The 57,671-nt window shown below is 61.5% G+C and carries 48 protein-coding genes (2 of these 48 cut by a window edge); 27 read left to right on the top strand and 21 right to left on the bottom strand.

The genetic code is table 11. The annotated features are described in order from the left end of the window. Window positions 1-300 carry the 3' end of an efflux transporter outer membrane subunit gene (locus BUB62_RS16415; protein WP_073111970.1) on the top strand. 1,152 nt of this gene lie to the left of the window's left edge, so only the last 300 of its 1,452 coding nucleotides appear in the window; its start codon lies beyond the left edge, outside the window; the stop codon is at window positions 298-300. A gap of 86 nt (window positions 301-386) precedes the next feature. Here the strand turns inward: BUB62_RS16415 and BUB62_RS19445 are convergent, their stop codons facing one another. After that, window positions 387-2,855: a T9SS type A sorting domain-containing protein gene (locus BUB62_RS19445; protein ID WP_200799941.1), complete on the bottom strand. Its 2,469-nt coding sequence runs from the start codon at window positions 2,853-2,855 to the stop codon at window positions 387-389. A 336-nt stretch (window positions 2,856-3,191) separates the two neighbouring features. On the opposite strand from BUB62_RS19445, the gene BUB62_RS16405 reads away from it, so the two are divergent. From BUB62_RS16405 to BUB62_RS16395, 3 genes are all read left to right on the top strand, one after another. Further along, the gene (locus BUB62_RS16405; protein WP_073111966.1) at window positions 3,192-5,834 is read left to right on the top strand and encodes a T9SS-dependent M36 family metallopeptidase; all 2,643 of its coding nucleotides are present in this window, start codon (window positions 3,192-3,194) and stop codon (window positions 5,832-5,834) included. Window positions 5,835-5,969: 135 nt separating this feature from the next. Then, window positions 5,970-6,413 (top strand): hypothetical protein, encoded by a 444-nt coding sequence (locus BUB62_RS16400; protein WP_073111964.1) that lies wholly within the window; start codon window positions 5,970-5,972, stop codon window positions 6,411-6,413. Next, window positions 6,410-7,204, top strand: a complete 795-nt coding sequence (locus tag BUB62_RS16395; RefSeq protein ID WP_073111962.1) for a J domain-containing protein — start codon at window positions 6,410-6,412, stop codon at window positions 7,202-7,204. The genes BUB62_RS16400 and BUB62_RS16395 overlap by 4 nt, the downstream gene beginning before the upstream one ends. An 84-nt stretch (window positions 7,205-7,288) precedes the next feature. Here the strand turns inward: BUB62_RS16395 and BUB62_RS16390 are convergent, their stop codons facing one another. Then, window positions 7,289-8,053, bottom strand: coding sequence for a TerC family protein (locus BUB62_RS16390; protein WP_073111960.1), 765 nt, complete (start codon window positions 8,051-8,053; stop codon window positions 7,289-7,291). Between the two features lie 116 nt (window positions 8,054-8,169). Continuing rightward, window positions 8,170-8,661: a YajQ family cyclic di-GMP-binding protein gene (locus tag BUB62_RS16385; protein ID WP_073111958.1), complete on the bottom strand. Its 492-nt coding sequence runs from the start codon at window positions 8,659-8,661 to the stop codon at window positions 8,170-8,172. A 159-nt stretch (window positions 8,662-8,820) separates the two neighbouring features. On the opposite strand from BUB62_RS16385, the gene BUB62_RS16380 reads away from it, so the two are divergent. Continuing rightward, complete coding sequence (locus tag BUB62_RS16380) at window positions 8,821-9,264, top strand: GNAT family N-acetyltransferase (RefSeq protein ID WP_073111956.1); 444 nt, start codon at window positions 8,821-8,823, stop codon at window positions 9,262-9,264. On the opposite strand, the gene BUB62_RS16375 is transcribed toward BUB62_RS16380, so the two are convergent. After that, the gene (locus BUB62_RS16375) at window positions 9,261-9,563 is read right to left on the bottom strand and encodes an Mpo1-like protein (RefSeq protein WP_084539141.1); all 303 of its coding nucleotides are present in this window, start codon (window positions 9,561-9,563) and stop codon (window positions 9,261-9,263) included. The two genes, BUB62_RS16380 and BUB62_RS16375, sit on opposite strands and share 4 nt — an antisense overlap. A gap of 70 nt (window positions 9,564-9,633) precedes the next feature. On the opposite strand from BUB62_RS16375, the gene BUB62_RS16370 reads away from it, so the two are divergent. Beyond that, a complete protein-coding gene (locus BUB62_RS16370) occupies window positions 9,634-10,110 on the top strand; it encodes a PaaI family thioesterase (protein WP_073111954.1) in 477 nt (158 codons plus the stop codon). 107 nt (window positions 10,111-10,217) lie between these two features. Here BUB62_RS16370 and BUB62_RS16365 read toward each other — a convergent pair whose 3' ends face one another. The 3 genes from BUB62_RS16365 to BUB62_RS16355 all read right to left on the bottom strand — a co-directional run bounded on the left by BUB62_RS16365 (window position 10,218) and on the right by BUB62_RS16355 (window position 12,877). Continuing rightward, window positions 10,218-11,219, bottom strand: a complete 1,002-nt coding sequence (locus BUB62_RS16365; RefSeq protein WP_317041391.1) for an NYN domain-containing protein — start codon at window positions 11,217-11,219, stop codon at window positions 10,218-10,220. 632 nt (window positions 11,220-11,851) lie between these two features. Further along, complete coding sequence (locus tag BUB62_RS16360; RefSeq protein WP_159437482.1) at window positions 11,852-12,592, bottom strand: metal-dependent hydrolase; 741 nt, start codon at window positions 12,590-12,592, stop codon at window positions 11,852-11,854. Between the two features lie 93 nt (window positions 12,593-12,685). Then, window positions 12,686-12,877 carry a hypothetical protein gene (locus BUB62_RS16355; RefSeq protein WP_073111948.1) on the bottom strand — a complete coding sequence of 64 codons (192 nt, stop codon included), beginning with the start codon at window positions 12,875-12,877 and terminating at the stop codon, window positions 12,686-12,688. A gap of 213 nt (window positions 12,878-13,090) precedes the next feature. On the opposite strand from BUB62_RS16355, the gene mfd reads away from it, so the two are divergent. The 6 genes from mfd to BUB62_RS16325 all read left to right on the top strand — a co-directional run bounded on the left by mfd (window position 13,091) and on the right by BUB62_RS16325 (window position 21,501). Beyond that, window positions 13,091-16,624 carry a transcription-repair coupling factor gene (gene mfd, locus BUB62_RS16350; RefSeq protein ID WP_073111946.1) on the top strand — a complete coding sequence of 1,178 codons (3,534 nt, stop codon included), beginning with the start codon at window positions 13,091-13,093 and terminating at the stop codon, window positions 16,622-16,624. Window positions 16,625-16,665: 41 nt separating this feature from the next. After that, a complete protein-coding gene (locus BUB62_RS16345) occupies window positions 16,666-17,904 on the top strand; it encodes an AAA family ATPase (RefSeq protein WP_073112110.1) in 1,239 nt (412 codons plus the stop codon). Window positions 17,905-17,916: 12 nt separating this feature from the next. Continuing rightward, window positions 17,917-18,576, top strand: coding sequence for a hypothetical protein (locus tag BUB62_RS19165; RefSeq protein WP_143164233.1), 660 nt, complete (start codon window positions 17,917-17,919; stop codon window positions 18,574-18,576). A 461-nt stretch (window positions 18,577-19,037) separates the two neighbouring features. Next, window positions 19,038-19,736, top strand: coding sequence for a hypothetical protein (locus BUB62_RS16335; protein ID WP_073111942.1), 699 nt, complete (start codon window positions 19,038-19,040; stop codon window positions 19,734-19,736). Between the two features lie 260 nt (window positions 19,737-19,996). Then, window positions 19,997-20,464: a DUF2147 domain-containing protein gene (locus BUB62_RS16330; protein ID WP_073111940.1), complete on the top strand. Its 468-nt coding sequence runs from the start codon at window positions 19,997-19,999 to the stop codon at window positions 20,462-20,464. Further along, window positions 20,461-21,501, top strand: a complete 1,041-nt coding sequence (locus BUB62_RS16325; protein WP_234988784.1) for a DUF6268 family outer membrane beta-barrel protein — start codon at window positions 20,461-20,463, stop codon at window positions 21,499-21,501. Before BUB62_RS16330 ends, BUB62_RS16325 begins: the two co-directional genes overlap by 4 nt. 65 nt (window positions 21,502-21,566) lie before the next feature. Here BUB62_RS16325 and BUB62_RS16320 read toward each other — a convergent pair whose 3' ends face one another. From BUB62_RS16320 to BUB62_RS16310, 3 genes are all read right to left on the bottom strand, one after another. After that, window positions 21,567-21,968, bottom strand: coding sequence for a hypothetical protein (locus tag BUB62_RS16320; RefSeq protein WP_073111938.1), 402 nt, complete (start codon window positions 21,966-21,968; stop codon window positions 21,567-21,569). Window positions 21,969-22,145: 177 nt separating this feature from the next. After that, window positions 22,146-22,595, bottom strand: a complete 450-nt coding sequence (locus BUB62_RS16315; RefSeq protein WP_143164232.1) for a hypothetical protein — start codon at window positions 22,593-22,595, stop codon at window positions 22,146-22,148. Window positions 22,596-22,807: 212 nt separating this feature from the next. Next, window positions 22,808-23,509 (bottom strand): DsbA family oxidoreductase, encoded by a 702-nt coding sequence (locus tag BUB62_RS16310; protein ID WP_073111934.1) that lies wholly within the window; start codon window positions 23,507-23,509, stop codon window positions 22,808-22,810. 108 nt (window positions 23,510-23,617) lie between these two features. Here BUB62_RS16310 and BUB62_RS16305 point away from each other — a divergent pair, with 108 nt between their 5' ends. Further along, a complete protein-coding gene (locus tag BUB62_RS16305; RefSeq protein ID WP_073111932.1) occupies window positions 23,618-24,112 on the top strand; it encodes a YdeI/OmpD-associated family protein in 495 nt (164 codons plus the stop codon). A gap of 220 nt (window positions 24,113-24,332) precedes the next feature. On the opposite strand, the gene BUB62_RS16300 is transcribed toward BUB62_RS16305, so the two are convergent. The 4 genes from BUB62_RS16300 to BUB62_RS16285 all read right to left on the bottom strand — a co-directional run bounded on the left by BUB62_RS16300 (window position 24,333) and on the right by BUB62_RS16285 (window position 29,583). Further along, window positions 24,333-27,218, bottom strand: coding sequence for a TolB family protein (locus BUB62_RS16300; protein ID WP_073111930.1), 2,886 nt, complete (start codon window positions 27,216-27,218; stop codon window positions 24,333-24,335). 270 nt (window positions 27,219-27,488) lie between these two features. Continuing rightward, window positions 27,489-27,941, bottom strand: a complete 453-nt coding sequence (locus BUB62_RS16295) for a DUF2141 domain-containing protein (RefSeq protein ID WP_084539139.1) — start codon at window positions 27,939-27,941, stop codon at window positions 27,489-27,491. Between the two features lie 96 nt (window positions 27,942-28,037). Further along, the gene (locus tag BUB62_RS16290) at window positions 28,038-29,042 is read right to left on the bottom strand and encodes a fatty acid desaturase (RefSeq protein ID WP_073111928.1); all 1,005 of its coding nucleotides are present in this window, start codon (window positions 29,040-29,042) and stop codon (window positions 28,038-28,040) included. A 145-nt stretch (window positions 29,043-29,187) separates the two neighbouring features. Beyond that, window positions 29,188-29,583: a hypothetical protein gene (locus BUB62_RS16285; RefSeq protein WP_073111926.1), complete on the bottom strand. Its 396-nt coding sequence runs from the start codon at window positions 29,581-29,583 to the stop codon at window positions 29,188-29,190. Window positions 29,584-29,700: 117 nt separating this feature from the next. Between BUB62_RS16285 and msrA the strand changes: the two genes are divergently transcribed. The 4 genes from msrA (at window position 29,701) to BUB62_RS16265 (ending at window position 35,078) form a co-directional block, all read left to right on the top strand. After that, window positions 29,701-30,372, top strand: coding sequence for a peptide-methionine (S)-S-oxide reductase MsrA (gene msrA / locus BUB62_RS16280; RefSeq protein ID WP_073111923.1), 672 nt, complete (start codon window positions 29,701-29,703; stop codon window positions 30,370-30,372). Between the two features lie 167 nt (window positions 30,373-30,539). Continuing rightward, the gene (locus tag BUB62_RS16275; RefSeq protein ID WP_073111921.1) at window positions 30,540-32,828 is read left to right on the top strand and encodes a PAS domain-containing protein; all 2,289 of its coding nucleotides are present in this window, start codon (window positions 30,540-30,542) and stop codon (window positions 32,826-32,828) included. Window positions 32,829-33,034: 206 nt separating this feature from the next. Next, a complete protein-coding gene (locus BUB62_RS16270) occupies window positions 33,035-34,189 on the top strand; it encodes a methionine aminotransferase (RefSeq protein ID WP_073111919.1) in 1,155 nt (384 codons plus the stop codon). A 94-nt stretch (window positions 34,190-34,283) separates the two neighbouring features. Continuing rightward, window positions 34,284-35,078 (top strand): amidohydrolase, encoded by a 795-nt coding sequence (locus tag BUB62_RS16265; RefSeq protein WP_073112104.1) that lies wholly within the window; start codon window positions 34,284-34,286, stop codon window positions 35,076-35,078. Between the two features lie 88 nt (window positions 35,079-35,166). On the opposite strand, the gene BUB62_RS16260 is transcribed toward BUB62_RS16265, so the two are convergent. Further along, a complete protein-coding gene (locus BUB62_RS16260; RefSeq protein ID WP_073111917.1) occupies window positions 35,167-37,470 on the bottom strand; it encodes an FG-GAP-like repeat-containing protein in 2,304 nt (767 codons plus the stop codon). A 58-nt stretch (window positions 37,471-37,528) separates the two neighbouring features. Between BUB62_RS16260 and BUB62_RS16255 the strand changes: the two genes are divergently transcribed. After that, the gene (locus tag BUB62_RS16255; protein WP_073111915.1) at window positions 37,529-38,830 is read left to right on the top strand and encodes a UDP-N-acetylmuramoyl-tripeptide--D-alanyl-D-alanine ligase; all 1,302 of its coding nucleotides are present in this window, start codon (window positions 37,529-37,531) and stop codon (window positions 38,828-38,830) included. Window positions 38,831-38,927: 97 nt separating this feature from the next. On the opposite strand, the gene rfbC is transcribed toward BUB62_RS16255, so the two are convergent. After that, entirely contained in the window at window positions 38,928-39,473 is a 546-nt protein-coding gene (gene rfbC, locus BUB62_RS16250) for a dTDP-4-dehydrorhamnose 3,5-epimerase (protein WP_073111913.1), read from the bottom strand. Between the two features lie 66 nt (window positions 39,474-39,539). Further along, window positions 39,540-40,661, bottom strand: a complete 1,122-nt coding sequence (locus BUB62_RS16245) for a glycosyltransferase family 4 protein (protein ID WP_073111911.1) — start codon at window positions 40,659-40,661, stop codon at window positions 39,540-39,542. Window positions 40,662-40,926: 265 nt separating this feature from the next. On the opposite strand from BUB62_RS16245, the gene BUB62_RS16240 reads away from it, so the two are divergent. The 8 genes from BUB62_RS16240 (at window position 40,927) to BUB62_RS16205 (ending at window position 52,568) form a co-directional block, all read left to right on the top strand. After that, the gene (locus BUB62_RS16240) at window positions 40,927-41,235 is read left to right on the top strand and encodes a c-type cytochrome (protein WP_073111909.1); all 309 of its coding nucleotides are present in this window, start codon (window positions 40,927-40,929) and stop codon (window positions 41,233-41,235) included. 65 nt (window positions 41,236-41,300) lie between these two features. After that, the gene (gene hflX, locus BUB62_RS16235; RefSeq protein WP_084539136.1) at window positions 41,301-42,620 is read left to right on the top strand and encodes a GTPase HflX; all 1,320 of its coding nucleotides are present in this window, start codon (window positions 41,301-41,303) and stop codon (window positions 42,618-42,620) included. 286 nt (window positions 42,621-42,906) lie between these two features. After that, the gene (locus tag BUB62_RS16230; protein ID WP_159437481.1) at window positions 42,907-44,133 is read left to right on the top strand and encodes a M43 family zinc metalloprotease; all 1,227 of its coding nucleotides are present in this window, start codon (window positions 42,907-42,909) and stop codon (window positions 44,131-44,133) included. Between the two features lie 248 nt (window positions 44,134-44,381). Further along, the gene (locus BUB62_RS16225; RefSeq protein WP_073111905.1) at window positions 44,382-46,106 is read left to right on the top strand and encodes a GEVED domain-containing protein; all 1,725 of its coding nucleotides are present in this window, start codon (window positions 44,382-44,384) and stop codon (window positions 46,104-46,106) included. Between the two features lie 189 nt (window positions 46,107-46,295). Next, on the top strand, window positions 46,296-46,784 hold the full coding sequence (locus BUB62_RS16220; RefSeq protein ID WP_073111903.1) for a SixA phosphatase family protein: 489 nt from the start codon (window positions 46,296-46,298) through the stop codon (window positions 46,782-46,784). Window positions 46,785-46,934: 150 nt separating this feature from the next. Next, window positions 46,935-49,034, top strand: a complete 2,100-nt coding sequence (ppk1, locus tag BUB62_RS16215; protein WP_073111901.1) for a polyphosphate kinase 1 — start codon at window positions 46,935-46,937, stop codon at window positions 49,032-49,034. A 312-nt stretch (window positions 49,035-49,346) separates the two neighbouring features. After that, window positions 49,347-52,109, top strand: coding sequence for a class I SAM-dependent DNA methyltransferase (locus tag BUB62_RS16210; protein ID WP_073111899.1), 2,763 nt, complete (start codon window positions 49,347-49,349; stop codon window positions 52,107-52,109). A 48-nt stretch (window positions 52,110-52,157) separates the two neighbouring features. Next, complete coding sequence (locus BUB62_RS16205; protein WP_073111897.1) at window positions 52,158-52,568, top strand: hypothetical protein; 411 nt, start codon at window positions 52,158-52,160, stop codon at window positions 52,566-52,568. Window positions 52,569-53,009: 441 nt separating this feature from the next. Here the strand turns inward: BUB62_RS16205 and BUB62_RS16200 are convergent, their stop codons facing one another. Next, window positions 53,010-53,492: a hypothetical protein gene (locus tag BUB62_RS16200; RefSeq protein ID WP_073111895.1), complete on the bottom strand. Its 483-nt coding sequence runs from the start codon at window positions 53,490-53,492 to the stop codon at window positions 53,010-53,012. 498 nt (window positions 53,493-53,990) lie between these two features. Here BUB62_RS16200 and BUB62_RS16195 point away from each other — a divergent pair, with 498 nt between their 5' ends. Further along, a complete protein-coding gene (locus BUB62_RS16195) occupies window positions 53,991-54,401 on the top strand; it encodes a hypothetical protein (protein ID WP_073111893.1) in 411 nt (136 codons plus the stop codon). Window positions 54,402-54,429: 28 nt separating this feature from the next. On the opposite strand, the gene BUB62_RS16190 is transcribed toward BUB62_RS16195, so the two are convergent. From BUB62_RS16190 to BUB62_RS16180, 3 genes are all read right to left on the bottom strand, one after another. Beyond that, window positions 54,430-54,906 (bottom strand): endonuclease domain-containing protein, encoded by a 477-nt coding sequence (locus BUB62_RS16190; protein WP_073111891.1) that lies wholly within the window; start codon window positions 54,904-54,906, stop codon window positions 54,430-54,432. A 157-nt stretch (window positions 54,907-55,063) separates the two neighbouring features. Next, a complete protein-coding gene (locus BUB62_RS16185; RefSeq protein WP_073111889.1) occupies window positions 55,064-56,191 on the bottom strand; it encodes a DUF6268 family outer membrane beta-barrel protein in 1,128 nt (375 codons plus the stop codon). A gap of 321 nt (window positions 56,192-56,512) precedes the next feature. Continuing rightward, window positions 56,513-57,671: the end of a metallophosphoesterase gene (locus BUB62_RS16180; protein ID WP_073111887.1), read on the bottom strand. The gene runs 2,732 nt beyond the window's last position; 1,159 of the gene's 3,891 nt are visible here — the last part of the coding sequence; its start codon lies beyond the right edge, outside the window; the stop codon is at window positions 56,513-56,515.

The following is a 57,671-nucleotide window of genomic DNA, read 5'->3' as shown; positions in this document are numbered from 1 at the left end:
CAGGCCGTGTACCGCTACGAAAAGACCCTGCTGAACGCCTACGTGGAGGTGAGCAACCAGCTTTCCAACCTGAGCAACCTGGAAAAAAGCTACGACGCGAAGGCCCGGGAAGTGGCCGCCCTCAACCAGTCGGTGGAAATCTCCAACAGCCTGTTCCGCTCCGCCCGCGCCGACTATACCGAGGTGCTCTTCACCCAGCGCGAGGCCCTGGAATCGAAGTTTGACCTTGTTGAAACCCGCCTGCAGCAGCTCCAAGCCTCCGTGAATGTGTACCGGGCCCTGGGCGGCGGCTGGCAGTAACCCCTCTTTCTCAGCCTGACAGTCAGCACAAAAAAAGCGGCCCCTGCTTTCGGAAGGGCCGCTTTTTTCTTACCCAACAAAAAGGCTTACTTCTGAATCAGCACCTTGCGGGTGGCTGCGTCGCCGGGCTGGCCGAGGCTGACCTGGTAGAGGCCGTTGGCGAACTGGCTCAGGTCCACGGGCAGGTCGAGCTGGCCGGTGGCGGCGGGCACGGGCTGGCGGTACACCGTCTGACCAAGGCTGTTGCGCACGAGCAGCTCCAGGCCCGTGGTCGGCTTAGCGAAGCTGGCCCGCACCGAAAACTTGCCCGCGCTGGGGTTCGGATAGATGCTCAGGCCGCCGGTGGCTTTCAGGTCAGCGGCCACGCTCGTCACGATGTTCTGAATGTAAATATTGTCGATGGCCCAGCCCCAGCCGTGGGCGCCGGGGTCGGCATAGAGGCGGAAGCGCAGACGCACTTCGGAGTTCAGCGGAAAGCGGGAAGCCAGATCGAAGGTGTGCGTGCTGAACAAGGCCGGGGTGCCCACGCCGTTGGAGTTGCCGGCGGCGGTGGTGCTGCTGTTCCAGGTGCTGAGCCAGTTGGGGCGCAGGCGGGCATCGTAGCCATCGGCCACGGGTAGCCAGGTCGCGCCGTTGTCCGTGCTGCCTTCTACCACCACGTAGTCGTAGAACGCCTCGGTGGGGAACACGCTGCCGGGCTCGCCGGGCTCCACCAGCACAATTTCCTCAAACGACATAACAACGGGCGACGACACGATGCGGATAGGCACCAGCAGCTGATAAATCAGCGTAGTATCATCGGCGTATTGGTGGTCGGAGTGAATGGCTCGATTGCTGAAGCCGGCCGGCTGCGTGATGGTGAAGCCTTCACCCACGAAATCAACCGGAGTCGTATTGTTCAGATTGTTGGTGTAACCTATCTGCGCTGGCTTGAAGGCCACGATATTCACGGAATAAACCGGGGTCTGGGCCTGGTTCACGCTGGCCGCCGCGTCGCGGGCCACAATGCGGTAAGTCAGCACGTCGCCGGCCACGAGGGGGCCGGCCGTGGTGCTGATGGGGCCGCTGAAGGTGCTGGTGCTGGCCTCGCGGGCGAGGGTGAGAGCGGGCCGGGCCACGCCATTCACCGCATATTCCACCGTCACGCTGGCCACGCCCACGTTATCGGTGGCGCGCACCGACAGCTGGTAGGGCAGCTGCGAGGTGAACAGGTACGTGAGGGGCTTGTGCTGCACCACGGGCGCCACGGCATCGGGCCCCACCACGAAGGAGTAGCGGGCCACGGTGCTCACGCTGGGCTGATAGGTAGCGGGGGCGGTGTAAGTGCGGCCGGTTTCGTTGTCGGCGGCGGCAATGTAGTAGCTCACCGTGTGGTTCAGGCCGGGGTTGGCAATGACGCCCTGGTAGCTCAGGCCGCCAGTAGTGGTCATGGGCACGACCGTCAGCGCCCCGTTGTCGATGGCGTAGTGGAGCTTTACCGAGCCGGGCGTGATGGTGCCGTCGGTGACCAGCGTGGCCTGCACGGTAAAGTTCTGCGCCGTTTCGGAATCGGGCAGCTTGGTGTGCCGGATGGCGGTATTGAACCAGCCCATTTCATCGAACATGCGCAGCGTGAGCGGGCCCGGGTTGTGCATCGCCTCCGCCGCGCCAATCTGCGGGGTCATCAGCGAGTTGATGTTGCCGGCCGGGTACGTGGCCTCGTTGAGGTGCGAAATGCTGGAGCCCGCCGAGTAGGTGGCCGGCGCGTACAGCCGCGGCCGCACGCCGCCATTCACGGCCTTGGCCAGGTTACTGTTAAAATATACCTGTCCGCTGGTGAGCTGCGCCCCGAGTGCCGTGGAAGGATTCGGAAACAAAGCCGGGTTTGTGAGGGCCTGTCCGCTCAGGTTCTCCATATAAGTGCTGTACACGGAAGGCGGCGTGCCGTAGGTGCCCGCGCCGCCGCTGTAGCTGGTGGCGGCCAGAAAGCCCAGCCCGTGCCCCAGCTCGTGCAGCACCACCGAAACCAGGTCGTATTGCCCGGCCGGCACATTGCCGTCGAGGCCGTAGTACCAGTTGAAGCTGCTGCTGAAGCGGGCGTTGATGTCGGGCGCGGTGGTGGGGTTCAGCTCCTGGCCGGCAATCTTTTCGGCCAGCGCCACCGGATACAGCACCCCGCTGCGCGTGGCCCCGCTCATGTCGTTATAATAGGCCGTAGCGCCGGCCGAGCCCAGCACGCCGGCCCCCAGCGGCGTCCAGGTGGCCTGCACCCGAATGGTGATGGGCGATACCAGTACCGACTCCCATATTTCCACGGCGTGCTGAAAGGCCGCCCGGGCCTGGGGCGTGAAGCCGGTGTACGTCACCTCGATGTTGGCGGCGGTGCTGCTGCCGCGGCGGCCGGTGCGCTGCCGCTCCAGGTAGGCGGCGGGCAGCGCCAGCTTGGTGTGCATGTCCTCGGCCCGCGCGTAGCAGACGGTGGCCGGTGCCGGCGCAGGATCTTTCACGAAGGTTTGCGCCTGGGCAGGGTGCCAGGCCGCCAGCAGCAGCGCCGGCAGCAGGAGTAGTTTTTTCATCATAAGGGAAAGTGACACCAAGAAGTTTGGGGCGGCAGTGGTATATCCGCCACCTAAAGCTACGGCATTGCATCCGGCCGCCCAAGCCCGGAGCCGGGCACGCCCCCGCCGGCGCCGATATCAGGATAAAATTCGGGGATTATTTCTCGCAAAACCCGTACTACCAGCCATTTATCAACTCCTTGCCCTTCCAACCGACAACTAACCCAAAATAATTATCTGCTGCCTTTCTGCTGATGATGATTTATCCGGATCAGTGTGTAAATTTGGAACAGCCCTCCGCTTCTCTTCTCAGAAACGAAGGGCATTCCTTCATTTTCATCCCTCCATTTTTCTATGAAGTCAACTTCTACTACGTCCGGGTATCGGGCACTGGCACTGGCAGCATTGTTGGCCGTGCCGGCCCTGGGCTCGGCTCAGAATGCGCCCTTGTCCCGCGCCCTCACCCAACTTTCGGCGCAGCGCACCCAGCTAGGGCTGAGCGAGGCCGACCTGAGCAATCCGGCCGTAACCAACCAGTACACGGATGCCCACAACGGCCTGACGCACATCTACTTGCGCCAGCGCCACGCCGGCATTGAAGTGCTCAATGCCGTGGCTGATGCCCACGTAGCCCGCGACGGCAAAATCACGGCGCTGCACAGCAGCTTCCTGCCCAACGTGGCCACCAGTGCCCGTGCCACCACGCCCACCCTCACGCCGGCCCAGGCCGTAGCGGCCGCGGCCCGCGCCCTGCAGGTAGCGGCCCCCACCAGCCTGCGGGCCGAGCAGGAAAAAACGCCCGCCGAAGGCCTCACCTTCAACGACGGCGGCATCTCGCAGGAGAACATCAAGGCCAAGCTGATGTATCTGCCCACGGCCAGCGGCGAGCTGCAGCTGGTATACGACGTGCTGCTGTGGCCCCTGGCCAGCGACGACGTGTGGGCCGTGCGCATTGATGCCCGCACCGGCGCGTTCGTGAACAAGATTTCCTACACCACCCACGAGCCGGTAACCTTTTCCCAGCTCACGGAGCGGGCTCTGAAAACGCCGAACTGGCCGGAAGTGGTGCCAGCCACCGCCAGCAAGGTGAGCGTGCCCAACAGCTACAACGTGTGGCCAATCACCATCGAAAGCCCGATTCACGGTGCCCGGCAGGTGGTGGTGGCTCCTGCCAACGCCACGGCCTCGCCTTTCGGCTGGCACGATGATAACGGCATTGCCGGCCCCGAGTACACCATCACTCGCGGCAACAACGTGCACGCCTATGACGACCGCGCCAACCGCAACCTTTACATTCCCGGCCAGAACGTAAGCCCCGACGGCGGCACCAACCTGGAATTCAACTTCCCCTACGACGCGGCCCAGCGCCCGGTAGGAAACCTGTCTGCCGCCGTGGTGAACCTGTTCTACTGGAACAACATCATGCACGACGTGATGCAGGTGAAAGGCTTCACGGAGGCCGCCGCCAACTTCCAGCAGAAAAACTACACCAACCTGGGTCTGGGCACCGACCAGGTGAAGGCCGAAGCCCAGGATGGGGCCGGCACCAACAACGCCAACTTCGCCACGCCGCCCGATGGCACCCGCGGCAAGATGCAGATGTTCACCTGGAGCGCCGCGCCGGGCACGCTCATCGTAACGGCTCCGGCTTCGGTGGCCGGCACGTATCCGGCCGGCTTGGCTGATTTCGGCCGCACCGTAAACTCGCTGGGCAGCACGTATCGCGGCAACCTGGTGCTGGTGAATGATGGCTCGACGAAGCCCTCGCGCGGCTGCAACGGCCCGCTACTGAACCCAACTGCTCTGAACGGCAACGTAGCCGTGATTGACCGCGGCAAATGTACATTTGCCTCTAAGGTGAAATTTGCCCAGGATGCCGGGGCCCGCATGGCCGTAATAGTGGATAGCCTGGTGACGGCTACTCCGAACGGCATGACGGGCGCTGCGCCCGACAGCATTGGCATCCGCATTCCGTCGGTGTTCGTAACCAAAGCCATTGGCGACCAGCTGAAAGCCATTCTGGCGGGCGGCGGCACCGTAACGGTAGGTGCTACCGGCGGCGCGGGCCCCGATGGCGACTTCGACAGCGGCATCGTAGCTCACGAATACGGCCACGGCATTTCTAACCGCCTGACCGGCGGCGGCACCGGCGCTTGCCTGGGCAACGCCGAGCAGATGGGCGAAGGCTGGAGCGACTTTTTCGGCCTGTGGATGACTACCAAGCCCGGCGACGTGGGCACTACCCCGCGCGGCATCGGCAACTATGTGGTAAACCTGCCCGTCAACGGAGCCGGTATCCGCCGCAAGCCTTACACCACCGATTTCCGGCAGAACGACCACACGTATGCCTACGTAGGTAGCCAATACACGGAAACCCATGACATCGGTGAAGTTTGGGCCACGGTGCTCTGGGATCTGAACTGGGCCTTCATCAATCAGTATGGCTACAATGCCAACCTGACGGCTGCTACCGGCGGCAACAACAAGTGCCTGCAGCTGGTGCTGGATGGTTGCAAAATTCAGAAGTGCAGCCCCGGCTTCCTCGATGGCCGCGACGCTATCCTGAAAGCTGACAGCATCAACAACAACCACGCTAACTCCGGTCTGATCTGGCAGGTGTTTGCTCGTCGTGGCATGGGCTTCAACGCCGTGCAGGGCAGCAGCAACTCCCTCACCGACAACCGCGCCGGCTTCTCGCTGCCGCCAAACGTGACGCTTAGCGCCAAGAATGCCATCAATGAGAATCTGCTGGAAGTGTATCCAAACCCGGCGCAGGATCAGCTGACGGTACGCACGCAGGTAAACAGCTCGGTGCCGGTACAGGTGACGCTGCTCACCGTGATGGGCAAAACCGTGCAGACCACTTCGGTTCCGGCCGCTCGCATGCAGCAGGAAGGCATTCGTCTGAACACGACGGAGCTTGCCAACGGCCTGTATGTAGTACGCCTGAAAACTTCGGAAGGCACCATCACCAAGAAGGTAATGGTGCAGCACTAAGCAGCCTCACAGCCTGCAGTGCAGCAAATAAAAAGTCCGTCCGGCTCCGCGCCGGGCGGACTTTTTTTGTTGAAGCGGTTTATTGACTGAAAGATTCTGTTATTCCCCATCGTCAACAGGTATCTTCTCCTCCTCATGCCCGACTCCCTGCTTCTCTCCGACCTCGATACTGCCCTGCTGGCTCTGCGGCCCGTGGTGGTCACCACGCTGCCGGCCGCGCCGGATGCCACCCTCGGCGACTTTCTGCACCGCACGCTCCGGCCGGTGCTCAAGCTGCAGAATGAGCGGCTGCTGCTCACCGTAGCCGATTTTGTGCGGGAGCACCACATAGCCTTTGCGGGTGCCGCAGTGGTAGAGCAGCAGCGCCTGGTGGCCGAGCTGCTGGCCCGCAACGTGAAGCTGCGCTACACCATCATCGGGCTGATAACCGGCCTGCTTACCGGCCCGGAAACCGACTTATACCGCCGGCACCGCGGCGAAGTGAACCGCCGGCTGCTGGAGCTGGCCGCCCGCCGCGTGCAGGACCAGACAGCGGCCGTGGCGGCGGCCAGCCAGCCGCTGCCGCCACCGCAGGCATGACCACGCACTACCAGACCCTGGGCCTGGACGAAGGTGCCAGCGCCGAGGAGATACGGCGGGCCTACCGCCGCCTAGTGCTCCTCACCCACCCCGACCGTACCCCCGACCCGGCCGCCCACGCCCGCTACCTGCTGGTAAACGAAGCGTATGAGGTATTGAGCGATGCCCGCCGCCGCGCTGGCTACGATGCGCTGCTTTGGGTGCGGCGCAACCCGCCCGCGCCCTCGTCAGTCGCCACTTCAACCACCACCCCAACGATGCCCCGGCCGGTGCCCGTGCGCCGGCGGCCGCTGAGCGTGCAGGAGCGCTACGCCGCGCAGTATGCCCGGATGCTGCGAGTACTGCGGCCCGTTATGCTGCTGGGCGTGCTGCTCAGCGCCAGCCTGCTGGCCGATTGGCTGCTGGCGCGGGTGCATACCGAGCACGTGCGGGTGCTAACGGCCGATGTGTACTACACCGCCGGCCGCTACCCCCAGCCGCACGTCTACTTCATCCACCACACCGAGCGAGGCAGCTTCGACAGCGACACGGCGGTGGGTGTGGGCGAAACGGTGCTGGTGCGCCGCACGCCGCTGTGGCGCAAGGCCCTGCAGGCGCAGCGCCCGTCCGCCCGGCACGCCATCAAAACCGACACCATCTACGCCGACCTGGCCTGGCTGGTGCCGCTGGGCCTGGGCGTGCTGGCAACCCTCACGCTCTGGCCGCGCCTGAACCCCGACTACCGGCTGGGCTTTGGCCTGTGCAGCGTACTGCTGCTGGGCATCACCCTCTACGAAATGTGGCACCACTGACTACAACGAAAAACCCACCGACCTGGCACGCAAACAGCGCCGGATCGGTGGGCTTTCAGCGAACATTGACAGCCGCCGTTGCGCTTAGTCGAACTGCGAGTCGCGCAGGTGCACGGGGGCGGCTTTCTTGCGCAGGCGCATGTTCAGCGTTTCCACGATCAACGAGAAGAACATGGAGAAGTACACGTAGCCCTTCGGGATTTCCTGGTGGAATGCCTCGGCTACCAGCAGCACCCCAATCATGATCAGGAACGAGAGGGCCAGCATCTTGATGGTGGGGTTGTTGTTCACAAAGTCGGCGATGTAGCCCGAGAAGGCCAGCATCACGCCCATGGCGGCAATAACGGCCAGAATCATCACCAGCACATTATCCACGAGGCCCACGGCGGTCAGAATCGAGTCGAAGGAGAAGACGATGTCGATGACGATGATCTGCAGGATCACGCGCAGCAGGCTGTCGTATTTGCCGGCGCTGGCTTCCTCTTCTTCGCCCTGCAGCTTGGTATGAATCTCGGTGGTGCTTTTGGCCAGCAAAAACAAGCCGCCCGCCAGCAGAATCAGGTCGCGGCCCGACACGGCGAAGTGGGGCTCCAGAAACGGCACATCCAGGGTGAAGAGTGGGGTTTTCAGGCCCACAATCCAGGTGATGCTCAGCAGCAGCCCGATGCGGAACAGCAGCGCCAGCAGCAGCCCGATGGTGCGCCCGCGCTTCTGCTGCTCCTGCGGCAGCCGGTTCACCACAATGGAGATGAAAATGATGTTGTCGATGCCCAGCACGATTTCCATGAACGTCAGCGTGAGCAGACTAATCCACGTATGGGGGCTGGAAAAGGCAGAAATGTCAAACACAGGGAAAAGGTGAGATGGTGAAATGGTGAGATAGTGAGTTTGATGTTCTGATGGCGTCAGTGGCGCAGTTGGTGCAGCTTGAACATCAAACTCACCATTTCACCATCTCACTAAGCCTAGCTTTTCATATTCACAAACTGCAGGGGCTGGCCGATGTCGGTGCGGCGCAGCACGGCAATGGCGGCCTGCAGATCGTCGATTTTCTTGGCCGATACGCGCATCTGGTCGTCCTGCATCTGCACTTCCACCTTCACCTTGGCATCTTTGATGGCCTTGGTGATTTTGCGGCCGGCTTCCTTGTCCACGCCGGCGCGCACCTTGATGAGCTTCTTCACCAGCGCCCCGCTGGCCTGCTCCTCGGCCGAAAAGTCGAGGGCGGTGCCGTCGATGCCCTGTTTCACGATGCGGCCGAGAAGAATGTCTTCCAGCGCCTTCACCCGCATCGAGTTTTCGGAGGAAAGCAGAATGGTATTGTCCTTTTTATTCAGCTCCATGCCGCCCTTGGTATCGCGCAGATCATAGCGGGTCTGGAGTTCTTTTTGGGCCGTGTTCACCGCATTTTCGAGAGTCTGCGGATCTACTTTGCTCACAATGTCGAAGGAGGCCATAAGCAGTAACTTAGGTGAGAGGAAGATCATAGAGGCCCCGTTGCCGGTGGCGGCGGGAGCCGATGGGTCAAAGGTAGGAGTTTACGTACAGCGTTAAACAGCCCGGCCCCGAAACTGCGCTTTTGCTTCCGTTCTTTCCGCTGCCCAACTGCTTCCGCCATGTCCTTTCTGCTCGCCCCACCCCGCTCCCCCGCCGATTTTGCGGCCTACTACCACCTGCGCTACCAGGTGCTGCGCCAGCCCTGGAACCAGCCCGAAGGCTCGGAGCGCGCCGACGACGACGACGCGCCCACCACCCGGCACCTCATGCTCCACACCCCCGATGGGCAGTTGGCCGGCGTGGGCCGCCTGAGCCCCGGCGGCCCCGCCCAGGCCCAGGTGCGCTTCATGGCCGTGGCTCCCGCGTGGCAGGGGCACGGCGTGGGCCGCCAGTTGCTGGAAGCGCTGGAAGCGGAGGCCCGCCGGCAGGGCTTCGCGGAGTGCGTGCTGCACGCCCGCGAGGCGGCGGTGCCGTTTTATACACGGCTGGGCTACGCGGTGGTGGCCCCGTCGCACACGCTGTTTGGCAGCATCCGGCACTTTCTGATGCGCAAGGCTCTCTAAAACCGCTCCCGGCCGCGCAGCAAGTCGAAGTACATTCGAAAGTCGCCGCACAAGGAAAACCACGGGTGCTGAAAAGTAGCCGGCCGGTTGTGCTCCACAAAAAAATGACCAACCCAGGCAAAGCCGTAGGCGGCCACAATGCCCGCCAGCAACAGCGCCGGACGCTGCTGCACTACAGCCAGTACCGCCGCCACCAAAAACAGCGTGGTACCAGCGAAATGCAGCACCCGGGTGCCCCGGCGGCTGTGCTCGCGCAGGTAGCGCGGATAAAACTCGGCGAAGGTAACTGGCTGGAGCATGAGCGAAGACAGAGGCTTATCCGGTAAAGAAACATAACTTTTCGGCCAATATCCAGCCCATTTTTTTTCTATGGAACAGCTTCCCGATGTAGCCACACTCGTGGCCATCTACAACCAGATAAACCAGTACGGCCAGGCCAACGGCATGGTGCTGAGCGTGACGGCTCCCGGCCAGGTAGACTACAGCATGACCATACGGCCCGAGCACCTTTCCTCGCCCGGCACCTGCCACGGCGGCGTGCTGGCCGGACTGATGGATGCGGCCCTGGGAGCGGCGGCGCTATCATTGGCCTTCACGGCTGGCGAGCTGGTTTCTACCGTCGAGTTCAAGATCAACTACCTGCACCCCGTGCGCCTGCACGACGAGCTAGTGGCCCGCGGCCGGGTAGAGCACACTGGCAAAACGCTGGTGGTAGCCACCGCCGACATTGCCTGCCCCGCCCGCAACCTAGTGGTGGCCCGCGGCCTGGGCACCTTCAACCGCTACCCCGCCGACAAGCGCGACTTCCACCACCTGCTCTTCCCCGATGCCGACAGCGGCGAATAGCCGGCCGTATTAGCTCAAAAAAACCGCCGGACGCGCCGGCCTCGCGGCAGGGCATCCGGCGGTTTTTTCAAAACGGCCTGGTATCCTAATTAATTAACGGAATCTGCTTACACGCGCTCCGGCGAGCCGGCTGATTCGTGCTCCTGCTCTTCCGACTCCTCTTCTTCCTCGTAGTCGTCGCCTTCGATGGGGGCCTGGGCCTTGCGCACGTTGCGGGCACAGTCCTCGTCGCGGTGGTTGCGGCCCACGGTGAACTCCACCCAGTCGCCTTCGCGCAGGTCGTTGAAGTCGCCTTCGGCCATATCGGCGTAGCTGAAGAACAGGTTGTTAGGCGGCATTACCACGAATCCGAACCCGTTTTTCAGGTTTTTGATGGTGCTGATGCCCACGGTGCCAACCGGACCAGCGGCCGTGGGGCCGGTGGGGCGCAGCGGCTTCACGCTGGGGTACGAAGCCGGCTCGGGCGCATTCACAAACAGGCTTTCGATCAGGTCGTCGGCGCTGGCCAGGCCGTTATCAATCACGTCGTGCATGGCCACCGGGTAGGTGGAGTGCTCCAAAAGCTGCTGCGAGGCGCGCGTAACGCGGTTTTCGCCCTTGAAATCGACGTATTTGAAGTCCCAGTTCAGCAGCATCACGCGGGTGCCCAGTGTGTTGAGCTTTTTGATGAGGGGCACGTAGTCGCTGTCGCCGGCGATGAGCACAATCACATCGAAGCTCTTGTGCATGGCCAGCTCGAAGGCTTCCAGGGCCAGCCACACATCCACACCTTTTTCCTGCAACCGGCCGTCGCGGGTTTTCAGGGGCATGTAGTGGGTGGTGATGCTCATATTCATGAGAATATCGTCGAGCAGCCGGTCGTGAAACAGGCGGTCCTTGTCGCGAGCTTCGGTAGCCGAGAGGCGGCCGCGGAAGAAGTGCGCGTCGATAATCTGGCTCAGGCGCACGTCCACGTCCTCTTCCTCTGCCACTTGGTGGCGGATGTACTCGTGGAGGCCTTCCATGCTGATGCGGGCCTTACGCTCGTGCTGGAAGTAGTAGTAATCACTGATTTTCAGGAAATAATTGCCGTCGTAGAAGACACCGATCCTGATCAGGGGGCTATTCATCTGGTTCATACAAGGAAACTGGTTTGTGAGCGCAAAAAAAGGTGTGCAAGCGTAGGGTAGGGCGGGGTGCCTGGTAACCACCAGGCTGGTCAAAGATACAAAGCGACGCTTTCTGACAGCTCAAACGAGGCTGAGCGGGCGCGGCCCCGATAGGGCGGGCCATATCATAGCGGCAGACGTTTTATAGATATTCAGACAGCAGCAAGCCGGCTGACCATAAGCAGTTAATGACTCTGTAACTATTGCCTTCAATAGTTGGATGTCCTTCCCTCCCTGAAGTACTTACTTGCTTTCACAATATTAAATAAAATATATCGTAAAAATCTGATATATACAACTGTGCTGTTGCGGAGTTATATAGTCCTGACAATTATCCAGTAGGACGCTAAGCTAACAGCTTAATATTGGTGAAGCAAGTTTTCCCCTATCGTGCTTTAATCCTATGCTTAAGCCAAACGGGCTTCAATGACCAAGTTACGGTTGGTTTTCAGCGGCAGCGGCACAACACTTTTCTTCTTTTCTTGCAATTCAGTCATACATAAACTTGCAACAGACCTGGTAGAGGCAGCAAATTTTATATTCCGGATTTCTCCGGCCGGGTCACTGAAAACAAGCTGAACAGTATTAAAAGGCTAGAACTGCATTCTTCCGATAACCAGCCCCAGCACCAGCAGGCCATAGCCCACGCATATGCCCAGCTCCAGCACGTTGCCCGCCGCCGACCCGGTGGAGATGAGCGGGAGCTTAAACGAATAATCTGACAGGGGCAGAAACCACCGCACTCCGGATTTGGTGAGCGAATCGGCGAGCAGATGGGAGGCGTAGCCCGCGCCGGCGTAGTGCGCCACGCCGTGCCAGCCCAGGTTCTGGTTGGCCAGGTAGCCGATGTAGGTCCACAGGCCGGTGGCCCAGATGGTGTGCGTCCAGGAGCGGTGGGTGGTGAACGGGGCCAGGCACACGAACGTGCCCAGCAGACTGAGCCACAGAAAGCCGAAATACAGCCCCGCCAGCACCATACCCGCGCCTGTGAAAAGCAGCGCCAGCTTGCGGGTGGAGCCGCCCTGCATGGCCACGCCCAGCAGCCCGAAGGCCAGCGCGGCGGTGTAGGCCATGCGCTGTTCGGGACCGGGCGGCAGCATATTGTAGGTATAGCCGGCCAACGCCAGCCCTGCCAGCACGAAGGCCCAGCGCACATACTGCTGGGTGAAGCCCAGGCGCTTGCTGAGGCGGGAATTGGGGTGGTCGAGGTCGGGGGCCAGGGCCGAAAAGCCAGCCAGGGCAATACCGGCGGGCGAAAACGGGATGCCGGCTATAAGGCCGCCGACGGCCACGCCGGTAATCAGGCCGATGGCCAGGTGAGAAGAGCCGCGCACTTTGGAGTATAAGAGGAATACGAAAGCGCGAAGGTACGCGGCCGCCGGGCAGCGGGGACCGGCGGCGCTCAGCAAAAATGCGTGGACGGAGCTTTAGTTAGGCACGGGCAGCAGATACACAACCTCGGGCTCGGCGGGTGCTTCAACTGCCAGCGGCGGCCGGTAGCCGGCCGCGGCATGGCGGCTGGCCGCTACGTGCTGCCAGGCGTGGTGTAGCCGCTGCCAGCGCACCCAGGCGTCGAAATCGAAATCAGTATCCTCGGCGGGGTTACGGGTAGGGTCCATGCGCAACAGGAAATTGGGGGGATTGGAGCGGGGCACTCGGGGCGGCAGGAAACGAAAGTAGCGAAACCCCGGCGTAACGCAAGCATTCGGCCGCCCGCGGAAACTTTCGGACCTTGCGGGCGGTATTGCATACCACAGTTTCTGCCGTTGGCCCGACCGGATATTCTCCTGGCCGGGCTGTTCCTTTTGCCTCCCTCCTAGCCTTTCTGCGTTTTGAAGGTCACCGACTTCCTCCAGCTCTACCGCCTCGACCCGACCGTATTGACCGTGGGGGCCCGCCTGAACCCGGCCACGCGCCACTCCCTGCGCCCCGCCGGCGAAGCTAAACCGGATGAGCACCTGCCCCGCCTGCACCTGCGCGGCCTGGTGGGCAGCCAGGATGCCGTGGTGGCCGCCGCTATGCACGGCCTGTTCCCGGAGCAGCACCACCTGTTCGTGCTGCACGACAAGGACGAGGCCGCCTACTTCCTGGCCGACCTCCAGCACCTGCTGCCCGAGCAGGATCCGTTGCTCTTCCCCAGCTCCTACAAGCGCCCCTACCACTTCGACGAGACGGAAAACGCTAACGTGCTCATGCGGGCCGAGGTGCTGAATCGGCTGAACACGCGGACCCCTCCCCCAACCCCTCCCCGAAAGGGAGGGGAGCCAGCCGACAAAATATCTGGGAAGGACGTTGAAAAGCCCCTCCCTTTTGGGGAGGGGTTGGGGAGGGGTTCCGGCGCCCTCATTGTCACCTACCCCGAAGCCCTATTCGAGAAGGTCATCAACCGCAAGAGCCTAGTAGCAAACACCTTCTTAGTAAAGGTGGGCGAGAAGCTCGACGTGAACTTCATCAGCGACATGCTGGCCGAGTACGACTTCGAGCGCACCGACTTCGTGTACGAGGCCGGGCAGTTTGCCGTGCGCGGGGGCATCGTCGACATCTTCTCCTACGCCAACGAGCTGCCCTACCGCATCGAGCTGTTCGGCGACGAGGTCGAAACTATCCGCACCTTCAACCCCGAGAGCCAGCTTTCGGTGGAGCAGAAGCAGCAGGTCAGCATCATCCCCAACGTGCAGACTAAGCTGCTCCAGGAAACCCGGGAGGCGTTTCTGGACTTTCTGCCCCGGCACACGGCGGTGTGGGTGAAGGACGTGCGCCAGACGATTGACATTGTGACCGAGTCGTTTGAGAAGGCCGACGCGGGATTCCAGGAGTTGCTGGCGGGAGCCGCCGGGATGCAGATTGTGAGCAAGCCCGAGCAGCTGTTCGAAACGGGCAAGTCGTTCCGGAAGCTGCTTGAGAACTTCCCGGTGGTGGAGTTCGGCAAGCGGTTTCACTTCAAGACCGGGGCCGAGGAGTTCAGCTTCGAGGCCAGGCCCCAGCCCTCCTTTAATAAGGACTTCAACCGCATGGTGAAGAACCTGCACGACAACGCCAGCAAAAACTACGTCAGCATCATTGCCGCCGACTCGGTGCGGCAGGCTGACCGGCTGCGCACCATCTTCGACGAGCTGGACAACAACGTGCCCTTCCAGCATATGCTCCTGGCCCTGCGCGAGGGCTACGTGGACGATTTGATGAAGCTCGTAGTCTATACCGACCACCAGCTGTTCGAGCGGTTCTATCGCGCACAGGAAGCGAAGAAGTTCTCCAAGAAAAAGGCTCTCACCCTCAAGGAGCTGCGCACGCTCAGCCCCGGCGACTACGTGACCCACCAGGACTACGGCATTGCCCGCTTCGCCGGCCTCACCCAGGTCGAAATCAACGGGCATATGCAGGAAGCCATCCGCCTGGTGTACCGCGACGACGATATTCTGACCGTAAGCATCCACGCCCTGCACAAGATTGCCAAGTACAGCGGGGCCGAGGGCACGCCGCCGACCATGAGCAAGCTGGGCTCCCCGGAGTGGGAAAACAAGAAGAGGTCGGTTAAGAAAAAGGTCAAGGACATTGCCGCCGAGCTGATCCGGCTCTACGCCAAGCGCAAAACCGCCCCCGGCCACGCCTTCGCCCCCGACTCATTCATGCAGGCCGAGCTGGAATCCTCGTTCATCTACGAGGACACTCCCGACCAGGCCAAGGCCACCGAGGACGTGAAGCGCGACATGGAGGTGCCCCACCCCATGGACCGCCTGATCTGCGGGGACGTGGGCTTCGGCAAAACCGAAATTGCCATCCGCGCCGCCTTCAAGGCCGTGGCCGACGGCAAGCAGGCCGCCATCCTGGTGCCCACCACCATCCTGGCCATGCAGCACTACAAAACCTTCCGCGAGCGGTTGAGCAATCTGCCCGTGACGGTCGAGTACGTGAACCGCTTCAAGACCACCAAGCAGATTAAGGAAACGCTGGGCCGGGTGGCCGAGGGCAAAACCGACATCCTCATCGGCACCCACCGGCTCACCAACAAGGACATCAAGTTCAAGGATCTGGGGCTGCTCATCATCGACGAAGAACAGAAGTTCGGGGTCAAGACCAAGGACAAGCTCAAGGAGCTGAAGGTGAACGTGGACACGCTGACCCTCTCGGCCACGCCGATTCCGCGCACCCTGCACTTCTCGCTCATGGGGGCGCGGGATTTGTCCGTCATTGCCACGCCCCCGCCCAACCGCCAGCCGGTGCAGACCGAGCTGCACGTATTCGACGAAATCCTGATCCGCGATGCCGTGGCCCGGGAGCTGAAGCGCGGGGGGCAGGTGTTCTTCGTGCACAACCGCGTCAAGGACATCGAGGAAATGGCGGCCATGATCCTGCGCCTCGTGCCCGACGCCCGCATCACCTACATTCACGGGCAGATGGAGGGCGACCAGCTCGAAAAGCGCATGATGAAGTTCGTGGACGGCGAGTACGACGTGCTGGTGAGCACCAACCTCATCGAGTCGGGCCTCGACATCCCGAACGCCAACACCATCATCATCAACCGCGCCCACCTGCACGGCCTGAGCGACCTGCACCAGATGCGGGGCCGCGTGGGCCGCTCCAACAAGAAGGCCTACTGCTACCTGCTCACCCCGCCCGTGGCCGGCCTCCCGAGCGACGCCCGCAAGCGCCTGAGCACCCTGGAAGAGTTTTCGGACCTGGGCGCGGGCTTCAACGTGGCCATGCGCGACCTCGACATCCGCGGGGCCGGCAACCTGCTCGGCGGCGAGCAGTCGGGCTTCATCAACGACCTGGGCTACGAAACCTACCACCAGATTCTCGACGAGGCCGTGACCGAGCTGAAGGAAACCGAGTTCAAGGAGCTGTTCCTCGGCGACACGACCGGCCGCCTCCAGAGCGCCGTGGGCACCAAGGGCCCCAAGGAGTGCAACATCGAAACCGACCTGCAGATCCTGATTCCCGACGCCTACGTGAGCAGCGTGTCGGAGCGCCTGCAGCTCTACAGCAAGCTGGACCGCGCCAAAAACCCCGAGGAATTGCGCAAGCTCATTGCCGGCATGGTGGACCGCTTCGGCCCCCTGCCCGCCGAGGTCGAGCAGCTCGCCGACATCGTGAAGCTGCGCTGGCAGGCCTGCCAGGCCGGCTTCGAGAAGCTCACCCTCAAGAAAAACCTGCTCAAAGGCTACATCCCCGCCCTCGACAACGCCGACTTCTTCCAAGGCGAGCAGTTCGGCAACATCCTCAACTACGTGCAGACCCACAGCCGCACCGCCTCCATGAAGGAGCGCAAGGAACAGCTCATCGTCAGCATCGACGAGGTGAAGTCCGTGCAGGCCGCCAAGCGGATTCTGGCGGAGCTGGGGAGTGAGGAGAAGGTGGGGGCGTAACTTATTAGAAATAAAATTGCTTCTTGCAAAAAAAACAGGACATGCTACAGTCTTTAACAATAGAGAACTTCAAATCAATTTATTCAGAAAAAATTGATTTGGGTAGAGTCAATATATTTATTGGCGCAAATGGAAGCGGGAAAAGCAACATATTAGAAGCTGTTGCGATGCTAAGCGCTGCAAAAAGCCAAGATCTAAATCCAGATGGCTTAACAAGCAAAGGCATTCGAGTTGCTATGCCCTCGCTTACATTCAGCTCATTTATGTATAAGAAACCAAAAAACGAATTCACAGTAAAATTTACTTATCAACAAGGAGAAGAAATATTAGAAGATGACACTGTTTTAATATCTACAGGTACTAGCATATATTCTGAATGGACAGAAAAAAATATTGATTATTCACAAAATAAAAGAGATATTGAAAGAAAGAAAAGAAATGATTTAATGCATTCAAAATACGATTCTATTACCAATGATTCATTTAAAGAATTATTGGAAAAATTAAATAGCATTGAAATAAGCAGAGACACAAAACAAGACTCAAGAAATTCTTTTATAAACAAAATAATGAAGTACTTATTTATTCCAGATGATATTTATATAAGTTTAAAAAATTTCTCCATTTACACTGCAAATACAGAAGCATTGAGAGGCGTATCTGTCGAAAGCCGCAAACAACCATTAGGAATATACGGAGAAGGACTAGACATTCTAATTGCAAATTTAACTAACGAAGAAAGAGAAACAATGCTAGAATACACTAGCCTGATACCTTGGCTCGATGAGATAATTATATCAGCAGACGATAATTTAAAATATCTAGGTTACAAACTTGGCAGAAGCAACTCTAGATTATACTTCAAAGACAAGCACATGAGAAGAAATAATAACATATTCTCAGCAGAGAATTCAAATGAAGGTGCTTTACACATACTCTTTTACCTAGCACTATTTATCAGCAAGTCCACTCCGTCCTTTTTTGCTATAGACAACATAGAAAGCGCCTTAAATCCAAGTGTTTGCAGAAGTTTAGTCAAGGAAATAACAAGCTTGGCTAAATCAAACAACAAACAAGTGTTAATAACCACACATAATCCGGCAATCCTCGATGGCGTCAATCTCAATGACGACAGCACAAGGTTATTTGAGGTATATAGAAACGATGAAGGCCACACAAAAACAAGAAGAATAAAAACCAAGGGAGAAAACATTGAAAGCCTAAAGCTTTCAGAAATGTGGCTCAGAGGTTATATCGGAGCTATAAATGAAGATTTTTAACATAAAATATTTATGATTGGATTAATTGCTGAAGGCATTACTGATGTCATAATCATCAAACATCTACTAGCATCACACTTGGGTATTGACTCAAGTGAAATAAGAGCATTTAGGCCTGACGATGTAAAAGACGAAACAGATAAATTTAGTCAAGGAATTAACACATTCAGCAACTGGACTATTGTAAAAGAGGAGTGCAGAAGCAGAAAAATCATTGAAAATTTTTTTAACAACTTACCTGACAGTGATTTTTTTGTCATTCATATTGATACAGACCGTGCTTTTGAGGCAGGTTACAATGGTTCAAAACCTACTAAGGCAGGCAATACCGATTATTGCCAAGAGCTCAGAACAGCAATATACAATAGAATAAATATGTGGATTGGTCCACATACCTTTAGAATAGCGTATGCAATTGCCATAGAAGAGACAGAGGCATGGATACTACCTATTCACTCATCCAATAGTAATCCAGATTTAGTAAGCAATCCTAAATCTACACTTCAGAGAACTTCAACTTATCAAAAGCTTCAAGGTAGAAGAGAGCCAGCGAAGTATAATGAACTCGCTAAACCACTCAAAAAGGCCAAAACCTTAGCTCTATGTTCTCAGGCTAGCTATAGTTTAAACAACTTCCTCACTGAAGCCGAAGATCAATTTCATAACCTTTAGCTGATGCTTTCCCATCTGGGGCGAACTTGCAGTTTGTGTCTACTATGACGATGTCCTTGTACCGGCTTAGCGCCAGTCATTCTACTATGTGAGCTGTAGCCTCACCTTAAGCAAGGCACGAAATACAACCCCGCACCACCGCACAACAGACATGCCACCCCCACCCACTGGCATGTCACCCCGCGCCAATGCCATGTCACCACCTGCCAGTGGCATGTCACGCTCGTTGAGTGCCATGTCACCCCGCGCCGGAGGCATGTCACGCTTTTTCAGTGCCATGTCACGCTTTTCAAGAGCCATGTCACGGTCGTTGAGTGGCATGTCACCCTCGTCAGGAGCCATGTCACCCGCCGCGGATGCCATGTCACGGCTGCCCGCAGAAATACCGCCCCGGCCGTGTGCAACCACCTCTGAATTAGCCTATCTTCCCCCAACTATTCACCCCTAACCATACCCTTACCATGAACGATTCGCAACGGGCCAAGCTGGCCATGCTCCAAACCACCCTGGCCGTGCTCGACGAGCACGCCGACCTCTTCGCCACCAACCAGGCCCTGGGCAAAGCCCGCCAGGAGCTGGCCGCCCTCGTGGCCGACCTCGACCCCACCGCCGACCGTCAGCAGCGGGCCGCCACCCCCGAGCAGCCCGCGGCCGTGAAGAAGGCCACCAAACAAACCCTGGCCCAGCGCGCCGCCGAGGTAGCCGCCGCCCTGCTCGCCCTCGCCGACGAGCTCAACGACATCCGCCTACACACCGACAGCGACTACACCGAGCGCCAGCTCACCCGCAAGTCCGACGTCGACCTGCTGCGCATCGCCCAAAACCTGCACCAGCATGCCACCCAGCACGCCACCGCCCTCGCCGGCCAGGGCGTGCTGCCCCAGGAGCTGACCGACCTGCAGGCCGCCATCCGCACCTTCCAGCAGGAGCAAACCACGCCCCGCGTGCTGCGCGCCGACGGCAAGGCCCAGAAAGCCGAAATAAACGCCGACCTGCGCCAGGCCACCGCCCTGCTCCGCAACCGCATCGACAAGTTCCTGATCCGCTACCAGCGCCCCCAGCCCAAGTTTCACACCGCCTACGAGTCGGCCCGCAAGGTCATCAACACCGCCGCCCGCCACGAAAAGCCTGCCGGCCAGCCCAAGCCCGCGCAGGCCTAGCCCGCCCCCTTGCCCCGTTGCCCCCTATCCGCTCGACTTATCCTGTTGCAACCCCAACGCCCGGTCTCCCCAGTGGAGGCCGGGCGTTTTGGCGTTTGGGGGCCCCAGGGCCGGGAAATGCTACGGCGCAATCCGGGCCCGGTCACCCCCAGCCTGCCAACGACATTATATAGTCCTGCTTTTGAATATTTATGATAGCAATACTTTCATTTAACCGAGCAATGCTTTATTATTGAAGCAAAATCAATCCTTCCCATCCCATGAACTACTTGAAAAGCCTGGTTTTAGTGCTGTTGCTGCTGGGCGCAATGGCAATGCGCGCCCCCGCCCCCAACCCCGATGCGGTGCTGGGCGTGTGGAAAAACGGCGAGGGCACCGGCATGGTGCAGATCTTCAAGCGCGGCGACAAATATTTCGGCCGCATTGTGTGGCTGAAAGTGCCCAATAACCCCGACGGCACCCCCCGCACCGATGCCAACAACCCCGAGGAAAAGCTGCGCAAACAGCCCCTGCGCGGCCTCGAAAACATGCGCGACTTCACTTACTCGGGCGAAAACAAGTGGGAGGCCGGCAAAATCTACGACCCCAAAAACGGCAGCGACTACTCCTGCGAGATGACCCTCGTTGACGATAACACGCTGGAAGTGCGCGGCTTCATCGGCGTGTCGCTCTTTGGCCGCACTGATGTGTGGAAGCGGCAGGTGAAGAAAGCCCCGGCCACCAAATGAGCCGGCCCCTGCTGTATTGGGCCGGTGCCCTTGCCCTGGGCGTAGCCGCGGCGGCCCCCGCCACGGCCCAGACCACCCCCGCCTCCACCGACTCGCTGAACTTCGACGCTTTCGGCGATGCCGACAGCAAGAGCGCCCAGGCCTACGCCACCCAGAAGGTACTCTTCCTGAGCCCCACCAAGCTCATTTCGGTGGGCTACGAGGCCCAAACTGGCTTCGACCTGACCTCACGCCCCGCCGGCGAGCAGGCCACCGGGGCCACCACCCAGGCCGTAGACCACTACCGCGGCATGCGCCTGGGCGTGAATGCCCCGGTGATTTCGCGCTCCAATTTCATCCTGAACCTGGGCCTGACCTACTGGAATACCGGCGTCAGCCTCAGCAACCCCAACGCTTCGGCCCAGCATCAGGCCCTGAACCGCGGCCTGCGCACCACGGGCCTGAACGCCACCGTGTTCAAGCCCTTCAATGAGAAGCACTACCTGCTGCTGCAGGCCAATGGCGACCTCAACGGCAACTACCGCCGCTTCGACGACCTCAACAACAAGGCCCTGACCTACAGCGGCACGGCCATCTACGGCTGGAAGCCCACCGACTCGTTTATGTGGGGCCTGGGTGTAACGCGCACGTACCGCGCCGGGCAGCTGCTGCACATTCCAGTGGTGCTCTATAACCGCACCTTCAACCCGCGCTGGGGCGTGGAAGCCGTCTTCCCGGCCCGCGTGAACGTGCGCCGTAGCTTCGGCACCAGCTCGTTGCTCATGCTGGGCTACGAGCTGGAGGGCAACGCCTACTACCTGGGCCCCGTGAACGGGCAGGATCTGTACCTGCGGCGGGGCGAGATGAAGCCGCGCATCACCTACGAGCGGCAGCTGGCCGGTTTCGTGTGGCTCTCGGCCCAGGCCGGCTACCGCTACAACTGGCGCTTTGATTCCTTCCGCACCCAGAACCCCAGCGGCGACGACAAGCCCGTATTTGAAAACGACCTACAGAACCCCTTCTACTTCAACGTGAGCCTGAACCTGGTAAGCCCGTAGCGACTGCCTCCCCACTCAGAGCGCCCTGCAACCGGCCCCGCGCCGCTTGCAGGGCGCTTTTGGTTTCAGGGCTGCGCGCGCAGCCAGGCCTGGGCCTCGGGCAGCGTAGTGAAAAAGGCCGTGGTGAAGCGCGGGGCAAGGCGCTGAATTAGGTCACGCACGGCAGGGCTGGTTTCGACGCCGGGGGCCAGCACCTGCGCCACCGTGCGCAGGCCGGCCTGCACGGCCTGCGGAGCCCAGTAGTTCACAATCCACTCATTCACGTCCAGAAAGCGCCCAATCACGTCGTGGTGGTCGTTGAGCAGGCGCGGGCAGGGCTCTTCACGCATCATTTCCAGGTAGTGCAGCCCGGCCGTCTGCACAATATCCAGCGTCTGTATCCCCGACCATTGGGCATAAATCCACTCGTTCTCCCGGTCGCGCACGATGTGGGGAGTTGAAATCAGGTCCGTGGAGGGCTGGATCATGGAAGCTGGGCGAGAGTGGCAAGGAGATGCGGCGCTTTGATTATCTACTACGACTGAACTGTAACGGATGCCGGAACGAGAGTTGTCAATCTTGACAGCAATAAGTACCCATTGCAAAAAAGGCCACTCCAACCCAGGAAATGACCTTTTTCGATGATTCATATTAGCAGCATGCGTTTAGCGGAGCTGTAAATTGGTAATAGTGCCGTTCACTTGTAAGCCATTGGTAAACTGGCAGTAGAAGGTCCCGGATACGGTGTTGGTTGCGGCATCCCGCGTTGTGCTACCCGTAGCCTGTTTGGTGGCAATGTTGGAGTTGAGAGTAGCTTCCACAAGGTCCGTTTTGCCGGTACCGGCCGCGCTGGGCGAACTTTGCTTGAAGACGAAGGAAATAGGCGTTCCGTTGTTCAGCTTGCCGCTTACCTCAAGCTGCGCCCGAGAACTCTGATAGAGCGCCAAACCGATCTGGACTTCGTTCAGCACATACGGCGGGGCTCCGTCTTCGCCAACGGTGATGGCAGTAGTCGAGGCAGGAGCCGTTATGGACGGAGCAACCGGCTTGTCGTCGCAGCCACTAAATAACAGTGCAGCAGACAGAAGTAGAGCGGAAAAGGATAGTGATTTCATCCTGCTAAGGTACGAAAAAGCGCTGGCTGCAGTGGGCAGCAAGGCTTGCCGAGGCTACCCACTGTTGGCCTCAATACTGCCCTGTACTTGCTGAAACGCTGGTTGGCAGCTACTCGGTTCTCTGCGAGCGTGGCACGCGGAAAAGTGACTTGTACCGCTAAAACGAGGGCTTACACCCGCCTCTGCAGGTTCCAAGAAGTGCCTGAAGCACCTCAGCACGCGCTGCCGTCGAGGCCGCAGGCGGTGCCGTCCGGGCCGGCTACCTGTACGGGCATTGGGCGGGCTTCCTCCCACACCTTTTCCAGCACCTCCTCAAACAGCTCGCTCGGCTGCGCCCCGGATACGGCGTATTTATCGGCAAACACGAAGTAGGGCACGCCGCGTACGCCGATCTGGCGGGCCTGGTACTCGTCGTGGCGCACTTCCTGGGCGTAGGCATCGGTTTGCCATAGCTGGGCAACTTCGGCCTCGGGTAGGGCTACCTCAGCGGCCAGGCGCGTGAGCGTGGCCGGGTCGTCGATATTCAGACCTTCGGTGAAATACGCCCGCAGAATGCGCTCCTTCATGGCATCCTGCCGCTGGTGGGCGGCGGCCAGATGGATGAGGCGGTGGGCGTTGAAAGTGTTGGCGGGAATGGTTTTATCGAAGTTGAACTCCAGGCCCACGGTGGTAGCGTGCTGGGCCATCTGAGCATTCATCTGCCGGCCCTGCTCCACCGATACGCCCTTGCGCTCGGCCAGCAGCTCGTGGATGGACTGGCCGGGATTGGTCTGCAGGTTGGGGTCCAGCTCGAAGCTGCGCCACTGCACCTGCACCTGGTCGGCGTGCGGAAAGCGGGCCAGGGCTTCTTCCAGGCGGCGCTTGCCGATGTAGCAGAACGGGCACATGATATCGGACCAGATTTCTACTTTCATTTCTGTGTTATTTGGGGAGTAGTGGAAAAGATAAGCCCGAAGCTGGCCGAAAGGTTTCCCTGGCCGCTTCCGCTCTGCCCACGTCGCCTACCTCTACCCTGGCTCTCTATGGAAAATCCGCTCACGTTTGAGGCGCTGCTGGAACCCGGCGGCCCCAACTTCATGCCCACCCAGATTATCATCGTGCCGCTGGCGGTGGTGGAGGCGCTGGGCGGCAAAGCCACGCGCCGCGTGCTGGGCACGCTTAATAATTACCCCATCCGGCTCAGCCTGCTGCCCCTGAGCACCGGCGAGCGGTATCTGATGGTGAACAAGGACCTGTGCCGCGCCGCCGGGGTGCAACTGGGCCAGTGCGTGTGCCTCACCCTGGCCCCCGATCCTAACCCCGACCACATCGACCTGCCCGACGAGCTGGCCGAAGCCCTGGCCGCCTGGCCCGAAGCCCAGACGGGTTTTGAGCACCACACGCCCGGCAGCCGGCGGGCCATTGCCTACCACATAGCCATCGCCAAACAACCCGAAACCCGCGCCCGCCGCGCCGTAGAAGTAGCCGAGCGCCTGGCCGCAGGTGCCCACCCGTTCCGGAAGCTGCCAGGGCGGTGATTGCCTATTTCAGCATGTTAAATCGTCTGCCAATCGTCTGTCATCCTGAGCGGCGCGAAGCAGAGCGAAGGACCTTCCTCTTTCCGCGCTACCAAATACATTTCAACGCACAAAGCCCTTTACCGCCACAATGGTAAAGGGCTTTGCTCATTTCAGAAGGCTTGTCGCTTAACAGAGGAAGGTCCTTCGCTCTGCTCAGGATGACAGACGATTGGGTTGCTCAAATCCTAATATTCAGCACCAGCGGCTCCAACACCCAACTGCGCGTGTAGGTATTGAACACATACCGCAGGCCGGTTTCAATAGGCGTCCGCAGGTGCAGCACGTTGAACAGCACGTTGGCATCGAGGCCCACGTTGCGGTAGCGCTGGGTGCGCAGCGTGCCGGAGCGCAGGCGTGTTTCGCCGTGGGCCATATCCAGAAAGCCGGTAGCCCGCAGGCGCTGAATGTAGAGCACCCGGCCCAGCGTCCAGTGGGTGTAGGCAATAGGAAGATAATAGTCGAAGCTGGCGGCCCGCAGCCGGTCGAAGCTCACGTAGTTCTCGCCCCGCGGAAACGAGACGGCCCCGCCAAACCGGTACTCGCGCTGCTGCTGCCACTGGTAGCCGCCCCGCACCCGCAGGGCTTGGTGCTTGCCCAGGCCGGGCAGATACACGCTGCCCTGCGCCCCGAGCTGGCCCGCGCTCAGCCCGCTGCCGAAGGGCGTGGTGCGCCAGGTGAGCAGCAGCGTCTGGCCCAGGCGCGGGGCCACGTCACGGGCACTTTGCTTGAGCTGGCGCACGTAGCTGAGCGAGGTTTGCAGACCGTTTAGCGGTTGGTTGGGGCCTACGTCGGTGATGTTGCGCACGGGCAAATCGTAGCCCTGCACCTGCTCGCGCAGGTAGTAGGCGCTCAGGGTCAGGGCTTCTAGGTATTTCGAGCGGGTCAGGTTGAAGGGCAGGCGCCCGCCGAGGCTCAGGCGGGTGTAGGTCCACTGGTCGCGCAGGCGGCCCTGGGTGGTGAGGATGGCCGCGTCGCGGCCGCCGTGCTCCACGCTGGCATCGAGCACGGGGTAGCGGCCCTGGTAGCTGAGGCCACCGAAGACGTTGGCCGTGCGCTCCGTCTGGTCGTAGCCCACGCCCACCACGGCTTGGGTGGTGTTCAGCAAATCCTGCGACCGGATGCCCAGGCTCAGCCCATTGCCAGCCGGACTCTGAATCAGGCCGTAGCTGAACACGTTGAACGCGTGCCGCAGCGGCGAATACGGCCGCACCGCGTAGGCCCGGCCCGCCGAGTCGGGGCGGGCCAGCATAAGCGGCTGAATGAGCGGCGCGCCCGGCTCCTGAGCGCTGAGGCGGGCGGCGTAGGTGCCCTGCGTGTCCGTAGTGGCAGTAGGAATGGACACCCAAGTAGCGGGGTCGAGAGGGATTTCCACTATCCGGGAGCCCTCGGCGCGAAACTCGTGGAAGGCCAGGTGGCGGCCATCCGGGGCCACGGCGGCGTGGTAGGCCCCCAGCGGGCGCGAGGTGACCCGGAACGTCTGCCCGGTGCCGGTATGCACCGCATACACGTTGTCGATGCCCGATTGGGGCGAGTTGTACAGCACGTAGTCCTGCCAGGGCTGGGCGTTGGTGAGGTTGATGTTGGCCACCGGCAGCAGGTCGCGGCCCTGGCCGGTGGCGGGGTCGAGCAGCTCGATGGTTTTGCCCGCCGGCCGCAAGGTCACGACCACCAGGCGGCCGTCGGCGATCCAGCGGGGCTGGAGGTAGAAATCGTTGCGCGGGTTGGGTAGCGTGGCCTGCACCGCGCCGGTGCGGGCATCGAGGAGCACCAGGGCGTGGTGGTAGGCTGAGTCGGTTTGCACGGCCACCAGCCGCTGGCCGTCGGCGCTGAGCGCGGCGGCGGCATAGCGGCGCTGCTTCAGGCGGGTGAGCTGCCCGCTGGCCAGGTCCAGAATCCGCAGCTCGGAATACACACGCTGCCCCCAGCGCGGGTCGGAGCGAAACTCGGGCCACACCACCTTGCCCCCGCCCACCGACAGCATTTCCGGGCTATTCAGCAGGCCCTGCACAAACAGCGGCTTTTCCCGGCCGTGCCGGTTCAGCAAAACCAGCTGTGCGATGTCGCCGAGGCCGGTTTTCATGGCCACCACGGTGCTGTCGGTCACGTATTGCGGGTAGCGGTACTCGGTGAAAACTTCCTGCCGGCGCTGGCGCTCGGGTTGCACGGCAAAGTCGCGCCCGGCCGTGAGTGGCAGCCCTTTTTGCTGCGCCTGCCAGGTCGAGTCGAGGTCGGACATGGTGCGGCTATAAAGCTGCTCCACGGTGAGGCCGGTGGTGCGGCGGATGCTGTTGGAAAACGAGAACGGGTAGAAGGGAAACTTGTAGTACCGGTCCAGAATGTTGGCCCACACGGCGGGACCGTAGTGGTTTTTCAGGTACGAAGTCATGAAATAGCCCAACCCGTACCAGTCGGGCACGTTGTCGCGCAGGGAGCCGTTCACGGCTTTTTGGTAGTCGAAGTGGCGGCCCGCCAGCCGGTTGGCGCGCATATCGACGCTGAAGGCCGGGATGCGGCCCCGGCCGCTGCGCGTGAGGGCGGTTTCGTTGCCCACGGCATCGCCCTCAAAAAACCACTGCGGCACGCCCACCGCCGCCACGCCCAGGCCACCATCGCCGAGCAGCGGGTGCAGCACTCGGCCTATTCCCTGCCGGGCCTTGTCGAACTGCCCGATGTGGCGGTATTCGTGCACCACCAGTCCGTCGAGCCAATCGACGGTGCCCAGGCCCATACCCTGCTGCGGGGTGGTGAAAAACTCGGCGTGCCGGGGCAGAAACGTGACAAAGGCATTGCTGACCGTGGTCTGATTCTGCAGCACGATGCCGATGGGCGGCGGCACCACGCCCAGCGTGGCCGCGCCCGGCCCGTGCACCTGCTCCAGCCGCCCCGCCGTGCGCTGAGCCGCCGAATCGAGCCCGGCCGGGTAGATGACGCGAAAGTGCGGCGTGCGCACCTGCCGCCAGCGCAACGTGGGCGGATTCTGGTCAAGAACGGGCAGCGTCTGGCCCAAAGCGGCGAGGGCAGAAAACAGGCTCAGAGCAGCCGGCAGCAGCAGAGAAAGGCGCATGATAAGGGGTTGGGAAGCTGCAAGAAACCGATGCCGGGGCTGGAAAGCAAAAGCAGGAGGCGTGCCCAAGGCGTCTGTCATTTTGAGTCGCCTGTCATCCTGAGCAAAGCGAAGGACCTTCCTCGTAGTTTACTGCACGGGTCATTCAACGCACAAAGCACTTTACCGTGGCGCAGTAAAGGGCTTTGTGCGTTGAATGACCCGTGCAGTAAACTACGAGGAAGGTCCTTCGCTTTGCTCAGGATGACAGATGAAGGATGACAGCCGGCGCTACTTCTTCAGCACAATCGAAACCACCTTGCCCGAGCCTTTCACCATAAACTTGCACTGGTTGAAATCCGGCGCGCTTACCGTGGGGCGGATGTTGTTGGAAAAGGCGTAGGGCTCGGTCGGGATGCCCAGGAAGTTCTTGTCGAGCTTGTCGTTGTTGTTGATGTCCTGGGTGATGGCCACGGCCCACTCACCGTCGGGCAAGTCAATAGGCAGCTGAATCTGATTCTGGCCGCCGGGCTTCACTACCCGCATAAAGGCGTAGCCGCCATGCTGCAGAAACTTGTCGCGCACGTTGTAGAAATACACTTTCACCGCCGACTTGGTAGATACCAGCTGCGACACCACCACCGTGACCGACGACAGGCCGCCATTATCGGCGCGGGCCGGCAACCCAGCGCTGCCGAGCAGCGTGCTGGCCGTGGCAAGGAGAACTAGCGAAACTCTTTTCATAAGCCGGAATATGCGATGAGACGATGCTGGGCCAACACGAACATACCGAAAAAGATTGCCTTCCCCGCTTTTTAGCGCCCCCTAATTTCCCCGGCGCTACGCCTCCACCAGCTGCCGGTCGGGCACCGACTGATCTTTGAGCGTGGCCTGCCCGCGCGACTTGCGGGTGATGCGCGAGAACAGGCTAATTTCCTGATCGAACAGAAACCGGAAAAACAGCCGCGTGTAGGACGTGTGGTGCAGCAGCGGCTCGTAGAATTCGGGCGCGACGGCCTTGAGCCGGGGCAGGTTGTTCCACGGAATGGAGGGCATGTCGTGGTGCTCGTTGTGGAAGCCCACGTTCAGGTTGATGCCGTTCAAAGGGCCGTAGTAGCTATAGGTCTCCTGCTGCTGGTCCAGCGTGAGGTAGTGCTCCTGAATCCAGCGGGCACCCAGCGGGTGCAGGCCCACTGAGAACCAGAAGCTCAGAAACAGGTACAGCAGCGCCGTCCAGCCGAAGAAGTAGACGATGGCCGCGTCGAAGGCCAGCTGCGCTACCATATTGGCCACCACGTAGCGGTCCACGGTGGCCACCTCGCGGCAGCGAATGGTACGAATGACCTGAAACAGCGGAAAGAAAAACAGCCACACGGCCTTGCCCACGGCGTAGTTCCGAATCAGGCGGGCCTCATACCAGTCGGGCAAATCGGCATCCAGCTCGTGCACGCCCTGAAAGACGTGGTGCTTGATGTGGAAATTCTTGAAGGAAATAGCCGTCGGGATGATGGACGGAAAGTTGGCGATGATGCCCACGGCCACGTTCTGCCACACCTTGCGAAACACCAGGTTGTGGGCCGCCTCATGAATGACCACGAACAGCGTGTGCGACAAAAACGCGCCCACCAGATAGGCCACCGGCAGCACCACGTACCAGGCCTGCTGACGCAGCGCGTAGGCCAGCGCCACCTGGGCCAGCACGCAGGCCAGGCCGATGGCAAAGGTGGCCGGCGTGCGCGTCATCAGCTGCTTCACCTCGGGATGGGCCTGCACAATCTGGCGGGTGCGGATGCGGTGCGGCTCCGGAGTGCCTACTTGGGTGAAGGTGAGCGGATGCGGAGTCATAAGCTGGGCAGGGAAGAGGCGCGCCACGGAAGGTGCGGCGGCGGGTTGGTAAAGGTCGGCTTTTCTTGTAAGCTGGACCGTTTCGGGGCCAACTTGTTTTGCCGCGCCGCATCTGAGCTGCCGCCCGCTGGACATAAGTGTGCCGCTACATCTGCCGCAGCCACGCTTTGGCGGTTTCTATTTCGTCGAAGGTGGCTATTACAGGCTCCGTGGTGTGGCGCAGGGTGAGGTCGGTGGAAAGCCGGCTGTAGACGTTGGGCGAGTAAATCCAGGCAAAATACTGCAGCCCGGCGGCGGCCATGGCCGGAAACCAGACCGTGCCGCCCCACTCCGCCGCATCCGACCACATGCTGGTGACGCGGGTGTTGTCATTGAGCACCTTGTGGCACCGCTCGCGGGCCATCAGCAGCAGCATCTGCTCGCAGCCGGCCTGCACCGACTCCAGCGTCTGGTCGCCGGTCCAGTCGGCATAGAGCCAGTCGTTCAGATAATCGTAGCCAATACAGATAGAAGAGGTTTCAAACAGCGTGCGCAAAGACATGGCGACTCGGGAAATTGGGGTTCGGATGCGAAAGATAGCGCCGCCGGCCCAACCGCGCCGCTGCCGGGCCGGGCCGAAAGCATCCGCCCGCCGCCCAACCGCGTATGTAGCGGCGTGATGAACAAGCTAACTTTCTACCTGCTGGGGCTGCTGCTGAGCGTGGCGGCCTGCACCCAGGGCAAGCCCACCAGCGGCGAGCCCGCCGCCTTTGGCCAGCCCACCACCGGCGATGCTCCTACCTCTCTCAACGGCTTGGCCGTGGCCACCTTCGCCGGCGGCTGCTTCTGGTGCACGGAGGAAATATTCGAAGAATTGCGCGGTGTGCGCCAAGTGGTGTCGGGCTATGCCGGCGGCAAAGAGCAGCACCCCACTTACGAGCAGGTAGGCAGCGGCCAGACCGGCCACGCCGAAGCCGTGCAGATCTATTACGACCCCAAGGAAGTAAGCTACCAGACGCTGCTCGACGTGTTTTTTGAGGCCGCCCACGACCCCACCACCCTCAACCGTCAGGGCCCCGATGCCGGCACGCAGTACCGCTCGGTGGCCTTCTACCGCACCCCCGCCGAAAAGCAGCTCATTGAGGCCACCATCCGGCGCGTAGATGCCAGCAAGCACTACCCCAGCCCCATCGTGACGCAGGTGACGGTCTTCACTCAGTTCTGGCCCGCCGAAGGCTACCACCAGGGCTACTACCGCCTGCACCCCGACGATTCCTACATCCGCGCCGTATCCATGCCGAAGGTGGCCAAGTTCCGCAAGGCCTTCGCCGAGAAGCTCAAAAAGGAATAGCGGCCGCGCCGGCGCGTTTCCCGAGGCCCTGCTCGCCGGCGAGCAGGGCCTTTTTTGCAGGGCGTGCGGCGGGGTCGGAGCCCGGACTTATATTTGTCGGCAGGGGCGGCCGCGCCGGCCGCGGCCCGTTTTGCTGGCTTCAGAACCGCTTATTTTTCTTTCGCCTTATGCCTGCTGAAGCCGTTGACTTTGAGCTTCTCTTTGAAGCCCTGCTTTCGCCCCACCTCGTGCTGGCCCCCGACCTGAGCGTGGTGGCGGCCAATACCGGCATGTGTCGACTGCTGCAATGCTCCCGCGAAACGCTGCTCGGGCAGTCGGTGCACGCCGTATTTGCTCAGGCTACGCAGCCCGGCCCGGCCGTGCTGGCCGAGTGGCAGACGGCCCTAGCGGAAGTGGTGGAGCAGCAGCGCAACCAGAATCTGAACCTGCGCCATGATCTGCGCCTGAGCGACGGCACCCTGCAGCCGCACCACTGGCAGATTCAGCTGCGGCCAGTGCCCACGGCGGCTGGCACGTTGCGCTACGTGCTGTGCCGCGTGCTCGACGTAACGGACCGCGTGGTGGCGCTGGAGCAGAGCAACGAGCGGTTTCGGCTGCTGCTCGAAGTATTGCCCCAGATGGCCTGGACCTCGCGCCCCGATGGCGGCGTGACCTACTACAACCAGCGCTGGTATGACCTGACGGGCGGCACCTTTGCCGAGCTGCAGGAGTGGGGCTGGGAGAAGTTCATTCACCCTGAAGACCTCGCCGAAACTTCCCGCCGCTGGCAGCACGCCCTCACCACGGGCACGCTTTTCGAAAACGAGCACCGCTGGCGCGACCAGCAGGGCAAATACCGCTGGTTTCTGGCCCGCGCCGAGGCCATCCGCGACGCGGAAGGCACCATTCTGCAATGGGTGGGCACCAACACCGACATTGATGAGCGGCGGCAGGCCCTGGCACGACTGCAGGAGAAAGACCAGCAATTGCAGGCTATTATCGGCAATGTGCCGGCCTATATCTGCACCATGTTTGGCCCCCGCCATATCATCGGCTTCGCCAACGCTCAGATTCAGCACTTGCTGGCCGGGCGGGCCAAAGTGGGCCTGCCCGTGGCCGAGGCGCTGCCGGAAGTAGCCAGCAACGGCCTGATACCGCTGCTCGATTCGGTATACAAATCCGGCCAGCCATATTCGGCCATCGAAATAGCAATGCCCGTTATCGGCGAGCCCACCCAGCCGGTCGAAACCCGCTACTTCGACTTCACTTACCAGCCGCTGCACGATGAGGCAGGCCGCCCCCAGGGTATTCTGATGTTTGCCGTGGATGCCACCGAGCGGGTGCAGGCCCGCCACCGCGCCGACGGGTTGGCCGCCGAGGTGCGCCAGCGCGACGAGCAGTTCCGCTTTCTGGCCGAAAGCATTCCGCAGATTGTGTGGCGGGCGCGGCCCGATGGCACCATCGAGTACTACAATCAGCGCTGGGCCGATTTCACTGGTTTCAACGCGGCCGATGCCGCGCACATCGACTGGTCCACTCTAATTCCGCCCGACAAGGTGGAGGGCGTGAAGCAGCGCTATTTTGCCAGCATCAGCGCCGGCCAGGAATACGAGGAGGAAGGCCGCATGCGCGGGGCCGACGGGCAATACCGCTGGTTTCTGCACCGCGCCCAGCCCATGCGCGACGCCGAGGGCCACATTGTGAAGTGGTTTGGCACCAGCACCGACATCGACGACTTCAAGCGCGCCCAGCAGCGTCTGGAGGAGCAGAACGAAACGCTCACCCTCACCAACCAGGACCTCGACAGCTTCGTGTATACCACCTCGCACGACCTCAAGCAGCCCATCAACAACATGGCCGGCATCTTCGAGGAGCTGACCCGCACGGCCTACTTCCGCGACCCCGACGCGGTGAAGCTCATTGCCATGTTCGAGCGCTCCTTGCAGCAGATCTACGATACCATCCATAACCTCTCGGAGCTGGTGCAGGTGCAGAAGCTGCGGCACGCGCTGCCCCTCGAAACCGTGGAGCTGGAGCCGCTGGCCCAGGAGGTGCTGACCAGCATCGACGAGCAGCTACGAGCGGCCCACGCCGGGGTAGCGCTGGATTTCGCGGCCCTGCCAGCCGTGGAATTCGTGCGGCCCAATCTACAGAGCGTGTTCTATAATTTGCTCAGCAACGCGCTGAAATATGCCGCCCCCGGCCGGCAGCTGCGCATTGCGGTGCGTAGCGTGCTCGAAGATGGCCATCCGGTCATTGAGGTGCAGGACAATGGCCTGGGCATCGATATGGAGCGCTACGGCCCGCAGCTGTTCACCATGTTTCGCCGTTTCCACGGCCACGTAGAAGGCTCCGGCATGGGCCTCTACCTCGTCAACCGCATCGTGCAGAGCCACGGCGGCCACATCGACGTGCAAAGCCAGGTAAACGAAGGCACCACCTTCCGCATTCACCTTCTACGGGTGGTGAAGTTGTGAAGGGTTCTGTCATCCTGAGCAAAGCGAAGGACCTTCCTCGGTTAAGTGGGAAGCCTTTTGAAATGAGCAAAGCCCTTCACCGTTCGCATGGTAAAGGGCTCTGCGCGTTAAAAGGCATTTCGTAGTATGGAAAGAGGAAGGTCCTTCGCAAGCTCAGGATGACAGAACAAAAAACTCACCATCTCACTATTTCACTATCTCACCATATGCTTCCTCCCATCGTCTCCAAGCTGCCTGATGTCGGAACCAGTATCTTCTCCGTCATGTCGCAGCTGGCAGCAGAGTGCGGGGCCATCAATCTGGCGCAGGGCTTTCCCGACTACGACCCGCCGCAGGTGCTGAGTGAGGCGCTGGCCCGCCACGCCACCACGCCCGGCCACCAGCAATACGCGCCCATGCCCGGCCTGCTGCGTCTGCGCGAGCAAATCAGCCTGAAAACGGCGCTGCTCTACGGCATCACGCCCCCCGACCCGGCCACCGAAATCACCGTGACCAGCGGGGCCACCGAGGCGCTGTATGCGGTGCTGGCCGCCGTGGTACGCCCCGGCGACGAGGTGCTGGTGCTGGAGCCGGCGTATGACCTCTACGGCCCGGCCATCCGGCTGCAGGGCGGCGTGCCCGTCTACGTGCCCCTGCGCCTGCCCGACTTCCGCCCCGACTGGGACCTGGTGGCCGCCGCCCTCACGCCGCGCACCCGGCTGGTGCTGCTCAACTCGCCCCACAACCCCAGCGGCGCGGTGCTCACCGCCCTGGACCTGCGCACGCTGGCCGCCCTGCTCGAAAATACCGCTACCCTCGTGCTCAGCGACGAAGTGTATGAGCACATGGTATTTGATGGGCAGCCGCACCGCAGTGCCCTGCAGGAGCCCGTGCTGGCCGAGCGCAGCTTCGTGCTGTCGTCGTTTGGCAAAACCTACCACGCCACCGGCTGGAAAGTGGGCTACTGCATTGCCCCGCCCCTGCTCACGGCCGAGGTGCGCCGCGTGCATCAGTTTCTCACCTTCGCTGTGAGCACGCCCACCCAACACGCGCTGGCCGATGTGCTGCCCGATACCGGCCTCTACACCGCGCTGCCCGCCTTTTATCAGCGCAAGCGCGACCTGTTTGTCGAGTTGCTTCGCCCTACCCGCTTCGAGCTGCTGCCCGCGCCGGGCGCTTACTTTCAGCTGGCCCGCTACCACCAGATTTCGCAGGAAGACGACGTGACATTCGCCCGCCGCCTCACCCGCGAGGCGGGCGTGGCCGTGGTGCCCGTGTCGGCCTTCTACCACGATGGGCGCGACCAGGGGCTGATACGGTTCTGCTTCGCCAAGCAGGAGGAAACACTGGCCGCCGCCGCTGCCCGGCTGGCGGCGTTGTAGCAGCACTAACCGATAGTATTATTCAATTTTCAGTTATCATGTTTTTTCAGTAACATTCAGAAAATTCTCCATCACCTTCCAATTATTGCTGCTAGTGTCTGATTTAACCGTTTCCTTCGTTCAGGCCGCGCTGGAGTGGCAGGATCCGCCCGCCAACCGCACCGAGCTGGGCCGGCTTATCGATGAGATTTCCATTCCTACGGATCTGATTGCGCTGCCGGAAATGTTCACCACCGGCTTCAGCATGGAATCGGCGGCGCTGGCCGAAACCATGGATGGCCCTACTGTGCAGTGGATGCAGCAGCTGGCCGCCGCCCGCCAAGCCGTGCTGGTGGGCAGCATCATTATCAAAGAGAATGACCGCTACTACAACCGCCTGCTCTGGGTGCGCCCCGATGGCACGCTCACGCACTACGACAAGCGCCATCTGTTTGGCGTGGCGGGCGAAACCGAAGCTTACACCGCCGGCACCGAGCGCCTGATTGAGGAGTGGCGCGGCTGGCGCATCTGCCCGCTGGTGTGCTACGATCTGCGCTTTCCGGTCTGGAGCCGCAACCCGGTGCAGGAGCCCTACGACCTGCTGCTCTACGTGGCCAACTGGCCCGCCTCGCGCCGCACGGCCTGGCTTACGCTGCTGCGGGCCCGCGCCATCGAAAATCTGGCCTACACGATGGGCGTGAACTGCGTGGGCATTGACGGCAACAGCCTCGCCTACGCCGGCGACTCGGCCCTGCTGGATATGCGCGGCGAATACCTGGTAGAAGTCGGCAACCAGGAAACCAGCATCACCCGCACCCTGCGCCGCGCCGATCTGGAAGCCTTCCGCGAGCGTTTCCCCGCCCTCCACGACGCCGACCCCTTCGACCTGCGCGAACTGGTGAAATGGTGACTTAGCGACTTAGTGAGTTTTCTGTTTAAACTGCGCAAATGGCGCAAGCCGAACATCAAAGTCACTAAGTCGCTAAGTCACCATCTCACTATCTCACTATAAGCCGCTGGATGCCGGATTGGCCGGTGGCGGTTTCGGCGCGGACGAGGTAGATGCCGGCAGCCAGGCCCTGCAGGCTTAGAGTGTGCGTGCGGGCCAGCGCGGCCTCGGTGCGCAGGCAGCGGCCGGTGAGGTCGAGCAGCGTGAGGCGGGCGGGCTGGGGCGTTTCGATGGTGGCGGTGCTGGTGGCCGGGTTGGGGTAGATGCTCAGGGCCAGCGCTGGTGCGGCAGCGCGGCGCGTGCTCAGCAGCCGGTTGTTGCGGGCCCCGAAGGCCACCACTCCGCCGGTTTCCGTGCCCACGAATACTTCCGGCACCCCATCGGCATTCACATCGGCGGCGGCCAGCACGAAGCTGTTGCTGAGCTTGTTGCCCAGCTCCGTAGCTTCATACTGATTGAGTACGCTGTTGTGGAGCAGGTCGCTGCGGTCGGAGAAGATACCGCTCTGGGCGCGCAGGTCTGCAAACAGCCGTAGCGTGCCCGTTGCATCAATAGTGAGCAGATCCAGAGTGCCGTCGCCGTCGAAATCGGCCACGGTGGGCGAGAGAGCAAACGGGCGCTGGTTGGAGCCATTGCGAATGCGCCCGAAATCGTTGTCAGCCAATACGAAAGCCTGGCTCAGGGGCTGCGTGCCGTTGTTGCGATAGTAGCGCAGCGAGCCGCTGGACAGCGTATTGGTATCCGTTCCGATCAGCAGATCCACGTTGCCGTCGCCGTCGATATCGGCAAAGGCGGCCGTATCGAGCGGCCGGCTCGGAATGCCGTCAATGTAGGCAATGCTGGCCAGGTTGAAGGCGGCGGGCTGGTTGGCAGCAGCGGTATTAAGCACGTAGGCCACAAAATTGTAGGAGCTGCCCGCCGAATAGCCGGAAAAAGCCAGGTCCAGGGCCCCGTCGCGGTTCAGATCGACCAGCGCGGGGCGCAGCGAGGCATAGAAGCGGCCGGGGCCGGCCAGGCCGAGGTAGTTGGCATCCTGGAACTTAAACACGGGCTTGGTGGCCGTGCCCACGTTGCGGTAAAACGCCAGCGAGGCCCGGTAGAAGCCGTTGGGCGTGTTGCGGCTCACGCCCCCGAGCAGCATATCCTTCCGGCCGTCGCCGTCGAGGTCGCCGAAGGTGGGCGCGGCTTTGTCGCTCACGTCGAGCATGTCGCGCTGCAAAAAGTCGTTGCCCCGGTACACGAAAATGGGAATATTGGTGGGGCTCACATTCTCATAAAGTAGCACCGAGCGGCGGGTGTCGATGGTGTCGAGGTTGTCGAACACGTTCGGGGTCACCACCAAGTCGGGGTAGCCGTCGAAGGTAACATCCAGGGAATACGGGGACGGGAAATTGGCCAAGTGGGCCGGGGTGGTGTTGGCCGGAAAGTTGGAGTCGAGGCCCGCGCTGGTCATGCGCGGGGCCGCGTTGGTGCCCTGGTTGATGATTTTGGTCAGCTCGGTGCAGTAGTCGCGGCCGGTGAGCAGGTCCAGGTCGCCGTCGCCGTCGAGGTCGAGCGTGAGCATATTGTTGCCCGACGTGTGGTTGATCTGCAGCGGCGAGCGGCACTGGGCGGTGCCAAACACAAACGACGTGCACGACGAAAAGCAGGTGCGCGTGCCGCCCCAGCGGTCATCGGTTTGCCGAAACGTGAGTCCGCCGCACGCGGTGCTGGTGTTCTGAAACAGCCGGATATCGAACGAGCCGCTGTAGTCGTGGCACAGAATATCGAGCCGGCCGTCGCCGTTCACGTCCCGGATGTCGGGCATGTTGTAGCCGCCGGTGGTGATGTTCACGTCGCCGGCCGGCGGGTTGGGGTCGAAGAAAAACAGGTTGGCCTGGGCCAGCTGAAACGAAGGCCGCCCGCCCGGGCCGGCCACGTTCCGAAATACCCGAATGTTGCCCGGCACGAGGCTGGCCGTGAACAGGTCGGGGCGGTTGTCGCAGTCGTAGTCGCGCAGCAGCACCCAGTTTTGCAGGCCGTCGGGAAACAGGGCTTCGTAGTCGGGCGCGTACTGCCACTGGCGGCCCCCACCGGGAGCCGGCGCATTCAGGTAGGTGAGCGAGCGGCGCGAAAGGCGGTCGAAGATGTAGAGGTCGGGCAGATTGTCGCCGTTCAGGTCGAGGCTGGAAAGCTGGGCCGAATTCAGGCCGCCCGCCCAGGCATTGCGCAGCGTATCGGTGGCTTGCACTACTTTTGCCACATTGCGGTGCTCAAAGCCAAACAGATTGCCCGACTGAGCCTCTGCTTTGAAGGGTGCTGCCCACGGCAGGCTCAGCCCGAATACGAATAAGAAAAGACAACGACGCAGCATTGGCGGAACACGTTTTTTCACAGGTAAATAACTCAGCCCTAAGTTACGCACAAACAGCATGGAAGAAGCAGCGGCCCTCTACGAGATATTTCAGCAATGCACGGCCGTCAGCACCGATTCGCGGCAGCCCCAGGACAATACGCTGTTCTTCGCCCTGAACGGCCCCACGTTCCGCGGCCGCGACTTCGCGCCCCAGGCCCTGGCCCAGGGTGCCCGCCATGCCGTGGTAGATGATGCCGCCCTGGCTGCCACCGACCCCGCCCGCTACACCTACGCCCCCGATGCGCTGGTGGCCCTGCAACAGCTGGCCAACTACCACCGCCGCCAACTCATCATTCCCATCATCGGCATCACCGGCTCCAACGGCAAAACCACCACTAAGGAGCTGATTTACGCGGTGCTGAGCCAGCGCTACCGCGTGCAGTACACCCAGGGCAACCTGAACAACCACATTGGCGTGCCGCTCACGCTGCTCAGCATCCGGCGGGGCGAGCACGAAATGGCCATCGTGGAAATGGGAGCCAATCATCAGGGCGAAATTGCCCTGCTCAGCCACCTGGCCGAGCCCACGCACGGCCTGATTACCAACATCGGCAAGGCCCACCTCGAAGGCTTTGGCGGCGTAGCCGGCATTGCCAAAGGCAAAAGCGAGCTGTTCCGGTTTCTGGCCAAAGTAGGGGGCACGGCTTTCGTAAACACCGCCGACCCATTGCTGCCTGGGCTTTCCGCTCAGGTAGAGCATCGCGTCACCTACCCTAACCCCACCGACACTTACCCGGCTAAGCTCCTAAGTGCCGCGCCCCAGGTCATGCTCCGCCTCTTCGATGGCACGCAGGTAGCGGCCCAAATTACGGGCGGCTACAACTTCCTCAATCTGGCGGCAGCGGCTGCCGTGGGGGCTTATTTCCAGGTGCCAGCCGCCGATATTGCCACCGCGCTGGCCGGCTACGCGCCCACCAACAACCGCTCGCAGCTGGTGCGCACCGCCCGCAACGAGGTGGTGCTGGATGCCTACAACGCCAACCCATCCTCGATGGCAGCGGCGGTGGCCAGCTTTGCGGCCCGCCCCACGCCGGCCGCCGAGAAAGTAGTGATTCTGGGTGACATGTTTGAGCTGGGCGAGGAAAGCGCCGCCGAACACCGGGCGCTGGGCGAGCTGCTGGCCGCGCAGCACTTCGGCACCGTGCTGCTCTGCGGCTCCGATATGCGCCACGCCGCCGCCGCCCACCCCGCCGCGCATTATTTCGCCACCAAAGTTGAGCTGACCGCTTGGCTGCAAGCCCAGCCGCTCAGCCACCGCCAGATTCTGGTGAAGGGCTCGCGCGGCATGGGGCTGGAAACGGTATTGAGCCTTATCTGAGACCCGGCCGCATTTGCGGTTCACCGCCGATACTCTCTGCGAAACCAAAAAAGCCGCCTGGAATGGGCGGCTTTTTTGGTTTCGCAGAGGGTATGCGTTAGTCAAAGGGAGTTTCAAAGGTATCGAAACCAGGCAGGATGCGGTCCTTGTCGGATACGATGGGGTTGGTGGCACCCCAGTCGATGTTGAGCGTGGGGTCGTTCCAGAGCAAGCCGCCTTCGGAAGCAGGATGGTAATAATTGGTGCAACGATAGAGAAACAGCGTATTATCTTCCAAAGCGAGAAAGCCGTGGGCAAAGCCGGCCGGGATGTAGAGCATGTTGCCGCGCTGGGCATCCAGCTCTACGCTCACATGCTGGCCATAGGTGGCCGAGGAGCGGCGCACATCTACCACCACGTCGCGTACGCGTCCGGTGGCCACGCGTACCAGCTTGGCCTGCGCAAACGGTGGCCGCTGAAAGTGCAGCCCGCGCAATACGCCCGCGCCTGAGCTGGACTGATTATCCTGTACCCATTCGCCTACGGCTCCGGCCTCAGCCATAATCCGGGCGCTGAACGATTCAAAGAAAACGCCACGAGCGTCGCCAAAAATGCGCGGAGTGAACTCCACAACGCCCGCAAGGGCATGCTGCTTGATTTCCATTCAGTAATAAATAAGGAGCCGCTCAGGAGCCGCCCGTACGCCCGCAAGATAATTTAGTTTTGAGAATCAGTGGCTACGTGGAAGTACTTCTTCCACCACGCGCAGGTATTTGTTGAGCACGATTTGCTCGTCGAATTTCTGCTCGGCCAGCTGGCGACCGGAGCGGCCCATGGCGGCCAGCGCGGCCTCATCAAGGCGGAGGACCTGGAGCATTTTGGCGGCCAGATCAGGGCCGTTGCGCACCTGGCAAAGTAGGCCGTTGCGGCCGTCCACCACGGTTTCGCGGCAGCCGGGCACGTCGGTAGTCACGATGGGCTTGCCCATGGCGGCGGCTTCAAGCAGCGTTTTGGGCGTGCCTTCGCGGTAGGAAGGCAGCACGATGCAGTCGGCGGGCTGAATGTGGGCGGCCACGTTATCGGAAGTGCCCAGGTACTCCACGTGGCCGGCCTGCAGCCACTGCTCGAACACAGCCCGCTTCACCCCGATGTTGCCCGACTCATCAATACCACCCAGCAGCTGCACGCGGGTGCCGGGCACGGCCGCGCGCACGAGGCGGGCGGCCTCGAAATATTCTTCCACGCCCTTCTCATACAGCACCCGCGCAATCATCAGAAACGTGAAGGGCTGGTGGCGCACAAATGTGGCGGCCGGCCGAAACTTGTTGGTATCGATACCCGAGCCGGGCAGCAGATCGGTGATTTCGGGGCGCACTAGGCCGTGGTCGAGGAACAGCTGCCGGTCGTCATCGTTCTGAAAAAACACCCGCTTTGGAAAGCGAAAAGCGAAGCGGTAGAGTCCCAGAGCCACTTTGCTCACCAGGTTTTTGATGATGAACACCGTGCCCAGGCCCGACACGTTGTTCACACTCGGAATGCCGGCCAGCTTCGCCGCCAGCGTGCCATAGATGTTGGGCTTAATGGTATAGTGCAGCACCACATCGGGTTTTTCGCGCCGGTAGATGTCGTAGAAGCGGCGCGTGAGCAGGGCATCTTTCACCGGATTGGTCCCCTTGTTTTCCATCCGAATCGGGACGAAGCGGCAGCCCAACTCGGTTTCGAGGCGGGCCGAATAATCGTCGGGTGGGGCAATGGCCAGCACCTCGTGGCCGGCACCCTGCAAAGCCCTAATCAGGCTGCCGCGAAAATTCCAGATATTCCAGGAAGTATTGATGACAATGGCAACGCGCATAGGGCAAGGGAAAAATAAGCTCGCAAAGGTAGGGCCTGGGGCGGTGAAGTGGTGAAATAGTGAAATGGTGAGATAGTGAGATGGTGAGTTTGATGTTCGGTTTGCGCAGTTGGCGCAAGTGGCGCAGTCAGAACATCAAACTCACCATCTCACTATCTCACCATTTCACTATTTCACCGTGCCGTACCTTCGGGCTATGATACGTAGTGTTTTTCTCCGGCGCAGGCCGGCCGCGTGGTGCCGGATCGGCTTGCTGTTGCTGCCTTTGGCCGGCAGTCTGGCCTGTACTTCGCCCGAAGCTGAATCGGGTAGCCAGGCGGCGGCCGAGCTGCCGGCCGCCGACGCGGGCCTAGTGGCCGGCAAAGCCCTGTTTGCGCAGCGCTGCGCGGTTTGTCACGGCACCGACGGCCGTAAGGGCCTCAACGGAGCCCACGACCTGACCAAGAGCAACCTGAATGCCTTCGGCCGCGTGTACATGATTACCAACGGCCTGGGCCAGATGCCTTCCTTCAAAGCGCAGCTCACCCCGGCAGAAATCGAGCAGGTCGCGGCTTACTCCCTCACGTTGCGCTAACGCCTCTCTCCCGGCGACGGGGCCTGCTCCCAGGCCGTCGCCCTACTTCTCTCAACCCGCATACCATGGCAAAAAAAGGCAATACCGGCAACTGGAACGCCACCAGCAGCACCCGGCACCATACCATCGACATCGCCCAGGCCGGCCCTAAGCGCGACCCCAACACCGGCACCTACGACACCACCCAGGGCCAGGAAACCGCCGTGCTGGTGGCCGTGCCCGATAAGCGCCAGCCCGAAGCCCAGACCCGCGAATACCTCGACGAGCTGGAGTTTCTGGCCCAGACGGCCGGGGCCGAGGTCACCAAGCGCTTCATTCAGCGCCTCGACAAGCCTGATATCCGCACTTTCGTGGGGGAGGGCAAGCTGGCCGAAATAAAGGCCTTTGTGAACCACACCAAGGCCAGCATGGTCATTTTTGATGATGAGCTGTCGGCTTCGCAGCTGCGCAACCTGGAGGCCGAGCTGAAGGTCAAAATCGTGGACCGCTCGCTGCTCATCATCGATATTTTTGCCCGCCGGGCTAAGTCGGCCACGGCCCGTACGCAGGTCGAGCTGGCGCAGTACCAGTACCTGCTGCCCCGCCTCACGGGTCTGTGGAGCCACTTAGATAAGCAGCGCGGCGGCGGCGTGAGCCAGCGCGGACCGGGTGAAACCGAAATTGAAACCGACCGCCGCGTAGTGCGCGAGCGAATCGACTTTCTGAAAGACCGGCTCAAGGAACTCGACAAGCAGAGCACCACCCAGCGCAAGTCGCGCGGCGGCGTGATTCGGGTGGCGCTGGTGGGCTACACCAACGTGGGCAAAAGCACCCTGATGAACCTGCTAAGCCGCTCCGAGGTATTCGCCGAAAACAAGCTTTTCGCCACCGTCGACTCTACGGTGCGCAAAGTGGTGCTCGAAAACACGCCGTTTCTGCTCTCCGATACCGTCGGATTCATCCGCAAGCTGCCCACGCGCCTCATCGAGAGCTTCAAGAGCACGCTGGATGAAATCCGGGAGGCCGACCTGCTGGTGCACGTGGTAGATATTTCGCACGAGGCTTTCGAGGAGCACATTGCGGTGGTGAACGACACGCTGAAAGAAATAGGCGCGGCCGAAAAGCCCATGCTACTGGTTTTCAACAAGATTGACCAGTACGAGCTGGATTCGGCGGCGCTTAAAAAGCACACGTTTGAGGGCATGAACCCCGACGAGGACGAAACGCCCCGGCCCACGCTGGCCCAGCTGCAGGCCACCTATATGGCCAAAATGCACGACCCGGTTATTTTTATTTCGGCCCAGGAGCGCCAGAATATCGACCAACTGCGGGCCCTGCTGACGCGCCACGTAGCGGCCCTGCACCGGCAGCGCTACCCCAATCAGGTGGGCGAAGAAGCTGAATAAGGCCACTGCCAACCATTTCGCAAAAAGCCCGCTGCGCCTGCAGCGGGCTTTTTGCGTTCGGCGGGGCTGGTAGTTCCGCCTATCGTTATCAGGCTGAAATAGGAGAAAGAATACGTTTGTTGTACTTTTTATATGAATATAGGGTATTCACTGCAAGAAATTCAACATAATCATGTCTTTCATGAAACCTTTGCATCGACTATCCTTATATTGGTTCTCTTATTTCACCTCCACCACTCAATCCATGAAGAAAAACTTCTACGCTGTTGCTCTTGCCTGCCTAGGTTTGGGCACTCTCACTGTTCAGGCGCAGGATGCTCGCCTAGCCGCTATCGGCAACCAGCCCGCCGCGCCTAGCCGCAACTGCTCCACTATGGAAGTGCTGGAGGCCCAACTGGCCGCCGATCCGGCCCTCGCCCAGCGGATGCGCGGCATTGAGCGCCACACGGCGCAGGTGCTGGCTAACCCTACCGCCAACCGCCTCGCCGGCACGGTTACTATTCCGGTAGTAGTGCATGTGGTATACAATACGGCTGCGCAGAACGTGTCGCAGGCCCAGATTGATGCCCAGATTCGGGTATTGAACGAAGACTACGCCCGCACCAACGCCGATGCCAACCTCGTGCCGTCGCTGTTTGCCGGTGTGGCCTCGGGCACCAACGTGCAGTTTGTGCTGGCCAAGCGTGACCCGAACGGCGCGGCTACCACGGGCGTAGTTCGCCGCTCGACCAAAACCCGCACGTTCAGCAGCAACGACTTTGTGAAGTACACCAGCAAGGGTGGCAGCGATGCCTGGCCCCGCGATAAGTACCTGAACCTATGGCTGTGTAACCTGGGCAACGGCCTGCTGGGCTACGCGCAGTTTCCCGGCGGCGCGGCTGCCACCGATGGGGTTGTATGCCTCTATTCGTCGGTGCCCGGCGGCTCGGCTACCAACTACAACAAGGGCCGCACGGCCACGCACGAAGTGGGCCACTGGCTGAACCTGCGCCACATCTGGGGTGATGCCAGCTGCGGCAACGACTTGGTGAGCGACACGCCCACCCAGCAGACCAGCAACGGCGGCTGCCCCGCTTTCCCGCACGTGACGTGCGGCAACCAGGGCGACATGTCGATGAACTACATGGACTACACCTATGACGCGTGCATGTATATGTTCTCGGCCGGCCAGAGCAGCCGCATGGACGCTCTGTTCGCTGCCGGCGGCAGCCGCGCTTCGCTGGCCACTTCGCTGGGCGGCACCGCTCCGCGCACGGCGCTGGCCTCGGCTGGCACTACTACCAGCGTAGCTATGTATCCGAACCCGGCGCACGACGTGCTGAACCTGACGCTGCCCCAGGCGGCGGCCAAAGGCTGGAGCGTGACGGTATACGACCTGCGCGGCCACGAGATGGAACAGGCCACCTACAACGGCCAGGGCCAGGTAAACGTGGCTCAGCTGCCCAAAGGGCTGTATCAGATGACCTTCTCGGACGGCGAGCAGATCATGCGTCAGCGCTTCGAGAAAGAATAGGTTTCGGCTGGATCAGTCAAGAACTTCTGCTTAGAAAAGCCCGCCAAACGGCGGGCTTTTTTATGACCGGACAGCAAAACCAGTTGATTGCAATATTTCTAAAAAACGGGGCAACTACGGCTTATATGACAAAATGTTTTGCCTAAATTTTACGAATATTCATAGCAAAACTGTTTGCCGCCCCATAAATATTCAATACTTTGGCCCTTCGTTCTCCCATTTCCACAACCAAACCTACCTTCAAACTCATGAAAAAAAACGTTTACGCATTTGCTCTGGCTTGCCTGGGCTTAGGTATTAGTGAGCAGGCCCAGGCGCAGCAGACGCGCCAGTGCGCTACCATGGAAGCCCTGGAGGCGCAGATAGCCGCTGATCCGGCACTGGCGCAGCGGATGCTGGCTATTGAAGGCCAGACCCGACAGTTTGAAGCCAACCCGACAGCACGGCGCGGCACGGCCCTGATGGGTACTATCCCGGTGGTGGTGCACGTCATCTACAGCAATGCCAACGAGAACATTTCGGATGCCCAGATTGCTTCGCAGATTGCGGTGCTGAATGAGGACTTCCGCAAGCTGAACTCCGATGTGAGCAAAACGCCCGCCGCCTTCGCCGGCCTCGCGGCCGATGCCGGCCTGCAGTTCGTGCTGGCCAAGCGCGACCCGAACGGCAACGCCACCACGGGTATCGAGCGTAAATCGAGCACCAAAACCACCTGGGGCACTGCGGATGCTATGAAGAGCACCAGCACCGGCGGCCTGAACGCCTGGCCCGCCAGCCAGTACCTGAACCTGTGGGTGTGCAACATCGGCGGCGGTATTCTGGGCTACGCCCAGTTTCCCGGCGGCGCGGCCAGCACCGACGGCGTGGTTATCGGACCGAACTACTTCGGGCGCACCGGCTATCTGTCGGCTCCGTTCAACCTGGGCCGCACGGCCACGCACGAAGTAGGCCACTGGCTGAACCTGCGCCACATCTGGGGCGATGCTAACTGCGGCAACGACCTGGTGAGCGACACGCCCACCCAGCAGACCAGCAACGCCGGCTGCCCCGCCTTCCCGCGCCGCACCTGCGGCAACACCACCAACGGCGACATGTTCATGAACTACATGGACTACACCGACGACGCCTGCATGTACATGTTCTCGACCGGCCAGAGCACCCGCATGAGTGCCCTGTTCGCCACCGGCGGCAGCCGCGCTTCGCTGCTCACCTCGCTGGGCGGCACCGCTCCGGGTGGTGGCACCACGCCGCCCCCCACGGTTTCGTATTGCGCCAGCAAAGGCAGCAGCGTAGCCTACGAATTCATCGACTACGTGGGCCTGGGCTCTTTGGCCCGCACCTCGGGCGCTGATGGCGGCTACTACAACGGCACGGCTTTGGCGGCTCCGAGCATCGGCGCTGGTACTGCCCAGACGGTGAGCGTAAGCGCCGGCTTCGTCGGTACGGCTTACTCGGAGTACTTCAAAGTGTACATCGACTACAACCAGAACGGCCTGTTCACCGACGCCGGTGAGCTGGTGGTGAATGCCGCCGCCAGCAGCGTGGCCACCACCCGCAGCTTCGGCTTCACGGTGCCTGCCACGGCTAAGAGCGGCACCACCCGCATGCGCGTGGTGATGAGCGACGCCTCGGCGACCACGAGCTGCAACTCGTACAGCTACGGCGAAACCGAAGACTACACCGTCAACATCACCGGCGGCACGGCCAAAACGGCGCTGGTGGCCCGCACGGGTGCCAATGCTGACTTCAGCGTGTATCCGAACCCGGCGACCAGCGTGCTGAACGTGCTGGTGCCCGCCGACCTGCTGGGCAACCCGGTAGCGGTGAAAGTGTACGACGTGCGCGGAGCCGAAATGAAGCAGGTGAGCTTCGACGGCAGCCAGCTCAACATTGCCTCGCTGGCGCAGGGCGTGTACATGCTCACCATCTCAACCGGTGACCAGGTTTCGCACCAGCGCTTCGTGAAGCAGTAAAGCGCGACTTGCCGCCAGCCGGTGTGGGGCCTTCGGGGCCGCCCGGCTGGTGGCCTGCGCTGCAAAGACCCGCCGGCTCCCGGCGGGTCTTTTCGTTTTAATGCCCAGCTTGCGGGCCGAAGCCAACTCTTAATAACCATTTTGGGAGGCGCGTAGTAAAGAGCGAATCCTACCTAGCTACTCTGCAGCATGAAAACCTTGTACCTGATGCGCCACGCCAAGTCCAGCTGGGACTTCGACGATTTGAACGACCGGGAGCGGCCCCTCAACAACCGCGGCCGCGAAGATGCCCCCCACATGGGCCAGGCCCTGGCCAAGCGCGAAATCAAGCTCGACCTGCTGGTAAGCTCCCCGGCGGTGCGCGCCCTGAGCACGGCCTCGCTGGTGGCCAAGGAGCTGGACTACCCCCACGACCAGATTCAGGTACTAGACCGCATCTACCAGGCCGAGGTGCCGGACTTGCTCGAAGTGGTGCGCCAGCTGCCCGATACAGCCGCGTCGGTGCTGCTGGTGGGCCACAACAACACCCTCACCGACTTCGTGAACCTGCTCTCGCCCAACCCGCTGCCCGAGCTGCCCACGGCCGCCATCGTGTGCCTCAAGTTCAACACGGACCAGTGGGCCAACCTGGACCGCGCCAACGCCGAATTCTACTTCTACGACCACCCACGTAACTAATTAAAAATTGAGAATTGAGAATTAAAAGAGCTTATGTCAGACTTGGATTGACTTCAAGAATGACGTCGGCCTCAGAGGCCTAACTTCTGACTACCGGCCTTGCTCGTTCTCAATTCTTAATTTTTAATTCTTAATTTTTAATTACCCCTCATGGAAACCCCCAAGAAACATCAACCCGTCCTGCTGAACCGGGAGCTGAGCTGGCTGGCTTTTAACCGCCGCGTATTGCAGGAGGCGCAGAACCCGGCGGTGCCGCTGCTGGAGCGGGTGAAGTTTCTGGCCATCTTCTCCTCCAACCTGGACGAGTACTTTAAGGTGCGCGTGGCCACGCTGCGGCGGCTGGTGAAGCTCAAGAAAAAGACCCGCGCCAAGCTGGGCGAAGACCCCGGCGAGCAGCTCAAAAACCTGCTCGAAGAGGTGGGCCGCCAGCAGCAGGAGTTCGGCGAGACGTTTCGGGAGAGCATCTTGCCCGAATTGCAGCGCCAGCACATTCACCTCATTGCCGACCACGACCTGAGCGCCACCCAGCGCGCCTGGGTAGAGCAGTATTTCCGCGACAAGGTGCAGGACCTGCTCTCGCCCGTCTTGCTCGACGACAACCTGCACCACCTGTTTTTGAAGGACCAGACCGTGTACCTCACGGTGTACCTCACAGACCCCATCAAGGCCAAAAAGCACGACGACGACGAGCGGGTGGTGGTGCTGGAGCTGCCCACCAAGCGTCACGGCAGCCGCTTCGTGCAGCTGCCTCAGGAGGGCGACGAGCACTACGTGATGTTCCTGGACGACGTGATTCGGTGCTGCGCCCACGAGCTGTACCCCAAGTACCAGCGGGTGCAGGTGCACGCCCTGAAACTCTCCCGCGACGCGGAATTGGACATTCAGGAGGAAGTATCGGGCAATATGATGGCCAAGATCAAGAGCAGCCTGCAGAAGCGCGAAACCGGCTACCCGGCCCGCCTGCTGTATGACCCCGGCATGCCCAAGCCCGTGCTCAAGAAGGTGATGCAGAAAACCGGCATCGGCAAGGAGGAGCTGGTGGAGGGCAGCCGCTACCACAATTTCCGCGACTTCTTCGGCTTCCCGAACCTGGGCCTGACGGAGCTGCAGTACCCCGAGCTGCAGCCGCTGCCCCACCCCACGCTGCCCCGCACCGGCGGCAAGATGCTGGCCGCCATTGCCGAGCGCGACCACCTGCTGCACCTGCCCTACCAGTCGTTCGACTACGTGACGCGCCTGATTGCCGAAGCCGCGGCCGATGCCCAGGTGACCAGCCTGCAGATTACGCTGTATCGGGTGGCGGCCAAGAGCGAGGTGGCCAAGGCCCTGCTGAAGGCGGTGAAAAACGGCAAGCAGGTGACGGTGGTGGTGGAGCTGAAAGCCCGCTTCGACGAGGAAAGCAACATGTTCTGGGCCGAGAAGCTGCAAAAGGCCGGGGCCAACGTCATTTTCGGCATTCCCGACCTGAAGGTGCATAGCAAGCTGCTGCTCATCACGCGCACCGAGGACGAGCAGAACCGCCTCTACGCCTATTTCAGCACCGGCAACTTCAACGAGCAGACCAGCCGCATCTACGCCGACCACGGTCTGTTTACCGCCGACCCGCGCCTGACCCGCGAGGCGGCCGAGGTGTTCCGCTACTTCCACGACCGCCAGCCCAAATCCGGGTTCGAGCACCTGCTGGTAGCCCCCTTCGAGCTGCGCGAGCAGCTCACGGCCCTCATCGACCGCGAAATAAAGCTGGCCAAGCACGGCAAGGACGCTTACATCATTCTCAAGCTGAATGCCCTGCAGGATGAGCGCATGATTCTGAAGCTCTACGAGGCCAGCCAGGCCGGCGTGCGCGTGGAACTGCTCATCCGCGGCATTTCGTGCGTGATTCCGCAGCTGGCCGGGCAGAGCGAGAACATTCAGCAGCGCGGCCTGGTGGACCGCTACCTGGAGCACGCCCGCATCTACGTGTTCGGCAACGACGGCCACGAGAAAGTGTACGTGGCCTCGTCTGACTGGATGGCCCGCAACCTGGACCGCCGCGTGGAAGTGGCCTTCCCCATTCTCAGCGACGAGCTGCGCGCCGAAGTGCGCCACCTGCTCGACCTGCAGCGCCGCGACAACGTGAAATCCCGCGACTTCCAGAACAACTACATCGGCCAGGACGACCCCGAAGCCCAACCTCTGCGAGCCCAGTTTGAAACGTATGAGTATTTAAGGAAGCTGAGCACCCGGCGCCGCAAGCCGGCGGCGAAGTAGGCGCGCGGGTGGCGGACCTCACCCCCCGGCCCCCTCTCCTTGGGGAGAGGGGGAGCCAGACGACAACCACAGAAAAGCCTCTTCACCACCCCGTGAAGAGGCTTTTTCATACCCTCCCCCGCCCCGCCCGCGCCGCCGTGGCTCCTCCTCCCCCCAAATCGTGACTTTTCCATTCCCTCCCCCGCTCCACCCGCGCCGCCGTGGCTCCCCCTCTCCCCAAGGAGAGGGGGTCGGGGGGTGAGGTCCGGCGGCCGGGGCGTGAGGCCCAACCCCCCATTCCTCCCTATCTTCCACCCCCCAATCCGCTACCCGATGCCCCTATCCCTATCCGAAGTAAAAGACCGCGCCATCCGCTTTGCCCAGGAGTGGCAGCACGAAACCCGCGAGCATGCCGAAGCCAAAGCCTTCTGGGGCGAGTTTTTCAACGTGTTCGGCGTGAACCGCCGCCGCGTGGCCACCTTCGAGGAGCCCGTGAAGAAGCTCTCCGGCCAGCAGGGCTTTATTGATCTGCTCTGGAAGGGCACCCTGCTGGTGGAGCACAAAAGCCGCGGCAAAGACCTCGACAAAGCCGGCCAGCAGGCCAAAGACTACTTCCCCGGCCTGCAAGACCACGAGCTGCCCAAGTACATCCTCGTCTCCGACTTCGCCCGCTTCCGCCTCTACGACCTCGACGAGGGCACCCAGCACGATTTCGGGCTCTCGGAGCTGCACCAGCACCTGCACCTGTTCTCCTTCCTCACCGGCTACCAGAAGCGCCAGTACCAGCCCGAAGACCCCGCCAACATCAGGGCCGCCGAGCTGATGGGCGAGCTGCACGATGCCCTGCTGCGCGGCGGCTACCACGGCCACAAGCTCGAAGTGCTGCTCGTGCGCATCCTGTTCTGCCTGTTTGCCGAGGATACCGCCATCTTCGAGAAAGATGCCTTCCGGGCTTTCCTGGAAGAGCACACCCGCCCCGACGGCTCCGACGTGGGCACCCGCCTGGCCCAGTGGTTTGAGGTGCTCGACCAGGCCCCCGCCACCCGCCAGCGCCAATTGCCCGACTACCTCCAGCAATTGCCCTACGTGAATGGCTCCCTGTTCACGGAGTTTTTCCCCTTCCCGGCCTTCGATGCCGCCCTGCGCGAGCAGCTCATTCGCTGCACCTACTTCGACTGGTCGCGCATTTCGCCCGCCATTTTCGGGTCCTTGTTTCAGAGCGTGACGGACCCCGTGAAGCGGCGCAACCTGGGGGCCCATTACACCTCCGAGGCCAATATCCTCAAAGTCATTCAGGGGCTGTTTTTGGATGAGCTGCGCCAGGAGCTGGCCCAGGCCGGCCAGAACCGGCCCCGCCTCAATGCCCTGCACCTGCGCCTGGAGAAGCTGCGCTTCCTGGACCCCTCCTGCGGCTGCGGCAACTTCCTGGTGGTCACGTACCGCGAGCTGCGCCTGCTGGAGCAGGAAATCCTGGAGCGCCTCTTCGCCGACCGCCGCGCCACCGGCCAAACCATCGACCTGGCCCTGTATGCCCGCGTGCAGGTAGACCAGGCCTACGGCATTGAGGTGGAAGAATTCCCGGCCCGCATTGCCGAGGTGGCCATGTGGCTGATGGACCACCAGCTCAACCTGCGCCTCTCCGAAGCCTTCGGCAACCTCTACCTGCGCCTGCCCCTCACCCGCACCGCCCGCATCGTGCACGGCAACGCCCTGACCACCGACTGGGAAACCGTGGCCCCCAAAGACCAGCTCAGCTACATTTTGGGCAATCCGCCGTTCATCGGGCAATCCTGGCAGACCAAAGAGCAACGAGCCGAACTTGCGGCTGTGGCTGGAAACATGAAGTCCGCAGGCATATTGGATTACGTTTCTGCGTGGTTCCTAAAAGCGGCCCAATACATTCAGGGCACTGCTATTAAAGTTGCGTTCGTCTCAACAAACTCGATTACACAAGGCGAACATGTGCCTGTTCTGTGGGGAGAATTGGTGAGGCGTTATGGGGTCCAGATACATTTTGCTCATCGGACCTTTAAGTGGGGGAATGAAGCAAAGAATAACGCGGCTGTTTACTGCGTGATAGTAGGGTTTGGGTTAGATGCGCCAAAGCAAGCCATGCTATACGATTACGCTACGCCCAAATCAGAGGCCCAAGGGCGACCTGTTCGTCGTATTAATGCCTACTTAATAGATACTGATGATGCTTGGGTGACTGACAGAAGCAAACCTCTCAGCCAAGTGCCGCCAATGATAAAGGGCAGCCAACCGACGGACGGAGGCAACCTGCTGATGTCAGACGCGGAGAAGGAGGAATTAGTCGCAAAGGAGCCGCAGGCAGCAGCTTTCATTAAGCCTTTGCTTGGAGCGCGTGAATTTCTTTACAATGAGCCAAGATGGTGCTTGTGGTTGAAAGGGGCCGGCCCTTCTGAGTTGAAGTCTATGCCACTTGTGCGGGAAAGAATTCAACGAGTGAAAGAAATGAGGCTGGCAAGCACCAAAGAATCAACACGCAAATGGGCCAACTTCCCGCAGTTGTTTACAGAAGACCGCCAGCCAGACAGTGATTATCTCCTGATACCGGGAGTCACGTCAGAGAACCGGAAGTACATTCCGGTGGGGTTCATGTCGAAGGAAATTATCGCCACCGACTTGTGCCGAACAATCCCGAACGCAACCCCATACTTGTTCGGTGTATTCACTTCGCAAATGCACATGGCTTGGATGCGGCAAATCTGTGGCCGTCTCAAGAGCGACTTCCGCTACTCGGGCACACTCGTCTACAACAACTTCCCCTTCCCCCCAACCCCCACCCCGAAGCAAACCGCGGCCGTGGAAGCGGCGGCGCAGCAGGTGCTGGCGGCGCGGGCGCAGTTCCCCCAGGAGAGCCTGGCCACCCTCTACGACCCGCTCACCATGCCCCCCGTGCTGGTGAAGGCCCACCAGCAGCTCGATCGGGCCGTGGACCTGTGCTACCGCTCGGCCGCCTTTCCCACCGAACTAAGCCGCCTCGAATTTCTGTTTGAGCACTACCGCCAGCTCCAGGCCCCCCTGCTGCCCCCGCCCCCCAAGGCCGGGCGCAAGGCCCCGGCCGGCCGCTAAGGCCCCGCGGCCCACCCTTCCTACCCGCCGTTCGCTTCTTCTTTCGTAATGCTCCATACTCCCGGGCTGTCTATCCACTACCGCCCCGACCTCGACCTGCTCACCGCCCGCTGGCTTCAGGACTCCGACCTGCCTACCCTTCAGGCCGAGTATGCCACCCTGCTGGCGGCCGGCCAAACCCACCAGGCCACCCGCTGGCTGATGGATGTGCGCCGCCGCGAAGCGCCCTCTCTCGAAGCCACCACCTGGGTTACGCAGCAGTGGCTGCCCCAGGCCGTGGCCACCATGCTTCCTGCCCGCCTGCGCCTGGCCTACTTCATCTCGCCCGCCCGCGCCGAGGTGCTGCGCACCAACAGCGCCCTGCAACCCCTGGTGCGCGAAACCCTGGCCCGCATCCACGACTACGAAATGGAAGTATTCGGCGACGAAGGCGAAGCCGTGCGCTGGCTACTGGCCTAGCCCTGGCCCGAAATCGGGGGTCCGACCCCGGAAATCGAGGGTCGGACCCCCGATTTCCGGGGTCCGACCCTCGATTTCCGGGGTCGGACCCCCGATTTCCAGGGTCCAACCCTCGAAATCGACCCAAAGTGGCCCGAAATCGCGCCTCCGACCCCCGATTTCGGCCCGCCGACCCTCGAAATCGAGCCAAGTTGGCCCGATTTCCGGGGTCCGACCCCCGATTTCGACCCAAGTTGGCCCGATTTCGAGGGTCCGACCCCCGATTTCGGGCCACTTTAGCTCAAAATCGGGCCACCGCAGCCCGATTTCCGGGGCCCGCCCCCCGAAATTGGGGGTCCGACCCCCGATTTCGACCTTTACCGGCCCTCCTTCCCACCAAAAAGGCCCGATTCCGCGGTAGCTACCAGCGAAATCGGGCCTTTTTGGCAGTAGCGGCGGGCGCTAGCTCTTGGCGGGGGTGGGCTTGCGGCCGGCGTTGGGGCTGCCGGGGAAGCGCTGGCGCAGGTCGTCGTAGGCGGTCTGGGCGCCGGGCTGCTTGTTGTGGGCCATAAACTTGATGTTGTTGTAGATGGTCAGCGAGTTGCCGTAGGCCTCCGAGCCGGCCATCATCATGGTCGAGTCGGTGTCGAGGGCGAGCTGCTCCAGCTGCTGATGCAGCGGCGTGAGGGCCGTGAGGCCGGCCACGTCCTGCTTCAGCTCATCGAAATCGACGAACGGGGGCACGAAGGCGGGGCTGTTGGTGCCATACTCGGTGGTTTTCTGCACGAAGGCCACCGTTTTGTCGGCCATGCGCAGCATGGTTTTGCGCTCGTCGGGCGTGAGCGAAATCAGGTAGGGTTGCAGGGCCGCTTTAATGTCGTTAAGCGACTTCTGCACCTTCTCCAGCACGGCGGCCGGAATGTCGGATTGAAACTGATTGGGCATGAAAAAGGGATAAGGGGAAAAAGATGGGAGAAACGCGCGTTGCAACAGGCGCTTCGGGTAGCGGAGGGTTGGAGAATAGGGCGGTAAGATGGGGATATTCTGAGGTAATACAAGCTGTGGGTGGGGGCGGCGGCTGTGACGGGTGGGACCTCACCCCCGGCCCCTCTCCTTGGGGAGAGGGGAGCCACGGCGGCGTGGGCGGAGCGGGGGCTTTGGCCCTGGCGGGCGCAGCCTCACCCCCGGCCCCTCTTCTTGGGGAGCGGGGAGCCACGGCGGGGTGGGTAGTGGGGAGGGAGGAAGGGAGCTGTACTTGTGCCGGGGGTGGTTTTGGGAATAATTTTCAACGCAAAAGCCACTCGCTGGGCAGCAGGTGGCTTTTGTTCATTCTGACCGTCAGGCTCCCCTCTCCTATGGAGAGGGGTCGGGGGTGAGGTCGGGCCAGGGCGGCGGAAAGCGCCGCGGCGGCGGCTGAATATCTGGTGTTGCTTATATTTGCCCATGCTTGACCCCACGGCCATCGAAGTAGCCCACCGCCCCGATTTAGGTCTGCTCACCATGCGCTGGCTCACTGACCCCACTTTGGCCGAATTGCAGCAGGCATATAGCGTGCTGCTGGAGCAGGCGCAGGCGCAGCACTCGGGCCGCTGGCTGCTGGATGTGCGCCGCCGGGGCAACCCCAGCAGCGAGCAGTCGGCGTGGTTTACGCAGGAGTGGCTGCCGCGGGCCTGCGCCCTGCTGGCCCCGCTCCGCCCGCGCCTGGCCTACCTCATCTCGCCCCAGCGGATGGAATTTCTGCATTCCGACCTCACCATCCAAGCCAACTTGCGCCAAGCCCTCGACCCCAGCCAGCTCTGGTCGGTGCGCCTGTTTACGGATGAGGGCGAGGCGGTGAACTGGCTGATGCAGTAGGGGCGCTTCACTGCGCGGGTGCCGGACCTCACCCCCCGGCCCCCTCTCCTTGGGGAGAGGGGGAGCCTGACGATTCTTCTTTGGTAGAGGTATTTTGGTCCGGTGAAAGGTGGGGGCGGATGGTGGCTAGTACGCGGCGGGGGTAGTGGAGTACTTGCTCGTTGGTGAAGCGCAAGACGTGGAAGCCTAATGCTTCCAACTCGTGGGTGCGGCCGGTATCATATTCGGCTTGGCCGGCCTCGTGGTGTACTTCGCCGTCTACTTCAATAATGAGCCACGCCCGCAGACACACGAAGTCCACGATGAAGCGGTTGATGGCGTGTTGGCGGCGGAAGCGGAAGCCCTGTAGCTGCCCGCCGCGCAGGGCCTTCCACAACTGTTCTTCCGCCTCCGTCGGCTGCTTCCGGTTGGCCCGCCCAAACGCTTTCAAGTGGTGAAACCAGCGGTCCATGTCCGTGGTAAAAGCGTGCCGACTGCCCGCCTCCGAGGCTTCATCTATATCCATGCAGGAATATCACCAACCCCCACCAGATTAAAAACCCCTCGCTCCAAAAAACAAACCGTCAGGCTCCCCTAAACCAGTCGTCAGGCTCCCCCTCTCCCCAAGGCTTCGCGCATGAAGCGAACCGGGGGCCGGGGGGTGAGGTCCGGCACCCGTGCCACTACCGCCGGGGCGCGTTCTTCAGGAACTTGCGCGGGGGCACGATAAACAGCTCCACGCTGGCATACGGCGCGTTAGCCAGCTTGCTGTCGATGATCTTTTCGCGGTCGGCATTGGTGCGGTCGAAGGCATCGAAAGCGTAGTTGTAGCGGTAGCCGCCTTCGAGGCCAAACCAGAGGAAGTCGTAGATTTCCCGCTCCCAGCGGCCCCGAAATTTCACTTCCGTTTCGCGCAGCTCCAGTGTGCGCAGGGCGGTTTTGCTGGGGTCGCTCTGGCCGTTGGTGCCGTTGCGCTGCAGCGGCTGCCGTAGCTTCACAATGTAGTTGAGGCCATCGACGGAGTAGCCGGCAAAAAACAGCGAGCGGGGCGAGGCATTGTAGCGGGCCGTGATGCGGGCCGGAAACAGCGCCTCCACGCCCCAGCGGTCGTTGAAGGTGCGGTTGTAGAGCAGGGCCGGGTAAATGCTCTGCCGCCCGAACGTGTAGCCCAGCTGCACGCCCACGCCCCACGAGAAGGTGGGGCTGCGCTTCCAGCCATACAGCAGCTCCGACGACACGCGCAGGTAGTCGCGCACGCTCAGTTCCGAGGAGTTGTAGTCGCCGCTCAGCTCGCCCTTCACCCGGAAGATGTACCAGTTCACGGTATTCACGGGCCGGATGACGGCCAGCTGCGCCCCCAGGGTTTTGAGGCCCTTGTTCTCGATGTTGTCGTACAGCTCGTAGCCCGTCGGCCGGTCCCGGAATTGGAATTCCTCCCGCTCATAGTTGATGCCCAGCACCAGCTTCAGGTGCGGGTGGTTGAGCATCGGAATGTAGCCCTTGATGGTGAGGCGGGCGTTTTTGGTGGCCTCCGAGCTATAGTCCTGCAGGCCCACCACCGTACCGGCCGAGGCCACGTTGAAGCGCGGCATCCGCTCGTAGCGAATCACGAGGCCCTTGCTGGGGCCCATGCCCACCACCGAGGGCACCGCGAATTCTTTGCCCCGGGCCGTGTCGCCGGGCAAGGGGGCGGGGGCCGGATATATCTGCGCGGTGGCCGTCAGGCGCAGGGCCAGCAGGGCCAGGCCGGTAGCCAGCCCGCGCCGGGTGGGCGAGCAGCAGAGGGAAGACAAGGTGGAGAAAGAAATCATCGGGGGGCGGAAAAAGGCGGGAAAAGAGCGGTAATGTTGGGCTAACGGGATTTGGGGGAAAAGGATAGGCGTTTGGGCGCGCGGGACCTCACCCCCGGCCCCGGAACCTCACCCCCGGCCCCTCTCCATAGGAGAGGGGAGCCTGACGGCGCGGATGGGGCTGGGTCGTCGGCTTTCGCCTCCGTCCCCGCTACCAAGAGTGAATTCAGGATGTCACTAAACACAAGGGCCACTTGCGTTGCAGCAAGTGGCTCTTGTTCGTTTGCACCGCCGTGGCTCCCCTCTCCCATGGAGAGGGGCCGGGGGTGAGGTACCGCGGGGCTAAAACAGGAAGTCGAAGCCCACAAACACCAGGCGCTCCTCCCCTACCGAGTACGTGGCGTTTATCACGGCCTGCTTCAGCACGTCTATCCAGATGCCGCCGCCGAAGGCCGAGTGGAAGGCCTTGATGCCGGTGTTCACGTCATTGTCGGAATACACGCGGGCGGCATCGGCCAGGCCCAGCACGCCGAACTTGCCGGGCACCACGTAGGCATTGAAGGTGAAGAGCTGCAGGCGGATTTCGCCGTTGGCGTAGGTGCTGCTGCGCCCCGAGTAGCGGGTGCGGCGGTAGCCGCGCAGGTTGGTGGTGCCGCCCAGCGTGTTGGCTTGGTAGAAGCGGTAGTCGCCGAGGGCGCGGCTGGCCCCGAGGCGGCCGGCCCAGGTGAGCTGGAACGGAAAGTTAGGGCTCAGATAGAAGCGCACTTCGGTGCTCAGGTTGCCGTAGCTCAGCTTTTCGCCGTTCACCTGGCGGTTGTACTGGGCCTCATTATACCACCGAATGCCGATGCGCGGATTCACCGGCGAGCTGCTGGCATCGAGGTTGAAGTAGAAGCGGGCCCCGGCGTAGCGGTTCATGCCAAAGTCGGAGGCGCGAATGCCGTAGCGCCGGTTTTCTAGCCCGCCGGTGTTGTTCAGGCTGTCCTGAATCACGCGGCCCAGCTGGCTGCGGTCTACCCGAAACTGGTCGTACTGCGGACCGAAGCCCACTTTCAGGAAGCTGAACACGTCTTTTTCGAGCGTGGGCGAGAAGGTGAAGCGCGAGAAGCGCACCCGGTACGAGTCGTTCACGGTGCGGTTCGTCACGTTGTTGCGGTCGTTTTCCTGGGCGAAGTTTTTCGTGTCGTTGCCGATGCCGAAGAAGTTATAGAGCAGCTGCGGGCCGTAGAGCTGGCTGTTCACGCGCAGATTGAACGTGCCGAAGATTTCGGTGAACTGGCCCGTGTAGCGCACGTTGTAGGCATCGCGCGAGGGGGCGTAGTTGGCGGCCAGCGTCTGCTGGGTGGCGAAGGGCGTTTTGCGGAAGCCGTAGGTGCGGTAGGTGAGGCCGCCGCCCAAAAACAGGCCGTCGTCGATGTTGTAGCCGAAGTAGGCGGCCGGGCCGAAGTAGTTAAGGTTGTAGTCGCCGCGGTTGCCGCGCGGGTGCACGTCGTAGCGGTTC

It is taken from the genome of Hymenobacter daecheongensis DSM 21074, assembly GCF_900141805.1.
Lineage (GTDB): Bacteria > Bacteroidota > Bacteroidia > Cytophagales > Hymenobacteraceae > Hymenobacter > Hymenobacter daecheongensis.
The sequence above is the reverse complement of the archived record's forward strand: the minus strand, read 5'-3'. Positions and strand labels throughout refer to the sequence as shown.

Coding starts and splice junctions, on each gene's coding strand:
- BUB62_RS16210 (WP_073111899.1), top strand. CDS start 49,347: ATGCCCCTATCCCTATCCGAAGTAAAAGACCGCGCCATCCGCTTTGCC.
- BUB62_RS16335 (WP_073111942.1), top strand. CDS start 19,038: ATGAACGATTCGCAACGGGCCAAGCTGGCCATGCTCCAAACCACCCTG.
- BUB62_RS16375 (WP_084539141.1), bottom strand. CDS start 9,563: ATGCTCCAGCCAGTTACCTTCGCCGAGTTTTATCCGCGCTACCTGCGC.
- BUB62_RS16380 (WP_073111956.1), top strand. CDS start 8,821: ATGTCCTTTCTGCTCGCCCCACCCCGCTCCCCCGCCGATTTTGCGGCC.
- BUB62_RS16300 (WP_073111930.1), bottom strand. CDS start 27,218: ATGCGCCTTTCTCTGCTGCTGCCGGCTGCTCTGAGCCTGTTTTCTGCC.
- BUB62_RS16205 (WP_073111897.1), top strand. CDS start 52,158: ATGCTCCATACTCCCGGGCTGTCTATCCACTACCGCCCCGACCTCGAC.
- BUB62_RS16185 (WP_073111889.1), bottom strand. CDS start 56,191: ATGATTTCTTTCTCCACCTTGTCTTCCCTCTGCTGCTCGCCCACCCGG.
- BUB62_RS16345 (WP_073112110.1), top strand. CDS start 16,666: ATGCTACAGTCTTTAACAATAGAGAACTTCAAATCAATTTATTCAGAA.
- BUB62_RS16295 (WP_084539139.1), bottom strand. CDS start 27,941: ATGAAAAGAGTTTCGCTAGTTCTCCTTGCCACGGCCAGCACGCTGCTC.
- BUB62_RS16285 (WP_073111926.1), bottom strand. CDS start 29,583: ATGTCTTTGCGCACGCTGTTTGAAACCTCTTCTATCTGTATTGGCTAC.
- BUB62_RS16190 (WP_073111891.1), bottom strand. CDS start 54,906: ATGGATATAGATGAAGCCTCGGAGGCGGGCAGTCGGCACGCTTTTACC.
- BUB62_RS16305 (WP_073111932.1), top strand. CDS start 23,618: ATGGAAAATCCGCTCACGTTTGAGGCGCTGCTGGAACCCGGCGGCCCC.
- BUB62_RS16395 (WP_073111962.1), top strand. CDS start 6,410: ATGACCACGCACTACCAGACCCTGGGCCTGGACGAAGGTGCCAGCGCC.
- BUB62_RS16315 (WP_143164232.1), bottom strand. CDS start 22,595: ATGAAATCACTATCCTTTTCCGCTCTACTTCTGTCTGCTGCACTGTTA.
- msrA (WP_073111923.1), top strand. CDS start 29,701: ATGAACAAGCTAACTTTCTACCTGCTGGGGCTGCTGCTGAGCGTGGCG.
- BUB62_RS16260 (WP_073111917.1), bottom strand. CDS start 37,470: ATGCTGCGTCGTTGTCTTTTCTTATTCGTATTCGGGCTGAGCCTGCCG.
- BUB62_RS16325 (WP_234988784.1), top strand. CDS start 20,461: ATGAGCCGGCCCCTGCTGTATTGGGCCGGTGCCCTTGCCCTGGGCGTA.
- BUB62_RS16385 (WP_073111958.1), bottom strand. CDS start 8,661: ATGGCCTCCTTCGACATTGTGAGCAAAGTAGATCCGCAGACTCTCGAA.
- BUB62_RS16200 (WP_073111895.1), bottom strand. CDS start 53,492: ATGCCCAATCAGTTTCAATCCGACATTCCGGCCGCCGTGCTGGAGAAG.
- BUB62_RS16225 (WP_073111905.1), top strand. CDS start 44,382: ATGAAAAAAAACGTTTACGCATTTGCTCTGGCTTGCCTGGGCTTAGGT.
- BUB62_RS16355 (WP_073111948.1), bottom strand. CDS start 12,877: ATGGACCCTACCCGTAACCCCGCCGAGGATACTGATTTCGATTTCGAC.
- BUB62_RS16365 (WP_317041391.1), bottom strand. CDS start 11,219: ATGAATAGCCCCCTGATCAGGATCGGTGTCTTCTACGACGGCAATTAT.
- BUB62_RS16245 (WP_073111911.1), bottom strand. CDS start 40,661: ATGCGCGTTGCCATTGTCATCAATACTTCCTGGAATATCTGGAATTTT.
- BUB62_RS19165 (WP_143164233.1), top strand. CDS start 17,917: ATGATTGGATTAATTGCTGAAGGCATTACTGATGTCATAATCATCAAA.
- BUB62_RS16255 (WP_073111915.1), top strand. CDS start 37,529: ATGGAAGAAGCAGCGGCCCTCTACGAGATATTTCAGCAATGCACGGCC.
- BUB62_RS16275 (WP_073111921.1), top strand. CDS start 30,540: ATGCCTGCTGAAGCCGTTGACTTTGAGCTTCTCTTTGAAGCCCTGCTT.
- hflX (WP_084539136.1), top strand. CDS start 41,301: ATGGCAAAAAAAGGCAATACCGGCAACTGGAACGCCACCAGCAGCACC.
- BUB62_RS16370 (WP_073111954.1), top strand. CDS start 9,634: ATGGAACAGCTTCCCGATGTAGCCACACTCGTGGCCATCTACAACCAG.
- BUB62_RS16310 (WP_073111934.1), bottom strand. CDS start 23,509: ATGAAAGTAGAAATCTGGTCCGATATCATGTGCCCGTTCTGCTACATC.
- BUB62_RS19445 (WP_200799941.1), bottom strand. CDS start 2,855: ATGAAAAAACTACTCCTGCTGCCGGCGCTGCTGCTGGCGGCCTGGCAC.
- BUB62_RS16330 (WP_073111940.1), top strand. CDS start 19,997: ATGAACTACTTGAAAAGCCTGGTTTTAGTGCTGTTGCTGCTGGGCGCA.
- rfbC (WP_073111913.1), bottom strand. CDS start 39,473: ATGGAAATCAAGCAGCATGCCCTTGCGGGCGTTGTGGAGTTCACTCCG.
- BUB62_RS16270 (WP_073111919.1), top strand. CDS start 33,035: ATGCTTCCTCCCATCGTCTCCAAGCTGCCTGATGTCGGAACCAGTATC.
- BUB62_RS16220 (WP_073111903.1), top strand. CDS start 46,296: ATGAAAACCTTGTACCTGATGCGCCACGCCAAGTCCAGCTGGGACTTC.
- BUB62_RS16400 (WP_073111964.1), top strand. CDS start 5,970: ATGCCCGACTCCCTGCTTCTCTCCGACCTCGATACTGCCCTGCTGGCT.
- BUB62_RS16320 (WP_073111938.1), bottom strand. CDS start 21,968: ATGATCCAGCCCTCCACGGACCTGATTTCAACTCCCCACATCGTGCGC.
- BUB62_RS16195 (WP_073111893.1), top strand. CDS start 53,991: ATGCTTGACCCCACGGCCATCGAAGTAGCCCACCGCCCCGATTTAGGT.
- ppk1 (WP_073111901.1), top strand. CDS start 46,935: ATGGAAACCCCCAAGAAACATCAACCCGTCCTGCTGAACCGGGAGCTG.
- BUB62_RS16290 (WP_073111928.1), bottom strand. CDS start 29,042: ATGACTCCGCATCCGCTCACCTTCACCCAAGTAGGCACTCCGGAGCCG.
- BUB62_RS16405 (WP_073111966.1), top strand. CDS start 3,192: ATGAAGTCAACTTCTACTACGTCCGGGTATCGGGCACTGGCACTGGCA.